General features: G+C 62.6%; 54 protein-coding genes. 22 read left to right on the top strand and 32 right to left on the bottom strand.

Features of this window, described 5'->3' with window-relative positions; genetic code table 11:
- Nucleotides 1-50: 50 nt before the first annotated feature.
- From lpxD to folK, 16 genes are all read right to left on the bottom strand, one after another.
- Nucleotides 51-1,193 carry a UDP-3-O-(3-hydroxymyristoyl)glucosamine N-acyltransferase gene (gene lpxD / locus MSKU9_RS14990; protein ID WP_141262173.1) on the bottom strand — a complete coding sequence of 381 codons (1,143 nt, stop codon included), beginning with the start codon at nt 1,191-1,193 and terminating at the stop codon, nt 51-53.
- The gene (locus tag MSKU9_RS14985; protein WP_141262172.1) at nt 1,147-1,995 is read right to left on the bottom strand and encodes an OmpH family outer membrane protein; all 849 of its coding nucleotides are present in this window, start codon (nt 1,993-1,995) and stop codon (nt 1,147-1,149) included. The genes lpxD and MSKU9_RS14985 overlap by 47 nt, the downstream gene beginning before the upstream one ends.
- Nucleotides 1,996-2,002: 7 nt before the next feature.
- On the bottom strand, nt 2,003-4,423 hold the full coding sequence (gene bamA / locus MSKU9_RS14980) for an outer membrane protein assembly factor BamA (RefSeq protein ID WP_141262226.1): 2,421 nt from the start codon (nt 4,421-4,423) through the stop codon (nt 2,003-2,005).
- 192 nt (nt 4,424-4,615) lie between these two features.
- Nucleotides 4,616-5,722 (bottom strand): RIP metalloprotease RseP, encoded by a 1,107-nt coding sequence (gene rseP / locus MSKU9_RS14975; RefSeq protein ID WP_141262171.1) that lies wholly within the window; start codon nt 5,720-5,722, stop codon nt 4,616-4,618.
- A gap of 48 nt (nt 5,723-5,770) precedes the next feature.
- Nucleotides 5,771-6,928, bottom strand: coding sequence for a 1-deoxy-D-xylulose-5-phosphate reductoisomerase (gene dxr / locus MSKU9_RS14970; RefSeq protein ID WP_141262170.1), 1,158 nt, complete (start codon nt 6,926-6,928; stop codon nt 5,771-5,773).
- A gap of 44 nt (nt 6,929-6,972) precedes the next feature.
- On the bottom strand, nt 6,973-7,806 hold the full coding sequence (locus tag MSKU9_RS14965) for a phosphatidate cytidylyltransferase (RefSeq protein WP_193557716.1): 834 nt from the start codon (nt 7,804-7,806) through the stop codon (nt 6,973-6,975).
- Between the two features lie 4 nt (nt 7,807-7,810).
- A complete protein-coding gene (gene uppS, locus MSKU9_RS14960) occupies nt 7,811-8,515 on the bottom strand; it encodes a polyprenyl diphosphate synthase (protein ID WP_193557715.1) in 705 nt (234 codons plus the stop codon).
- 98 nt (nt 8,516-8,613) lie between these two features.
- Nucleotides 8,614-9,180: a ribosome recycling factor gene (gene frr / locus MSKU9_RS14955; RefSeq protein WP_141262167.1), complete on the bottom strand. Its 567-nt coding sequence runs from the start codon at nt 9,178-9,180 to the stop codon at nt 8,614-8,616.
- Nucleotides 9,181-9,256: 76 nt separating this feature from the next.
- A complete protein-coding gene (gene pyrH / locus MSKU9_RS14950; protein WP_141262166.1) occupies nt 9,257-9,997 on the bottom strand; it encodes a UMP kinase in 741 nt (246 codons plus the stop codon).
- 116 nt (nt 9,998-10,113) lie between these two features.
- Nucleotides 10,114-11,028, bottom strand: a complete 915-nt coding sequence (era, locus tag MSKU9_RS14945; RefSeq protein ID WP_141262165.1) for a GTPase Era — start codon at nt 11,026-11,028, stop codon at nt 10,114-10,116.
- Nucleotides 11,025-11,801 carry a ribonuclease III gene (gene rnc, locus MSKU9_RS14940; RefSeq protein ID WP_141262164.1) on the bottom strand — a complete coding sequence of 259 codons (777 nt, stop codon included), beginning with the start codon at nt 11,799-11,801 and terminating at the stop codon, nt 11,025-11,027. The genes era and rnc overlap by 4 nt, the downstream gene beginning before the upstream one ends.
- A 2-nt stretch (nt 11,802-11,803) precedes the next feature.
- Entirely contained in the window at nt 11,804-12,610 is an 807-nt protein-coding gene (lepB, locus tag MSKU9_RS14935) for a signal peptidase I (protein WP_141262163.1), read from the bottom strand.
- A 126-nt stretch (nt 12,611-12,736) separates the two neighbouring features.
- A complete protein-coding gene (gene acpS / locus MSKU9_RS14930; RefSeq protein WP_141262162.1) occupies nt 12,737-13,150 on the bottom strand; it encodes a holo-ACP synthase in 414 nt (137 codons plus the stop codon).
- Nucleotides 13,151-13,153: 3 nt separating this feature from the next.
- Nucleotides 13,154-15,439 (bottom strand): RelA/SpoT family protein, encoded by a 2,286-nt coding sequence (locus MSKU9_RS14925; RefSeq protein WP_141262225.1) that lies wholly within the window; start codon nt 15,437-15,439, stop codon nt 13,154-13,156.
- Between the two features lie 60 nt (nt 15,440-15,499).
- Complete coding sequence (gene rpoZ, locus MSKU9_RS14920; RefSeq protein ID WP_141262161.1) at nt 15,500-15,895, bottom strand: DNA-directed RNA polymerase subunit omega; 396 nt, start codon at nt 15,893-15,895, stop codon at nt 15,500-15,502.
- A gap of 81 nt (nt 15,896-15,976) precedes the next feature.
- Nucleotides 15,977-16,513, bottom strand: a complete 537-nt coding sequence (gene folK / locus MSKU9_RS14915; RefSeq protein ID WP_193557711.1) for a 2-amino-4-hydroxy-6-hydroxymethyldihydropteridine diphosphokinase — start codon at nt 16,511-16,513, stop codon at nt 15,977-15,979.
- 194 nt (nt 16,514-16,707) lie between these two features.
- On the opposite strand from folK, the gene MSKU9_RS14910 reads away from it, so the two are divergent.
- A complete protein-coding gene (locus tag MSKU9_RS14910; RefSeq protein WP_141262160.1) occupies nt 16,708-17,316 on the top strand; it encodes a LabA-like NYN domain-containing protein in 609 nt (202 codons plus the stop codon).
- A 52-nt stretch (nt 17,317-17,368) separates the two neighbouring features.
- Here MSKU9_RS14910 and MSKU9_RS14905 read toward each other — a convergent pair whose 3' ends face one another.
- Together MSKU9_RS14905 and MSKU9_RS14895 are read right to left on the bottom strand one after the other, a co-directional pair.
- Nucleotides 17,369-18,865, bottom strand: coding sequence for a malate:quinone oxidoreductase (locus MSKU9_RS14905; RefSeq protein WP_141262159.1), 1,497 nt, complete (start codon nt 18,863-18,865; stop codon nt 17,369-17,371).
- Nucleotides 18,866-19,205: 340 nt separating this feature from the next.
- Nucleotides 19,206-20,159 carry a bifunctional enoyl-CoA hydratase/phosphate acetyltransferase gene (locus MSKU9_RS14895; RefSeq protein WP_141262223.1) on the bottom strand — a complete coding sequence of 318 codons (954 nt, stop codon included), beginning with the start codon at nt 20,157-20,159 and terminating at the stop codon, nt 19,206-19,208.
- A 182-nt stretch (nt 20,160-20,341) separates the two neighbouring features.
- Here MSKU9_RS14895 and MSKU9_RS14890 point away from each other — a divergent pair, with 182 nt between their 5' ends.
- On the top strand, nt 20,342-21,217 hold the full coding sequence (locus MSKU9_RS14890; protein ID WP_141262158.1) for an NAD(P)-dependent oxidoreductase: 876 nt from the start codon (nt 20,342-20,344) through the stop codon (nt 21,215-21,217).
- 121 nt (nt 21,218-21,338) lie between these two features.
- Here the strand turns inward: MSKU9_RS14890 and MSKU9_RS14885 are convergent, their stop codons facing one another.
- Nucleotides 21,339-22,193 (bottom strand): squalene/phytoene synthase family protein, encoded by an 855-nt coding sequence (locus tag MSKU9_RS14885; RefSeq protein ID WP_141262157.1) that lies wholly within the window; start codon nt 22,191-22,193, stop codon nt 21,339-21,341.
- A gap of 129 nt (nt 22,194-22,322) precedes the next feature.
- On the opposite strand from MSKU9_RS14885, the gene MSKU9_RS14880 reads away from it, so the two are divergent.
- Nucleotides 22,323-22,931 carry a superoxide dismutase gene (locus MSKU9_RS14880; protein ID WP_141262156.1) on the top strand — a complete coding sequence of 203 codons (609 nt, stop codon included), beginning with the start codon at nt 22,323-22,325 and terminating at the stop codon, nt 22,929-22,931.
- A gap of 77 nt (nt 22,932-23,008) precedes the next feature.
- On the opposite strand, the gene MSKU9_RS14875 is transcribed toward MSKU9_RS14880, so the two are convergent.
- Entirely contained in the window at nt 23,009-24,442 is a 1,434-nt protein-coding gene (locus MSKU9_RS14875; RefSeq protein ID WP_193557714.1) for a sugar porter family MFS transporter, read from the bottom strand.
- Between the two features lie 85 nt (nt 24,443-24,527).
- A complete protein-coding gene (gene yajC, locus MSKU9_RS14870) occupies nt 24,528-24,917 on the bottom strand; it encodes a preprotein translocase subunit YajC (RefSeq protein ID WP_141262154.1) in 390 nt (129 codons plus the stop codon).
- A 172-nt stretch (nt 24,918-25,089) separates the two neighbouring features.
- On the opposite strand from yajC, the gene MSKU9_RS14865 reads away from it, so the two are divergent.
- From MSKU9_RS14865 to mutT, 4 genes are all read left to right on the top strand, one after another.
- Entirely contained in the window at nt 25,090-25,962 is an 873-nt protein-coding gene (locus MSKU9_RS14865) for an ATP-binding protein (RefSeq protein WP_141262153.1), read from the top strand.
- Between the two features lie 87 nt (nt 25,963-26,049).
- Nucleotides 26,050-26,256, top strand: coding sequence for a hypothetical protein (locus tag MSKU9_RS18145; protein WP_162515748.1), 207 nt, complete (start codon nt 26,050-26,052; stop codon nt 26,254-26,256).
- Complete coding sequence (locus MSKU9_RS14860; RefSeq protein WP_162851967.1) at nt 26,234-27,355, top strand: aromatic ring-hydroxylating oxygenase subunit alpha; 1,122 nt, start codon at nt 26,234-26,236, stop codon at nt 27,353-27,355. The genes MSKU9_RS18145 and MSKU9_RS14860 overlap by 23 nt, the downstream gene beginning before the upstream one ends.
- Nucleotides 27,352-28,362: an 8-oxo-dGTP diphosphatase MutT gene (mutT, locus tag MSKU9_RS18840; protein WP_141262152.1), complete on the top strand. Its 1,011-nt coding sequence runs from the start codon at nt 27,352-27,354 to the stop codon at nt 28,360-28,362. Before MSKU9_RS14860 ends, mutT begins: the two co-directional genes overlap by 4 nt.
- 149 nt (nt 28,363-28,511) lie before the next feature.
- On the opposite strand, the gene MSKU9_RS14850 is transcribed toward mutT, so the two are convergent.
- Entirely contained in the window at nt 28,512-29,429 is a 918-nt protein-coding gene (locus MSKU9_RS14850) for an SMP-30/gluconolactonase/LRE family protein (protein WP_141262221.1), read from the bottom strand.
- Nucleotides 29,430-29,526: 97 nt separating this feature from the next.
- Here MSKU9_RS14850 and MSKU9_RS14845 point away from each other — a divergent pair, with 97 nt between their 5' ends.
- Entirely contained in the window at nt 29,527-30,285 is a 759-nt protein-coding gene (locus MSKU9_RS14845) for a competence/damage-inducible protein A (protein ID WP_162853828.1), read from the top strand.
- Nucleotides 30,286-30,395: 110 nt separating this feature from the next.
- Here MSKU9_RS14845 and MSKU9_RS14840 read toward each other — a convergent pair whose 3' ends face one another.
- The 3 genes from MSKU9_RS14840 to MSKU9_RS14830 form a co-directional block, all read right to left on the bottom strand.
- Nucleotides 30,396-31,352 carry an acetyl-CoA carboxylase carboxyltransferase subunit alpha gene (locus MSKU9_RS14840; protein ID WP_141262150.1) on the bottom strand — a complete coding sequence of 319 codons (957 nt, stop codon included), beginning with the start codon at nt 31,350-31,352 and terminating at the stop codon, nt 30,396-30,398.
- 75 nt (nt 31,353-31,427) lie between these two features.
- Complete coding sequence (locus MSKU9_RS14835; RefSeq protein ID WP_141262149.1) at nt 31,428-32,351, bottom strand: tyrosine recombinase; 924 nt, start codon at nt 32,349-32,351, stop codon at nt 31,428-31,430.
- Between the two features lie 12 nt (nt 32,352-32,363).
- Nucleotides 32,364-32,591, bottom strand: coding sequence for a hypothetical protein (locus MSKU9_RS14830; protein ID WP_227001104.1), 228 nt, complete (start codon nt 32,589-32,591; stop codon nt 32,364-32,366).
- 128 nt (nt 32,592-32,719) lie between these two features.
- Between MSKU9_RS14830 and aroB the strand changes: the two genes are divergently transcribed.
- The 5 genes from aroB (at nt 32,720) to MSKU9_RS14805 (ending at nt 39,556) form a co-directional block, all read left to right on the top strand.
- Entirely contained in the window at nt 32,720-34,453 is a 1,734-nt protein-coding gene (gene aroB / locus MSKU9_RS14825; RefSeq protein ID WP_141262147.1) for a 3-dehydroquinate synthase, read from the top strand.
- 281 nt (nt 34,454-34,734) lie between these two features.
- Nucleotides 34,735-35,925, top strand: a complete 1,191-nt coding sequence (locus tag MSKU9_RS14820; RefSeq protein WP_141262146.1) for an OmpA family protein — start codon at nt 34,735-34,737, stop codon at nt 35,923-35,925.
- Between the two features lie 406 nt (nt 35,926-36,331).
- Nucleotides 36,332-37,417 (top strand): OmpA family protein, encoded by a 1,086-nt coding sequence (locus tag MSKU9_RS14815; RefSeq protein ID WP_141262145.1) that lies wholly within the window; start codon nt 36,332-36,334, stop codon nt 37,415-37,417.
- Nucleotides 37,418-37,780: 363 nt separating this feature from the next.
- Nucleotides 37,781-38,875 (top strand): OmpA family protein, encoded by a 1,095-nt coding sequence (locus MSKU9_RS14810; RefSeq protein WP_141262144.1) that lies wholly within the window; start codon nt 37,781-37,783, stop codon nt 38,873-38,875.
- A gap of 156 nt (nt 38,876-39,031) precedes the next feature.
- The gene (locus MSKU9_RS14805; protein ID WP_141262143.1) at nt 39,032-39,556 is read left to right on the top strand and encodes a GtrA family protein; all 525 of its coding nucleotides are present in this window, start codon (nt 39,032-39,034) and stop codon (nt 39,554-39,556) included.
- On the opposite strand, the gene tenA is transcribed toward MSKU9_RS14805, so the two are convergent.
- A complete protein-coding gene (tenA, locus tag MSKU9_RS14800; RefSeq protein ID WP_141262220.1) occupies nt 39,478-40,182 on the bottom strand; it encodes a thiaminase II in 705 nt (234 codons plus the stop codon). The two genes, MSKU9_RS14805 and tenA, sit on opposite strands and share 79 nt — an antisense overlap.
- 168 nt (nt 40,183-40,350) lie before the next feature.
- Here tenA and alaS point away from each other — a divergent pair, with 168 nt between their 5' ends.
- The 3 genes from alaS to MSKU9_RS14785 all read left to right on the top strand — a co-directional run bounded on the left by alaS (nt 40,351) and on the right by MSKU9_RS14785 (nt 44,885).
- Nucleotides 40,351-42,999 carry an alanine--tRNA ligase gene (gene alaS, locus MSKU9_RS14795; protein ID WP_141262142.1) on the top strand — a complete coding sequence of 883 codons (2,649 nt, stop codon included), beginning with the start codon at nt 40,351-40,353 and terminating at the stop codon, nt 42,997-42,999.
- 295 nt (nt 43,000-43,294) lie between these two features.
- Entirely contained in the window at nt 43,295-43,987 is a 693-nt protein-coding gene (locus MSKU9_RS14790; protein ID WP_141262141.1) for a carbonic anhydrase, read from the top strand.
- Between the two features lie 52 nt (nt 43,988-44,039).
- Entirely contained in the window at nt 44,040-44,885 is an 846-nt protein-coding gene (locus MSKU9_RS14785) for an endonuclease/exonuclease/phosphatase family protein (protein ID WP_141262140.1), read from the top strand.
- Between the two features lie 27 nt (nt 44,886-44,912).
- Here MSKU9_RS14785 and MSKU9_RS14780 read toward each other — a convergent pair whose 3' ends face one another.
- Nucleotides 44,913-45,260: a hypothetical protein gene (locus MSKU9_RS14780; protein ID WP_141262139.1), complete on the bottom strand. Its 348-nt coding sequence runs from the start codon at nt 45,258-45,260 to the stop codon at nt 44,913-44,915.
- Between the two features lie 123 nt (nt 45,261-45,383).
- Here MSKU9_RS14780 and MSKU9_RS14775 point away from each other — a divergent pair, with 123 nt between their 5' ends.
- Nucleotides 45,384-46,157 carry an NADPH-dependent F420 reductase gene (locus MSKU9_RS14775; RefSeq protein ID WP_141262138.1) on the top strand — a complete coding sequence of 258 codons (774 nt, stop codon included), beginning with the start codon at nt 45,384-45,386 and terminating at the stop codon, nt 46,155-46,157.
- Here the strand turns inward: MSKU9_RS14775 and MSKU9_RS14770 are convergent.
- On the bottom strand, nt 46,136-46,684 hold the full coding sequence (locus MSKU9_RS14770) for an HdeD family acid-resistance protein (protein WP_141262137.1): 549 nt from the start codon (nt 46,682-46,684) through the stop codon (nt 46,136-46,138). The genes MSKU9_RS14775 and MSKU9_RS14770 overlap by 22 nt on opposite strands.
- A 316-nt stretch (nt 46,685-47,000) precedes the next feature.
- Between MSKU9_RS14770 and rpsD the strand changes: the two genes are divergently transcribed.
- From rpsD to MSKU9_RS14750, 4 genes are all read left to right on the top strand, one after another.
- Nucleotides 47,001-47,618: a 30S ribosomal protein S4 gene (gene rpsD / locus MSKU9_RS14765; protein ID WP_010506989.1), complete on the top strand. Its 618-nt coding sequence runs from the start codon at nt 47,001-47,003 to the stop codon at nt 47,616-47,618.
- A gap of 118 nt (nt 47,619-47,736) precedes the next feature.
- Nucleotides 47,737-49,299: a peptide chain release factor 3 gene (locus tag MSKU9_RS14760; protein WP_141262136.1), complete on the top strand. Its 1,563-nt coding sequence runs from the start codon at nt 47,737-47,739 to the stop codon at nt 49,297-49,299.
- Nucleotides 49,300-49,385: 86 nt separating this feature from the next.
- Nucleotides 49,386-50,750: a cysteine--tRNA ligase gene (gene cysS, locus MSKU9_RS14755; protein ID WP_141262135.1), complete on the top strand. Its 1,365-nt coding sequence runs from the start codon at nt 49,386-49,388 to the stop codon at nt 50,748-50,750.
- Nucleotides 50,747-51,538 carry an RNA methyltransferase gene (locus tag MSKU9_RS14750; RefSeq protein WP_193557710.1) on the top strand — a complete coding sequence of 264 codons (792 nt, stop codon included), beginning with the start codon at nt 50,747-50,749 and terminating at the stop codon, nt 51,536-51,538. The genes cysS and MSKU9_RS14750 overlap by 4 nt, the downstream gene beginning before the upstream one ends.
- Nucleotides 51,539-51,634: 96 nt before the next feature.
- On the opposite strand, the gene gltX is transcribed toward MSKU9_RS14750, so the two are convergent.
- The 4 genes from gltX to MSKU9_RS14730 all read right to left on the bottom strand — a co-directional run bounded on the left by gltX (nt 51,635) and on the right by MSKU9_RS14730 (nt 56,197).
- Nucleotides 51,635-52,972 carry a glutamate--tRNA ligase gene (gltX, locus tag MSKU9_RS14745; RefSeq protein WP_141262133.1) on the bottom strand — a complete coding sequence of 446 codons (1,338 nt, stop codon included), beginning with the start codon at nt 52,970-52,972 and terminating at the stop codon, nt 51,635-51,637.
- 212 nt (nt 52,973-53,184) lie between these two features.
- Nucleotides 53,185-53,553, bottom strand: a complete 369-nt coding sequence (locus MSKU9_RS14740; protein ID WP_141262132.1) for a hypothetical protein — start codon at nt 53,551-53,553, stop codon at nt 53,185-53,187.
- Between the two features lie 48 nt (nt 53,554-53,601).
- A complete protein-coding gene (locus tag MSKU9_RS14735; RefSeq protein ID WP_141262131.1) occupies nt 53,602-54,762 on the bottom strand; it encodes a beta/alpha barrel domain-containing protein in 1,161 nt (386 codons plus the stop codon).
- 31 nt (nt 54,763-54,793) lie between these two features.
- On the bottom strand, nt 54,794-56,197 hold the full coding sequence (locus MSKU9_RS14730) for a class II 3-deoxy-7-phosphoheptulonate synthase (protein WP_141262130.1): 1,404 nt from the start codon (nt 56,195-56,197) through the stop codon (nt 54,794-54,796).
- Nucleotides 56,198-56,504: 307 nt separating this feature from the next.
- On the opposite strand from MSKU9_RS14730, the gene MSKU9_RS14725 reads away from it, so the two are divergent.
- A complete protein-coding gene (locus tag MSKU9_RS14725) occupies nt 56,505-56,849 on the top strand; it encodes a hypothetical protein (RefSeq protein ID WP_141262129.1) in 345 nt (114 codons plus the stop codon).
- Nucleotides 56,850-56,995: the final 146 nt, after the last annotated feature.

Genomic DNA, 56,995 nt, shown 5'->3' with positions numbered 1-56,995 from the left:
AGACGGAACAGTGGCTTCGGGCCGGTTGAATATGCAATGATATCAGGCAATCAGGCATTGTCTGCCTTTTCACTGCCTCCATCCTGCGTCGTTTTCCTGGCCATCCGACGCAGAAAGGCGACATTCCGGAAAAATTCCCGAAAAGGCATAGCCGGACTGCCGATTACATCGGCTCCGGCTTCCACATCGGACATGACACCACACTGCGCGCCGATCCGGGCCTTGGTGCCGATCTTGATATGCCCGATCAGGCCGGCCTGCGCCGCAACCGTCACGAAATCACCAAGTTCGGTCGAACCGGAAATGCCAGCCTGGGAAACCACGATACAGCAGCGTCCCAGCCGCGCATTATGGCCAATCTGCACCAGATTGTCGAGGCGTGAGCCAGCCCCGATCACCGTATCACGGATGGACCCGCGATCCACGGTGGAATTGGCCCCGATCTCTACCCCGTCTTCCAGGATCACGCGGCCAAGCTGTGGCACGCTTTCAAAACCTTCGGACGTTACGGCAAAGCCAAATCCGTCCTGTCCGATACGCGCGCCCGGCAGCAGCGTGACACGTTCACCCAGCAGGGCATGGGAAATGGCGACATGCGCGCCAATGCGGCAGCGCGCCCCGATTTCCACCCCGCCCCCGATGCTGACATGGGTACCGATATCGGTACCCGCACCAATGCGCACCCCATCACCCACCACCGTAAACGCACCAATCGCGGCCGTGGGATCAATTTCACACCCTGTCCCGATCACGGCGGAAGGGTGAATGCCCGGCCGGACCGGCGGCGGCGGATAGAACAGGGACGCAATGCGTGCCCATGTCTGATACGGCGCCTTTGACACCAGAACCGCGGCATGGGGAGGCACTTTGTCCGCGAATGCCGGGGCCACGATCACTGCACCGGCTTCAGTTCCTTCCAGCAGCGGAAGGTAGCGCCGGTTGTCCAGAAAGCTGACCTGCCCCCGCGTTGCAGACTGCAGTGGCGCTATGCCGCTGAACTGGGTGCAGGCCTGCGCACTGTCAGCAGCCTTGCGCAGTTCAGCCCCGCTGCACTGCGCAAGCTGTTCCAGCCCGAACGGTCCCTGCGTTACGAAAAACCGTGGATCGCCCGGTACGTTATCCGGCGTCACTGTCATGCAACCGACCTTAATGCTTGGCCGGTGCGGCGGCAGGGGCGGCCTGACGGTCGGCATCCGCCGTGGTCGGCATGGTACCGGACTTGGCCAGAACCTCGGGGTCCACATCGGCTGCGGGGATGAATACGGTCGGCAGCACCCCGTTCAGCTGCGTCGCCACCTGCTGCGTGATATCCAGGCTTTCCTGGCTCAGGGCCACCTGCTCGCGATGCAGCACAAGGTTCATGCCACGGCTGGCGGCAACCTGCCGTATGATCTGGACCAGCTCACGTTCGATCTGCCCCAGCGCGACCTGCGCGGCTTCCTGGATCACGCGGTTGCGGTTGCGGAAGTTTTTCTGGGCCGCCAGCACGCGTTCCTGCAGCTTGCGCTCGCTGCCCTGGATCTGGTCGGATGACATCGTCTTGGCCTGACCCTGCAGCTTCTGCTGTTCGTCACGCCAGCCGGCCTGCTCCTTCTGGGCATCGCGGGCCAGGTCGTCACGGCGCGCACCCAGCACACGTTCGGCCTGCTGCGCGGCAGATGACATGCGCATGACATCAGGCACGCTGATGACACCGATGACAGGGGCCGGGGGCGGTGCGCTCTTGGGCACGTCCGGTGCCTTGGGCACGGGCGGCTGCGGCAGGATGGGCGGCGTCTGTGACTGTGCTTCCTCACTGTCCGACTGGGGGGCGGGCAGCTGGACGGGGGCAGGTGCCTCATGCTGGGCCGGATGGGCGGCGGGCTGCGCCGCCTTGGGCACGAACCAGCCGGAGTTCCCGCCGGAACCCTGCGCGTGCGCGCCTGATACGGCCTGATATCCCCACCCGAGCAGAGCGGTTGCGGCAAGCAGACGGATGCCGGATTTACGCAACATTATCACCTCAGAATTGTTGGCCGAAGCCGAAGCGGAGCAACTGGGTCCTGTCGTTCGTTCCCTTGTGCAGGGGAACGCCCAGATCGATATTCACAAGCCCGAACGGACTCTTCCACGCGATACCCACGCCGGTCGAGACCACAGGTGTCAGTGTATCATCATACACCGGGGTATATTTCGGCCAGTCCTTCATGGATGTATAGCGCCTGCGCACGCGCAACCCGTCCAGTCCACCCATATCCACAAAGTACCGTCCCTTGATCCCCATGGCGGATGCGAACGGAATGGGGAAGTCCACCTGCGCTGACGCCGTGTACATGAACCGGCCGCCCAGGAAGTCCTGCTGCGAATGCATCGGGTTACCGTCACGCGCGGGGATGGCGTAGCTTCGCGGCCCGACACCACCATCCATGAAGCCACGCAGCGAGTTACCACCAAGATAGAAGTTATCGATGATGTCGCTGCGACCACCACCCCAGTTCATGATGTCGCCCGCACCGGCACGGAAGCTGACCGTCCAGTCGTGGTTGCCCATGATGCTGTCAAGCGGGATGTAGTAGGCGGCATCCACCTTGCCACGCAGATAGCGTTCGTTACCGCCAATACCGGCGAAGTCACCACCCACACGTATGACGAAACCTTTATGCGGCTGCTGCCTGCGGTCACGTGTATCGTATGTCAGTGTGGTGCTGAGCTGTGACAGAAGCGACCAGCCATTCTGGTCCTGCACGTAATACGATGAATCAGACCACGTGTCCCCGATATCACGATCGGTCAGCGTATAGCTCCACGACTGCGACAGGTGGTTGTTATAGGAGTAACCCATACGCAGCGTCATGCCGATACGCGCTTCGGAATAGCTCTGGTACGTCATGTAGCGGTTCTGGATACCGAACAGGTCGATGCCCGCCACAAGGTTGCGGTTGAGAAAATACGGGTCCGTCAGCGAAATGTCTGCCTGGTCTTCATAATACGCGGCAGTACCCGTGAAGCCCGCGTCAATGCCGGTACCCAGCAGGTTATGCTGCTTCAGCCCGAGGTTGCCCAGCACGCCGGCATCGGTCGAGTAACCGCCACCCAACGAGAATTCACCCGTCGGCTTTTCCACCACGTCGGCCGAAATGTTGACCTTGTCCGGCGCTGAACCCGGCGTCTGGTCGATCGAGACGGTCTTGAAGAATCCCAGGTCTTCCAGGATCAGCTTGGAATACTTGCGGTCCAGCGGGGTGTACGGGTCGCCTTCGGCCATGGGCAGCTGCCGCCGGATGACCTTGTCCTCGGTAATGGTGTTGCCGTTGATGTCGATACGCTCGACATACATCCGCGGGCCTTCGCTTATGTCAAACAGAAGGTTGACGGTGCGCTTTTCCGGGTTGCGGGCAATTTCAGGATGGACCATGGCGAAGGGATAACCCTTGCCCTGCAGCATTTCCTGCATATCCGTCGCGTTATGCTGGATGGCGCTGCCATCATACCACTGCCCGTGGAACAGCGAGATGTACTTGCGCATGGACTCAGCACTGACATGGCGCAGGGAGGACCGCACATCCATTTTGTTCAGGCGATAACGCGGGCCTTCTTCCATCGTATAGGTGATGTAGAAGCTCTTGCGGTCAGCTGACAGTTCACCCGTGGCATTCTTGATCTGGAAATCAACAAAGCCATTTTTCAGGTAAAAACGATGCAGCAGTTCAGCATCGTATTTGATGCGCTCGGGATTATACTGGTCGCTGGATGCAAAGAAACGGTACCACGCCGTCTCCTTGGAGGATACGACACCCGCCAGGGCCGCGCTGCTGAACGCGTGGTTCCCCACGAAGGTCACCTTCTTGATAAGCGTTTTCTGCGCTTCGTTGATGTGGAAGATCACATCAACGCGGTTATGCGCAAGGCGGATGATCTGCGGCGTGACAGTAGCTGCGTAACGCGCCTTTTCTGCATACACCCCCAGAATTTTCGTGCGGTCGGCAGCAATCCCCTGCGGGGAATAGACCGCGCGCGGCCGCAGCGAGATGACCTTTGTCAGGTCCTCGTCCTTGGCGGAATGGTTGCCTTCAAACACGATACGGTTGACGATCGGGTTTTCGACCACATGCACTTCAAGCACGTTGCCCACGCGCTTGAGCGTTACATCATGGAACAGGCCGGTGGCGTACAGGGTCTTGAGCGAACGGTCGAGCAGATCCTGATTGAAGCGGTCGCCGGGCTGGACAACCATGTATGACAGGATGGTGCTGGTCTCGATGCGGCTGTTACCCTTGATATCCACCGCTTCGATCGGATCTTCAAGCGGAGGGGGCTTGATCGCCTCCACCTCGGGTGCCTGCTGCTGTTCCGCGCCATCCACTGGCGCCATATCCCCGCCGAATGGCGTGTTCTGTGCTGCTTCTTCCTGTGCATACGCACCGGCCGTCCAGAACAGCGGCATAACGCAGGCAGACGCAAGCAGCGCTGAACGTTTACTCGACAAAATCGCTATTCCTCACCACTCGGCATGCGGATCAGCCATGCATTAAGACCGGATGGAGGGCCGGCTCCCTTCCTGTCATGTATCAGTCTTCGTGGCGGACCTATCCGATATACGCCACACTGTGCAAGCACTTGTCTCACCTGCTGCACCTTAGCCCTGTCCCGCGCGCGACGCGAGCCATTGGAACAGGCCGAAATGTGACAGATCGTTAAAGGTTGAAAACAGAAATAATCCGGCGATCAGCGCAAAGCCGGCCTGAAAGCTGATCTCCTGCACCCGGCGGGACACCGGCCGCCCCAGAATAGCCTCAAATATATAAAATACCAGCCGCCCACCATCAAGAATCGGCACGGGGAACAGGTTGATCAGCCCGAGGTTGATCGACAGCAGCGCCATGAACGACACCAGGCTGGGCAGGCCATACTGCGCCACCTGTCCCGACATCTGGGCAATGCGCAGTGGACCGCCAAGATCTTTGGTGCTGTGCTGCCCCGTAATCATCTGCCACAGCCCATCCAGCGTCTGGACCGACACGTTCCATGTTTCCTTTATGGCGGAAACAAAGGCCCGCGGCAGGGATTGCGGCTTGCCGACCTCGGCTGCAAAAGACACGCCAATCTGGCCATGACGGCTGCCCCCGTCCCCCACGGTGCCGATATGGACCGGCAGCGTCTGTTCCGCATCATTTCGGCGGACCGTAAGCGTGGTCCGGGCATCCGCCTGCCCGCTGACAAAGGACTGCAGATCGGCCACGTCATGTACACTGTGGTCACCCACACGCACGATCACGTCGCCCTTTTCCACCCCGGCATCGGCGGCGGCACCGCCAGGCACGACCTGGGCCACCTGATTAAGGATATGCGGCTGTCCCGACATGGCGAACAGGCCGGTAAACAGCACGATGGCCAGCAGGAAATTGAATACCGGCCCGGCCATGATCACGATGGCCCGGGACAGGACCGGTTTGTCATGGAACGTCCGTCCGGGCTGCCACGCTGCTTTCTGCTCCTCGGTCGCGTCTTCCGGCCCTTCGAATCCATGCGGGCGGACATATCCACCCAGCGGCACGGGGCACAGACGCCATTCCGTGCCCACGCTGTCATGCCAGCGCAGGAGCGGACGGCCGAAACCGATCGAAAAAACCTCGACATGCACGCCACGCCAGCGCGCGGCAAGGTAGTGACCAAGTTCGTGAATGAAAACCAGCACCCCCAACACAAGGGAGAAAGCCAGAACGGTCCGGATCAGATCATGCATGAATGCTACGCTATCTCCCGATGGCCAGAAAGACCATCCAGAATCATGTCAGGCCGCGCGGGCAACCGTACGCTGGCGGGCAACACGGCGGGATTCGTTATCCCAGTGCAGCACTTCCTCCAGCGTATCCGCACGCTGTGGCCCGATGGATTGCATCACATCCTCGACGATCCGTGCAATATCAAGAAAGCCGATTTCGCGTTTCAGGAACGCTTCGACCGCAATTTCATTCGCCCCCGACAGGATGGCGGGCATCGCACCGCCCACCCGCAGGGATTCGCGCGCAAGCCGCAGCGCGGGGAAACGGACCTCATCCGGGGCCTCGAAATCAAGGCGCGCCAGCGTGGCCAGGTCCAGCCGCGGTGAATTGGTGGCCATGCGCGCAGGCCACGCCAGCGTATGGGCGATGGGAATGCGCATATCGGCAGAACCAAGCTGGGCCACGATGGAGCCATCGGTATACTGAACCATGCCATGCACCACGGATTGCGGATGCACGACAACACCCAGCTTGTCCTCGGTCACGTTGAACAGGCGCGCGGCCTCGATCAGTTCCAGCCCCTTGTTGAACATGGTGGCGGAATCGATGGTGATCTTCGCCCCCATGGTCCATGTGGGATGCTTCAGCGCGGCCTCCAGCGGGGCCTTTTCCATTTCCTCAAGGCTCGCCCTGCGGAACGGGCCACCCGAGGCGGTCAGGATGATCTGTTCAACCTCATCGGCCTGCTTGTCGGCCATGGACTGGAATACGGCGTTATGTTCGGAATCGACCGGCAGCAGGGTCGCCCCCGCATCCGCCACGGCCCGGAGCATGACATCACCGGCGCAGACCAGCGCTTCCTTGTTGGCGAGAGCTACGGACCCGCCGTTACGCACGGCGGCCAGCGTGGGTTCCAGGCCCGTGGCGCCGGTAATCGCCGCCATGGTCCAGTCCACCGGCAGGCCTGCGGCCTCGATCACGGCGGCACGGCCGCCCGCGGTCTCGACCCCGCTACCCGCCAGCAGGCGTTCCAGTTCCGGCAGCAGGCTTTCATCAGCGATCACCGCACGCTGCGCATTCAGTGCCCGGGCCTGTTCCGCCAGCTTCGTGACATTACGCCCGCCCACCAGGGCGCCGGTACGGAACTGGTCAGGTGCCTGCAGCAGCAGGTCCACCGTGGAACAGCCAATGCTGCCCGTGCTGCCCAGAACGGAAACTGTCTTCATTGTAACGTCATTCCCCAAAACTGTTCATGGCCGCAGCCATCGGCTCAGTGCAGACCCACATACCAGAAAGCAATGCCCCCCGCCGCACCCAGCGACAGCAGCGCTGCCATGGGGGCCGCAACCAGCAGGCCATCAAAACGGTCCAGCAGCCCCCCGTGCCCGGGCAGGATGGCGCCCGAATCCTTGACCCCACGCGCGCGCTTTAGCGCGCTTTCCGCGAGATCCCCGACCTGCGCCGCCATGGCCACAAGGGCGCCGAACACGGCCCCGCGCCACACAGCGCCCGGCAACGCCCCGGGCAGCAGACCTGCTATCAGCATACCCCCAAGCACGGCACACCCCAGACCACCGATGGAACCTGACCATGTCTTGGCCGGTGAAATACGCGGCGCAAGCTTCGGACCGCCAAGCAGCCGCCCGGTCATGTAGGCACCGGTGTCACTCAGCGCCACGCAGGCGACAAGGAACAGGACAACCCCCGCCCCCGGTTCACTCATGTAACGCAGCCACAGCAGTGACAGCCCGGCACAGCCAATGGCCACCTGCCCCGCCCACAGGGCCGACCCCAGCACGATCGCCGCCGCCATGACCAGCAGCGCCCCGCCCCAGTGCCCCGCCAGCGCCGCAATCCCCATACAGGCCGCCCACGCCATGCAAAGCTGCCCACGCCGTGTTTCCAGCCCGAAGCCGAACATGCGCGCCCATTCCATCGCCATGCCCGCCATGGCCAGCACGATCAGCGCGCCGTAAAGCAGGCCGCCATACCACACGCACAGCGCGACACACGGCACCAGCACGGCCGCCGACAGGACACGCGCGCGCAGATCCTTCCAGTTGCCTGATTTTCCTGCCGCGCCAGCAGGGGCCGTCCTGCCCATGATTTCAGGCTGGTCTTGCACCGAATCGCCTTTCACGCCGTGAATAGATATCCAGCACGGTATCGAAATGCGTCGCGTCAAAATCCGGCCAGGGAATATCAAGGAAAACCAGTTCGGCATAAGCCGACTGCCATAAAAGGAAATTGGACAGGCGGCATTCCCCGCTTGTCCGTACCACCAGGTCGGGATCCGGCATGCCCGCCGTCAGCAGGGCACTGGCGAAAACGGTCTCATCAATCTGGTCAGGGCGCAGTTCACCCCGCGCAACGGCCTGTACCATGCGCGTTGCCGCCTGCACGATATCCGCCCGCCCGCCATAGGACAGCGCCAGCACCAGCACCAGCCGGGTATTGCCACGCGTCACATCTTCGGCGCGACGGGCTTCTTCCTGAATATCGCGGGGGAAACGTGCAAGATCACCAATGATCCGCAGCCGCACCCCTTCGCGCGACAGTTCGGCCACCTTGTGCCGCAGATAGTAGCGCAGCAGGCTGGTCAGGTCCGCAACCTCCCCCGGTGCGCGCCGCCAGTTTTCAGATGAGAATGCATACAGCGTCAGCCATCGCACCCCCCGTGCCGTAGCGGCGCGAACGGTCCGCTGCACGGCTTCCGCCCCCGCGCGATGTCCCGCCAGCAGCGGAAGGCCACGCATACTGGCCCAGCGGCCATTGCCATCCATGATGATGGCAACATGTTCCGGCAGGCACATATGGGCTGTGGCTGGATGATCTGACCCGGACAAGACCTGATCGCCCTCCTCAGTCACGCACACTATGGAGCACAGGGGTTACGGCATTCACGGATTGATCAGACCTGCTTGATCTCGCGTTCTTTTTCAACCAGCAGGTCATCAATGCGCTTGACGTACTGGTCGGTCAGCTTCTGGATCGCGTCCGACCATGTCTTGACATCGTCTTCGCTGATCTCGCTGCTCTTTTCCAGCTTCTTGGTCTGGTCCATACCGTCACGGCGCACGCCACGTACGGCGATCTTGCCGTTTTCCGCATACTTGCCCGCAGCCCGGGCCAGTTCGTTACGGCGTTCTGCCGTCAGCTGGGGAATGGGCACGCGCACGGTCTGCCCATCGGCCGCCGGGTTCAGGCCAAGTCCCGCATCACGGATGCCGCGTTCAACAGCACCCACCAGGGTCCGGTCCCATACCTGCACCGTCAGCATGCGCGCTTCCGGCACGGCGATGGAGCCAACCTGCGTCAGCGGCACTTCGCCGCCATAGGCTTCCACGCGCACGGGTTCCAGCAGCGCCGGATTGGCACGGCCTGAACGCAGGCCCGCGAAATCACGACGCAGGCTTTCAATGGCGCCGTCCATACGGCGGGTCAGATCCGCCAGCAAGGTTTTCTGATCGACAGACACTGTGGCCCTCCTTTTTTGATTCTTGATCCACCAGGCATGGCTGCACCCGCGAACGGGCGACAGGGACAGCCCGGTTTCAGTCAGCCGCCACGATGGTGGTGAAACGCCCCTCGCCACGCATGACGCGGCTGAAGGGATCCTTCCCATGGATATTGAATACCACGATAGGCAGCCGGTTTTCACGCGCAAGGCTGATCGCCGCCGCATCCATGACGTTCAGGTCATTGGCCAGCACGTCACGGTATGTCAGCGTGTCATAACGCTTCGCATCGGGCACCTTGCGCGGATCGGCGGAATAGACGCCATCAACCTGCGTGCCCTTGAACAGGGCGTTGCATTCCATTTCCGCCGCACGCAGCGCAGCCCCCGTATCGGTGGTGAAGAACGGGTTGCCGGTGCCCGCCGCGAAGATCACGACGCGCCCCTTTTCCATATGCCGCACGGCGCGGCGTCGGATATAGGGTTCAGCGATGGAAGACATGTGGATGGCGGTCATGACCCGCGTCGGCACGCCATGGCGTTCAAGCGAATTCTGCATGAGCAGGGCATTGATGACGGTCGCCAGCATACCGGCGTAATCGCCCTGTGCGCGGTCCATGCCGCGGGCTGCCGCCGCCACGCCACGGAAAATGTTGCCGCCGCCAATGACCAGGCAGACTTCGACCCCCGTCCGGGCCACGGCTGCAACGTCCGCCGCGATGGCGTCAACGGTCGCGGGATCGACCCCGTATGATCCACTGCCCATCAGGGCTTCCCCTGATACCTTCAGCAGGACACGCTTGTAGGAGGGAACGGGGAGTGTGTCGGACTGGGTCATTGGTCCTCGGCGCAGGTCAGGCAGACAGGGCTAGGGACGGGCAGGCCGCCCGGCCATGCCCTGTCATATAGAGGGATGCCCCCCCCCACAAGCCGATGTACCCCTCTTTTGAGGATTCAGGACGCATCATCCAGGCCGATCGCACGCAGGCGGGCGCGCTCCTCATCCCATCCCGCGCGTTCCTTCACATTCAGGAAAAGATGGCATTTACGCCCCAGCAGCCGCGTCAGTTCATGGCGCGCCTTTTCGCCAATCGCGCGAATCCGGCTGCCGCGTTCGCCAATCAGGATGGCCTTGTGCGAAGCCCGCGCCACATAGATCGTGACATCAATGCGCACCGACCCGTCAGGCCGTTCGGCAAAGCCTTCGGTTTCGGCTGTGGCGGCATAGGGCACTTCCTCATGCGTCTGCAGGAAGATCTGTTCGCGCACCAGTTCGGCTGCAAGCAGGCGGTCCGGCAGGTCGGTCAGGTCATCTTCCGGATACAGGCACGGCCCCACCGGCAGGTCGGCGGCCAGACGGTCCAGCAGGTCATCCACCCCTTCGCCCGAACGCGCGCTGACCATGAACACGTGTTCGACCGGCAGGATGGCGGACAGTTCCGCCGTCAGCGGCAGCAGGGCATCACGCTTCACCAGGTCGGTCTTGTTCAGCACCAGCCACAGCCTGCGCTTCTGCTGTGCAAGCCTGGTCGCAATCGCCCGCAGCGCATCCGTCATGCCCGCGCGCGCATCCACGATCAGCAGCGTGATGTCGGCATCTTCCGATCCCGTCCACGCGGCAGCAACCATGGCGCGGTCCAGCTTGCGCCGCGGCTGGAAGATACCCGGCGTATCCACCAGCAGGATCTGGGCATGGTCACGCATGAGGATGCCCAGCACCCTGAACCGCGTCGTCTGCGCCTTGGGGCTGACGATGGAAAGCTTGGTGCCCGCCATGCGGTTGAGCAGCGTGGACTTGCCCGCGTTGGGCGCGCCCACAATGGCCACGAAGCCACAGCGTGTCGTGTTGTCCTGATCGTGCCCGGTCATTGTCCCTGCCCCTTGCGGTCGGTGGAAGAAGTGGCCTGTCCGCCCGCGCCAAGCTGGCGCAGCAGGTCCGATGCGGCATCGCTTTCGGCCGCGCGCTTGCTGCCCGCGATCCCCTGCCCGGTTTTTCCCTGCGCGTCCACCGCAATGACGAAACGCGGCGCATGCGATGGCCCGTCGGCGGACACCACGCGGTACTGCGGCAGCGGCAGCCCCCGCCCCAGCACCCATTCCTGCAATGCGGTCTTGGGGTCCTTGGGCGGACGTGCCTGGGCCACGATGGATTCATTCCACATCCGCCGCACGAAAGCGCGGGCAGGATCCAGCCCGCCATCCAGGTACATGGCCCCCAGTATGGCCTCGACCGCATCGGCCAGCACGTTGGCCATCTGGCGTACGCCCGCGCGAGCTTCGTGCTCGGCCACGTCCAGCGCCGACTGCAGGCCCATGACGTGGGCCACCTGCGCCAGCACGGTGCGGGAGACGAGATGCGCATGACGGGGACCAAGCGCACCCTCCTGCTCATCGGGGAAGCGTTCGAGCAGCCATTCGGCCATCAGCAGGCCAAGCACCCGGTCGCCTATGAACTCCAGCCGTTCATTGGACCCGGCCCCGCGCCTTGCCACGTTCTGGCGTGCGCGGCGGCCCCCATTGCGCTCATGCGCTGCGGAACGATGGGTCAGCGCGCGCAAAAGCAGGTCGCCCCGCGTGAAATGATACCCCAGACACGCCTCCAGCCGGGTAATTTCCGCCGCAGGCACGCGTTCGGCCGTCATGGTCAGTGGATCCCCATGAACAGGCGGTTCCAGCGGATCTCGACCGGCCAGTACCAGACCTGCCAGAACGGATGGGCGTTATCGACAGACATGAAGATCCATTTGGCCTGTCCCACCAGGTTTTCCATCGGAACGAAGCCAAGGTCCTGCGGTTCATCGCCCATGAAGCGACTGTCGGCACTGTCATCACGATTGTCGCCCATGGCGAAGAAATAGCCCGGCGGCACGACGTATTCCGGGGTATCGTTCTTCCCCCCTTCATCCGTCAGTTTCAGGATGTCGTGGGCAACCGGGCCATGGCCACCACTACCGGGCAGGATTTCACGGTAACGCTCGCCATCCATATGGGTACGGTGTTCGTCTATCGCGGTGTATTCGCCTTCCGGCTCACGCGGGACCTGCTGCCCGTTCAGGAACAGCTTCCCTTCGCGCATCTGCACCGTGTCACCTGGCAGGCCGACGATCCGCTTGATGTAATCGATGGACGTGTCCTTGGTAAAACGGAACACCGCCACATCGCCACGATGCGGGGCGCTGCTGAAGATCCGCCCCTCGAACAGGTTGGGGGAACCGGGCAGCGCATAGCGCGAATAGCCATAGCTGTATTTGGCCACCCACACGTAATCCCCCACCTGCAGTGTCGGGATCATGGAACCGGACGGGATGTTGAATGGTTCGAACAGTACCGTGCGCACGCTGATGGCCAGAATACCGGCAATCACGACGGTACGCACAAGGTCCAGCAGGCCACCGTCCCGACGCGCCGCGTCTGGTCCCGATGGGGAGGAAATCGTCTTGTTATCGTCCATTGGCATAATTATTCTTCAATCCGGATCTGGCATCGACCGGACAGGCAACGCCGGACGAATAACGTGCGGATCAAGCCCACGCACCCCTCCCCTGTCAAGCATTGCCCATACGGGCACGACAGGTGATCAGGGTCCGCTGGCCTTTTCCGCCATGATCATGACCTGTGCGAAGGCATAGGGATGTTCATCGGTCATGGTCAGGAAAACCCGCGCCACATACCCATCAGGCACCAGCACGTCCAGACGCGCCAGCGCCCCGCCCGTCAGCCGCATGACCGGCTGGCCGGTCGGCAGGTTTTCAACCCCCATGTCACGATGGAACACACCTTGTGCGAAACCGGTGCCCAGCGCCTTGGCGCAGGCTTCCTTCGCCGCCCACCGCTTGGCGTAGGTTCCCAGCCGCGCCGTTCCCTGCCTGCGACCGGCCGCGGCGCGTTCGGTTACGGTAAAGACCCGCTGCTCGAACCGCGCGCCATGCTGCGCAAGGACGGTTTCGATCCGCCTTGCGTCACACAGGTCCGACCCGATACCGATCAGCATGACCTACCCCCTGGCCCGTTCAACCTGCACCACACCACGCGCCGCGCGCAGCGCCACCATGATGGCGGTCAGGTGGCGGAGATCCCGGACCTCGATATCGGCAAGGATTTCCATGAATTCAAGCTGGCGGTTGACGATACGCAGGTTGACCAGCACGCCTTCATGCTTGGCGGCGATATTGGTCAGCGTCGCCAGCATGGCCGGTTCATTGGCCGTCACCACGCTCAGCCGCCCGGTGTAATGCCCGGTGGCGTTGCGCGCGATCAGGTCGTAATCCCAGTCAAGGTCCATGAACCGTTCAGGAGTCGCGGCAAAGGTTTCCAGCGTCTGGCATCCCAGCGTGTGGACCGTAATCCCCTTGCCGGTGGACACGATACCCACGATCCGGTCACCGGGCAGCGGATGGCAGCACCCGGCGAAATGCACCGCCATGCCAGCGCCCACCCCCGCCAGCGCCATGCCCGCCGCAGGCTTGCGCCGCCCCGCGGCCCCACCGGGCGCGCCCGTGGGCGCGCGCATGGACAGCCCCGGCACCATGCGCGGCGCACGCGGCGCACGCCGCAGTTCGGGATAGGCAAGCTGCACGACCTCACGCGCGGACTGGTTGCCATTGCCCACCGCCACATACAGGTCGGGCACCGATTGCAGGCGCAGGTCCCTGAGCAGGCTGTCCAGCACCTTTTCCGATCCATCCACGCCTTCCTGCCGGAAGGCCTTGGCCAGCGCCACACGGCCACTTTCCAGATGGGCCTCGCGCTGCTGCAGCGCCACATGGCGGCGAATACGCGCGCGTGCCTTGCCCGTGACGACAAAGCGTTCCCATGACGGCGAGGGCGTGCCCCCGCGCGCGGTCATGATCTCGACCTGATCCCCATTCTGCAATTCATGGCGCAACGGCATGAGACGGCCATTGATGCGCGCGCCAACGCAGCTGTCGCCCACCTGGCTGTGCACGGCATAGGCGAAATCGACCGGCGTCGCCCCACGTGGCAGCGAAATCAGCTGCCCCTTGGGCGTAAAGCAGAAAACCTGATCCTGATAGAGTTCAAGCTTGGTGTTCTCAAGAAACTCATCGGGAGCTGCCGAGTCCTCAAGGATATCGAGCAGGTCCTGCACCCAGCGCAGGCCGGAGACGACGCCCTTCGTCTCCTTGCCCGTCGCGGCATCGGGCAGTTGTTTGTACAGCCAGTGCGACGCAACACCGTTTTCGGCGACGTCGTGCATTTCCGGCGTGCGGATCTGGACCTCGATCTTCTGGTTGCGCGGATGGCGCAGGGTCACACCGGTATGCAGGCTCTGGTAACCGTTGGCCTTGGGGGTGGAGATATAGTCCTTGAACCGCCCGGCAATGACCGGATAGGCCGCATGCACCGCGCCAAGGGCCACGTAACAGGCTTCCCGCGTCGGCACCATGATACGGAATGCCATGATGTCGGACAGCTGTTCAAACGCGACATTGCGCCGCTGCATCTTTTCCCAGATGGAATAGGGCGTCTTTTCACGCCCCGTCACTTCCACGCCCTCAAGTCCGGCCTGCGCGCACAGGGCCTGAAGTTCGCGACGGATTTCCTCGATTACATCAGCACCCTGCCCGCGCAGGTAATTCAGGCGCGCGCGGATGGTCGCCATCGCCTCCGGCTCAAGCGCCGCGAACGACAGGTTCTGCAGTTCCACCTTCACCTTGTCCATGCCGATACGGCCGGCAAGGGGGGCGTAGATTTCCATGGTCTCGCGCGCGATGCGCTGGCGTCGGTCCAGACGCTGGACATAATGCAGCGTGCGCATGTTGTGCAGGCGATCGGCCAGCTTGACCAGCAGCACGCGGATGTCGCGCGACATGGCCAGCACCAGCTTGCGGAAGTTTTCCGCCTGCTTGGTACGGTCCGACTGCAGTTCCAGCCGTGTCAGCTTGGTGACGCCATCCACCAGTTCGGCAACGGTGTTGCCGAATTCGCTGCGCAACTGCTGCTGGGTGACACCCGTATCCTCGATCGTATCATGCAGCAGCGCCGTGATGATCGAGGCGGTATCAAGGTGAAAGCCCGCCAGTATGTTGGCGACAGCCAGCGGATGGGTAATGTAGGGATCACCGTTGTCGCGCGCCTGCCCTGCATGGGCGGCCAGCGCCACATCAAATGCGCGGCGGATCAGGTCCGTATCGGCGCCGGGATCATACGCCAGAACGCGACGGATCAGGCCGTCGCATGAAACCACGCGTTCCCCTTCCCCCCGCGTGGCGGGAAGGGCGGCAGCGCCTGCCGTCACTCCGCCCGTGACAGGCACGGGCATGGAGGAAGATGTCGTTTCCGATCTGACCGGGTCAGTCACCTTCCACCCCTTCGTCAGATGTTACCGACCCCGTCCACTCAGGGCCGCCTCGACCGAGGCCTCAAGTTCTTCAGCCGACATGCCGCTGCTGGAATTGCGTGCCTCTTCCTCGGCCGAGACATCCTGCAGGCCGAAGATGTTCTGCTCGGTCGGGATCAGGTCGACCACTTCCTCATCGGCAGGCTCGGGTTCCGGCGCGCGGGCCAGCGAGCGGATGAGGTCGCTGCGGATCTGGTCCAGACCCACGGTCTGGTCCGCGATCTCACGCAGGGCAACAACGGGGTTCTTGTCGTTGTCGCGGTCAATCGTCATTTCCTCGCCGCGCGACAGGGCGCGTGCACGCTGGGCCGCCAGCAGCACCAGTTCAAAACGATTGGGAACCCGCTCAACGCAGTCCTCGACAGTGACGCGTGCCATCAGGCCTGAACTCCGGTTATTAATTGGTTGTGTTGATCAGAATTTACCTTACTACCCCCAGCCCTGTCCTGATGCAAGCATTCACTCGGCGCGCACGGGCATGGCCGTGATCTCCTGCCCGGCGATACCGGGCAGGAAAGTATCGATCCCCCGCCCCGTCACCGGGTCGCGCCAGTCCGGCATGACATCACGCAGCGGCAGCAGCACGAAGGCTCGCCCGGTCGCGCGCGGGTGTGGCACGACGGGATCGGGGCTGGCGCGCACAAGGCCGCCCATGGTGATGATGTCAAGGTCAAGCGGGCGGGCGGCATTGGCCACCGTGCGCCTGCGTCCGGCCGCAGCCTCGATTTCATGCAGGCGCGCCAGCAGCCATGCCGGGCCCACCTGCCCCGACAGCCGCACGACTCCGTTTACATAAGGCGGCTGGCCCGAAGGGGGCACCGGCGCGCTTTCATACCAGCGCGAAACCGCCACCACCGACAGGCCGGGCAGGCATGCAAGCTGGCCCACCGCCCAGAGGCAGGTCTCAGCCGCAGTTTCACCACTTTCACGTGGCAGGTTGGCACCCACAGCAATTGTTATATCGCCAGAACTGGAGGCAGATTGCAGCATTGTCATGTGAAAACAGTGTCCCGGACGGTTGCTGTCGGTTAGTAATCCCCGCATAGGGAACTTCCGGAATGGATCCAGCTTCTATGTATGCAGGGTTCATTTCTGCCAGACAACTTTCACTGCGCGGCAGAATACATGCAACGCAAATTTTAACACGGCTGTGACGTATTCACTTTTTTTGTTTCAGGGACAGACCATAAATGTTTTTTCAATCTCAGGAGCGGCTTTGTCTTTTTATAGACGGCACCAGTCTGTACTCCGCATCCCGCAATCTTGGATTTGAGGTCGATTACCGCAAGCTGCTGCAGTTTTTCCGTTCCAAGTCGAATGTACTGCGTGCCTATTATTATTCCGCCGTCCTGGACACCGAGGAATATTCACCCCTCAAACCGCTGACCGACTGGCTTGTCTATAACGGCTACTCACTCGTCACAAAGAACGCGCGTGAGTTCATCGACCATAACGGCCGCCGCCGCGTGCGGGGCAACATGGATGTGGAACTGGCGGTGGACATGATGGAAATGGCCCCGCACATAGATCATGCCGTCCTGTTCAGCGGGGATTCGGATTTCCGCCGCCTGCTGGAATCCATGCAGCGTCAGGGCGTGCGCACCACCGTGGTCGGGTCGATCAAGACTTCGCCGCCACTGATTGGCGACGAACTGCGCCGTCAGGCGGACCAGTTCATTGAACTGGCGGATATCGCGACCCACTTCATGCGCCGCCATATCGAAAACCGCCCCCCCCGCAATGCCGTCCCACCGGTACGCCATCCCGCTGACCAGATGAGCGAACACGACGAGGACTGAGACAGACCGCACCCCGCCCGCCACAGACTGCCGGGCGGGGTTTTTCGTGGGATCAGCCGTCCAGTTGCAGTGCCGTGCGCGTACGTTCGCGCACCTGCGCGCACAGGGCCGCGTCCTGCCCCAGCTTGGTGCCATAGGACGGGATCATTTCACGCAGGCGGGATTCCCACTGCGGCAGGCGATCGCCAAAGCAGCGCTGCAGCACCGTCAGCATGATTGGCGCCGCCGTGGATGCGCCCGGTGATGCCCCCAGCAGGCCCGCGATCGACCCGCCAGCCCCGGTCACCACTTCGGTGCCGAACTGCAGCACGCCGCCACGCCTGGCATCCTTCTTGATCACCTGCACGCGCTGGCCTGCGGTAATCAGTTCCCAGTCCTCCTTGCGTGCGGTGGGGACGAAGTCACGCAGCGCCTTCAGGCGATCCTCGCTGGACTGCATGACCTGCTGGATCAGGTATTTTGTCAGCGGCATGTTGTCGCGCGCCACCGCCATCATCGCCCCGATATTGTCCATACGGATGGAGCGCGGCAGGTCCAGCCACGACCCCTGCTTGAGGAACTTGGTCGAAAACCCGGCATACGGACCGAACAGCAGGCCACGCTGCCCGTCAATCACGCGCGTATCCAGATGCGGCACCGACATGGGCGGCGCGCCGACCGATGCCTTGCCATATACCTTGGCATGATGCTGCTGGACCACATCGGGGTTGGTGCAGCGCAGGAACTGGCCGCTGACCGGGAAACCGCCAATGCCACGGGCTTCGGGTATGCCGCTTTTCTGCAACAGGTGCAGCGCGCCGCCGCCTGCGCCGATGAACACGAATTTCGCGCGCACCTTGCGCTCGCCCCCGCCATGCACGGCACGAACGGAAACATCCCACCCGTTGCTGCCTGCGGGCTTGAGGTCTTCCACTTCATGCGCGAGGTTGAGATCAAAGCCCGGCTTGCCCCGCAGCAGGTCGATCAGACGATGGGTCAGCGCGCCGAAATTCACGTCCGTGCCCGCCGGGTGCCAGGTGGCGGCCAGCGGCTGGCCGGACTTGCGGTCCTGCATGACCAGCGGCATCCACTGGCGCATCTGCCCTTCATCGGTTGACAGCGACATGCCGGCAAACAGCGGGTGTTCCTGCAGCGCCGCATGCCGCCTGCGCAGGAAATCCACGTTTTCAGGCCCCCAGACGAAGCTCATATGCGGGATGGGATTAAGGAAGTCGCGTGGTGAGGCGATCTGCCCCGATTCCACCAGATAGGACCAGAACTGGCGTGAAACCTGAAACGCCTCGTTAACGTTCACGGCCTTGGAAATATCCACCGTCCCGTCAGGGCGCAGCGGCGTGTAATTCAGTTCGCACAGGGCGGAATGGCCGGTGCCGGCATTGTTCCAGCCATTGGAACTTTCCAGCGCCACGTCATCCAGCCGCCCGAACAGGGCAATGGACAGGCCCGGCTCAAGCTGGCGCAGCAGCGCGCCCAGCGTTGCACTCATGATTCCGCCGCCAATCAGGACCACATCATAGGTGGAAGCGGCAGAGGAGGGATTCGAGGTCATGGCATTCTCCGGATCGGCATCGGAAACCCGCTGCGTGGCTGTTCATCGGCTGGACCGGGCAGCCACCCGGCGGCGCGGGGAACCCGGCCTGATTGCACGTTCATGTCAGTCACCGGCACACGGGGCATGACCCCACGCCGGGTAGTCGTCAGCCCTTTCCTTGCCACCATGTGCGCCATGGCGGGGCATCATCTCTGCGCGAGGACGGCAACCCGCGCCACCACGCCAGGGACCGGACGCCGCGGTTCACACCGTGCCTGCCGCCGGAAAACGCCACCCGCCAGCATGGACAACATCGCGCGAGCGGGCCGCCCCTCCTTACACGCATCATACGGGACCGTCATCCGCATTGATCCATGCTGGCCGTCGGATTCCCGCCATAACCCTGCTGGATCATGACCGCCGCCACCATGCATGACAGCACGCGCACCGGCACGGGATCGGCGCGACTGGTCAGGATGACGGGCACGCGCATGCCCATGACAATACCCGCCGCCCGCGCCTGACCGATAAAGGTCATCTGCTTGGCAAGGATATTTCCGGCCTCAAGGTCGGGCACCACCAGTATGTCTGCCTGTCCCGCCACGGGGGAGACCACGCCCTTGCAACGCGCGGCCTCCGGGCTGACAGCGTTGTCCAGCGCCAGCGGGCCATCCAGTACCGCGCCTGTAATCTGGCCGCGTTCGGCCATCTTGCACAATATGGCCGCATCCAGCGTGGAGGGCAGGTCGGGATTGACCATCTCCACCGCTGACAGGACCGCAACCTTCGGCCGGGCCATGCCCAGCATGTGGCCAAGGTCGATGCTGTTCTGGACGATATCGCGCCGGGCCTCGAGATCGGGGGCGATGTTCACCGCCCCGTCCGTCACCAGCAGCACGCGCGGGGCCTGTGGCGCATCAAGGACATAGACGTGGCTCATGCGCCGGGTCGTGCGCAGGCCACCTTCATGGTGGCCCAGTTCATGCAGGAAGATGCGCGAATGCAGCGATCCCTTCATCAGGGCCGCAACCGTCCCCTCACGCGCCATGCGCACGCCTTCGCGCGCGGCGTCACCATCGGTGGGCACGTCAACATTGCGGCAACCGGACAGCGTGACGCCTGCATCCTTCGCCATCTGGCCAATCCGGTCGGCAGGGCCGATCAGCACTGGCGTGGCCAGACCCGCATGCGCGACCTCTGATGCCGCCTGCAACGCGGGCACGCTGCAGGGATAAACCACGCCCAGCGCCATGGGCGGACGCCCGGCCAGGGTGCGTGCAAGATCGTCAAAAAAATGCAGGCTGCGCATCATGTCTCCTTCCCGTGGCGGACAGGCTATGCGCACCTGATGCCACAGGACCCTGCCCTCCCCCGCCATCATCTTTGTGCGAGGCATGGCCGCCGCGCGTCATCGGGGCGTGACGCCATGCATGCCATCGCCCACCTTATGCACCGGCCCACGGGCCATCACGAAACAAGCTAAGGAGAACCCGCATGTCCACCGCTCCGCTGATCGGTTTTGTCGGATTTGGGGCCATGGCGTCCCGCATGGGGGCCAATCTGGTCAAGGCTGGCTACCGGATCGTGGCTTACACCCCATCGGGCAAGGGGGGCGACGGCAGCACCCGGTTCCTGCCCACCCCACGCGCGCTGGCGCAGGAAGCCGATATCGTCATTGCCTGCGTGCCGGATGACGACGCACTGGACAAATCCATGAACGGTCCCAACGGCGTACTGGCGGGCATGAAGTCCGGCGGCCTGCTGCTCAACACCAGCACGGTTGCACCCGAAACATCCGTAGCCCTGGCGCAGGTGGGCCACGCGCGTGGCATTACCGTCATTGACGCCCCCGTGGCCGGCAGCACGCCAGAGGCGGAGTCGGGTAACCTTATCGTGCTGGCCGGTGGCACGGCCGCCGATATCAGCCGCGCGCAGGGTATTTTTGACGCCATTGGCCGCCTGACCATCCATGCCGGGCCTGCAGGCAGCGGGTCGAAGCTGAAACTGGTCATCAACGGCATCATGGGCGCGACCCTTGCGATCGTGGCGGAAGGCGTAACTTACGGGCTGGCATCCGGGCTGGACCGGGACATGCTGTTTGACGCGCTGGATGAGGTGCCGGTGATCTCACCCCACCACAAGCGCAAACTGAAGGCGGCGAAGGCTGGCGATTTCAGCCCCCAGTTCCCCGCCCGCCTGATGCAGAAGGACATGCGCCTGCTCATGACCGACGCGGCGCGCCAGACCGCGCCCCTGCCCGCCATGGCCGCTGCAACCCAGAGCCTGTCGCTGACCCGCCGCCGCCACCCGGACGAGGATTATTCCGCCCTGTTCGCCGTCATGGAAAGCATGGTGGCCAATACTCCATAATCCTTTGAAAATTAATAAAAATTTTTGGTAAAGCTTTTTTTCAGGAAGCTTCGAAGAACGCCGCCTTTCTGAAACAGGGCGGCACCCAAAAACTTCTGTTATTTTCGCCTGTGGATTGTCCCTAGACCCGCCCGCGCAGCAGCGCACCCATGACCGCCAGTCGGTCGCCCATGCCACGGGGGGATGCATCCGCATCGTTCCCCACATGCCCGCGCATGTCCCGCAAACCAAGGACAGCAGGCAGTCCCGTGGCAAGGGCCGCGCGTGGCAGGCGCGGTCCCTCACGCACCATGTCCAGCCATTCGCGTCCCTGCTGGCGCAACCCGTCGCGCAGGGTGGCGATCTGGGTGGGCGTGGCCTGCCCGGTGCGCAGGCCGTCGCGTGTCAGGCCAACCGCCGCCAGTGCATCCTCGGGTAACGGGCATCGCCCCGCGCGCAGCACGACAGGCAGGTAACGCACCAGTGCGCCCGCACCATAAATCCCGCCCATAAGGCGTATGCGCGCCAGCAGTGTGGGGTCGGTAAAGCCCGCCGCCTGCGCCATGGCGACCTGCACGCCACCCGCGCCATCCAGCATGGACGCCTGCCATGCCGCTCCGTCGGGCAGGCCATCGAGTTCACATTCGCGTGCCATGATGATGCCCTCCAGCGTCTCGCGCCGCACCATGCCGCGCCCCAGCAGCTCCAGCAGCGCCACCGCCGTATCGTGGCGCTGCGCATTGCCGCTTTCCAGCACGTCGCGCCACCACTGCAGCCGGATCAGCCCCGCCATCGGGCCTGCAACCGCCCATGACGCGGGTGTCGCCACCGCCCGCGTACATTCATGGTTGAAGGCGATCAGCACCATCGCCGCCATGCGCGCGGCGGGGGGGACGAACAGCGCACAGAAAAAGCGGTCAGGGTCGATACGACGCGCCTCATGCAGGAATGAGGCCCCTGTGCCCGCCGGCTGGCATGCATCCATCTGCCCCGTCATGGCGTTTGGTCCGGAAGGCGTGGCGCGGGGGTGTTCATGTGACCGTCACTTGACGCACCCGCTCCGCACCCATAGCAATCTTGGTATGGCGGCTTCATGCCGCTCCTTGCAATTCCCAGGAGAATGTTCATGGCTTTCGAATTGCCGTCCCTTCCCTTCGCCTACAATGCCCTTGCCAACCGTGGCATGTGCCAGGAAACGCTGGAACTGCATCATGACAAGCACCATCAGGCCTATGTGACGGCGCTGAACGGATTTGTCGAATCCAAGCCGGAACTGCAGGGCAAGTCGCTTGAGGAAATCATCCTCATGGTCAAGGGCAAGCCTGACCTGGCGCCCGTGTTCAACAATGCGGGACAGCATTGGAACCACATCCTGTTCTGGCAGAACCTTGCCCCCAAGGGCGGCGAGATCCCCTCATCCCTGTCCAAGAAGCTGGTCGAGGACTTCGGCACCATTGAAAAGTTCAAGGCCGATTTCAAGGCAGCCGCCGCATCGCAGTTCGGCTCGGGCTGGGCATGGCTGGTGCTGGCATCCGACGGCAAGCTGAAGGTGACCAAGACCGCCAACGGCTCCAACCCGCTGGCCGAAGGCCAGGGCAAGGTGCTGCTGGGTCTGGATGTATGGGAACACTCCTACTACCTCGACTTCCGCAACCGCCGTCCCGACTACATCACCAACTACCTGGACAAGCTGGCCAACTACGAGTTCGCCGAGGCGCAGCTTCAGTCCGCCTGATTGCCTGATTTCAGGTAACAGACCGAAAAACCCGGCCTTGCGCCGGGTTTTTTGCGTAACGGGTCACGATGCTTCCTTCACGCCCCCGAATGTGCCCGCCCGCCCAATGCCCGCAGCGGGGTGCCGCGCATCAGTTCCACCTCGATCTGTTCCAGCGTCATGCCACGCGTTTCGGGCACGCGCAGCGCCACCATGACCATGAACACCGCGTTCAGCCCGGCATACCCCCACAGCACCCCGTTCGCACCCACGATTTCCAGCCCGGTCAGGAACGTGGCGCTGACCAGCATGTTGGCGATCCAGTTGGCGCAGGTGGAACACGCCATGCCGAACTCACGCCCGCGCAGCGGCAGGATTTCGGCACAGAGCAGCCAGGTCAGCGGTCCCGCCGCGAATGCGAACGCTGCCACGAACACCAGCATGCACACCCCCATAAGCAGCCGCATACCCGGCATGGGGGGCATGCCATGCGCCACCATGGCCGCCTGCCCTGCCATGGCCAGTGCCATGACGGCAAAACCGCCGATCAGCATGGGCCTGCGTCCGATCCGGTCCACGCAGGTCGTGGCGATACAGGTGGACAGCAGGTTGATGAACCCGATCCCGACCGGTCCCCAGACCTGCACATAATGGCCATACCCCACCAGACCGATGATGTAGGGAGCGTAGTACAGCACTGCGTTGATGCCCGAAAACTGCTGCGCCACCTGCAGTCCCACCGCCAGCCACATGGCCCGGCGGCAGTTCGGGTCCTTCATGAAACTGCCGATCCCGTCACGGCGCGCGGCCAGCCGGGCCATGATGGCGTTGCGTTCGGCCATGACCAGCCGGGGCAGGCCACGCAGTTCGATCAGTACGCGGCGCGCGTCCCGCTCACGCCCCTGCGCCAGCAGCCAGCGCGGGCTGGGCGGCAGGAACAGCACCCCCATCATGAATACCAGCCCCGGAAAGCCCACGACGCCCAGCATCCACCGCCATCCACCGAAATAGGAAAACAGCCCGTCGGACACGAACGCCGCCAGCAACCCGCATGAGATCATGAGCTGATAGCCCAGTATCATCGCGCCCCGGCGCCCGGAATCGGCGATTTCAGCAATATAAAGCGGTGTGGTGAACGTGGTCGCCCCGGTCGCCAGCCCCAGCATCAGCCGGGCCAGCATGAGCGTGCGGTAGGATGTGGATTCGGCACATAACAGGGGACCGATCACGAACAGGCCCGCCGTCAGCACCAGCGTGCGCTTTCGTCCGCAGCGATGCGACAGCCATGCCGCCCCCAGCACGCCAATCGCGGCACCCAGCAGCATGATGCCCACCATGGATTCGCGCTGGAAATCCGACAGGATGAATTCCTGCGAGATCAGGTCCAGCGCACCGGACATGACACCCGTATCCAGCCCGAACAGGATGCCCGACAGCGCCGCAAGACCACCGATCAACCCCGCACGTCCCCGCAGGACCGGCCCATGCCGGATGGTGGGGCCAGTTTCTGCGTTGCCGGGCTGCCTGTGCATCATGCCTGCTCCTGATGTTACAGTAAGCAACGGCACAATGCGGGGGAAGTTCACCCCCGCCTGCAGTCAGGCGGGGAAAAGGGCGTCAGCCGTTCTTTGCGGGCTTGTCCGGGGTGGCATCATTCGCAGGAGTGCCCGCGCTGGTAATGACCGAACCGATGGTGTCACGCAGCACGTTCACGCGCACGCCGGGTGCGATCTCGACCTCGACCTCGTTCGATTCCGCCTGGACTTTCTGCACCACGCCGATGATGCCGCCCGCCGTCAGCACCCGGTCACCCCGACGCAGGCCCGCAAGCTGGTTGCGCAGCTGCTTCTGCTTGACCTGCTGTGGGCGAATCAGCAGGAAATAGAAAATGGCAAACATGGCCACGTACGGCAGCACGGCCATGATGCCGTCGCCACTCAGCAGGCCGCCGCCAGCCGACTGGGCATGGGCGGGAGTGGTCAGCAAATCATTGATAATGGAAGGCATTATGATCTTTCCGGCATAATGAAGGATTGAACGGGTTGCGACTTTGTCATGCGGACCATAGTTTTCGCCTGTTTCCCGTCAAGGCGTTCGCCTGTCCCGTTCGGCCAACGCGCTCCGGATCACCTGGTGGCATACGCTACCGCACACAGTCATGCTGGAATCAGGAACGACGATGGACAGCACTTCCCTCCCCCTTCTCGAACGTATCGCCGCCGCCCTTGAACGGCTGTCACCGCCCGCCCCCTCGCTTGCCGGACTGGATCAGGCGGATGCCTTCATCTGGCATCCCGGCCTTGGCCGCCTGACGGCCGTGCCCCATGTCGCCCATGTGGACATGGCCCTGCTGCAGGGCATCGACCGCCAGCGGCAGATGCTGCTGGACAACACGCTGCATTTTGCAAGCGGCCTGCCGGCCAACAACGCCATGCTGTGGGGCGCGCGCGGCATGGGCAAGTCATCGCTGGTCAAGGCGGCCCACGCGCAGGCAAATCTGGTTGATGGCAGGCCCGCGGCGCCGGGCAAGGGGCGACTGGTACTGGTTGAAATCCAGCGCGAGGACCTGTCCACCCTGCCTGACCTGCTGGCGCTGCTGCGTGAAAGCCCGCGCCGCTTCATCGTCTTCTGCGATGACCTGTCGTTCGAGCGTGAGGACGCGGATTACAAGGCCCTGAAATCGGTGCTGGATGGCGGGATCGCCGGGCGACCACAGAACGTGCTGTTCTACGCCACGTCCAACCGCCGCCACCTGATGCCGCGTGAAATGATCGAGAACGAAAGTTCAACGGCCATCAACACGGCCGAAGCAACGGAGGAAAAGGTCTCGCTGTCCGACCGTTTCGGCCTGTGGATCGGGTTTCACAACTGCGCGCAGGATACCTTCATGAACATGGTCCGCGCCTATGCCAGGGAACGCAGCCTGCCGATCACGGATGCGGACCTGACCCGGCGGGCCAATGCGTGGTCGCTATCGCGCGGTGGCCGGTCGGGACGTGTGGCGTTCCAGTTCATTGAAGACCTGAGCGCGGAACTTTCGGCCCGAGCATGATCCATAACATGGATTGATCCATATCCAGCCTGCCATGGTGGCGTTACCATCAACATCCATGGCAGCAGCGAGGGAAACCGTCGGGGCATGGCGCCACAATACATTACAAAACATTATGGCGCTGAACCATTTGCCCTGAGAGTAAAAAACATTCTTAATATCGCCATGGCGGCACGATACGGTCGAACATGCATCACCTTCCGGCATGTGACCGGCATCCTGTTCCATGGCACATCCGGCTGCCATGCCCTGTTAACAGTCAAGAGAGACAATGGATCAGTCGTTATCGCCTGACAGCATGCAGTCCTCCGCCCCGGTCACCGGGCGGGATCTGCGCCGAATTCGTGCCAACCCCGATTTCTGGTACCCCGTCGCCTGGTCGCGGGAGCTGAAGCCAGGCAAAACCATAGGCACCCGCTATGCCGGGCAGCCCATTGCCCTCGTCCGCCCCAGGGAAGGCGGAAGCGTATTCGCGCTGGAAGACCGCTGCGCCCACCGTCAGGTCCCGCTGAGCAAGGGCACGGTCAAGGGCGAATCGGTCCAGTGCTGCTATCACGGCTGGGCCTATGGCCGGTCGGGCCGCTGCATTGACGTGCCGTATCTGGGTAAGGGCAAGCTGCCCAATGGCGTGCGCACCTATCCCGTGCGCGAGGTCGATGGCCTGATCTTTGTCTTCCCCGGCGATCCTGCCAAGGCGGAGACAACACCTTTTCCCCGTCTGGCGGAAGTAGCCAATCCGGCCTACAAGACCCGCCGCTTTGGCCAGCTTGTGCATTGCCACTACAGCTTCATGCACGAGAACCTGATGGACATGAACCACCAGTTCATGCACATGAAGCAGATGGGCCAGATGAAGCCCCGCTTCCTGGGCCAGGAACGTGGCCCCGGACTGGTGGAAGCGCGCTACAGCTTCGCGCGAACCGGCGGCAAGCAGCCGATTGGCGAGGCGCTAATCTTTGGCCAGAAGCGCGACAACAGCGAAAAATTCGCCCATCGCGACGTCATGACCATCCGCACGACCTACCCCTACCAGACGCTTCATATCCAGACGGGTGACAACGCGCCGGTCATGGACCTGTGGATCGCGTACGTGCCACAGGACGAAGCGGAACTGACCAACCGGGTGTTCGGGCTGCTGTCGATCAAGCGGCCGGGCATTCCGGGCATACTGGACCTGGCATGGCCGTTCCTGACCGCGTTCACCGAACGGATTTTCCGTGAAGACCGCGAGATCGTGGAACTGGAACAGAATGCCTGGTACGAACAGGGCGGCGACCGTAACCAGGAAATCTTCCCGGTCATCTGCAACCTGCGCGAACTGCTGGTGGAATGTGGGCTACCGGCCGGGCAGGACGCCCCGGCACCGGTTGCCAGGGGCGCCTCGCCCGCATGAGCGTGCAGGGATTACATGGTTCAGGCACCCTACTGGATGCCGGGGAATACCGCCTGCGTGAAGTCCGCACGTCTGATGCAGCCACCATGCACAGGCTGATCAATGACTGGAGCGTGGTGCGGATGCTCAGCCGCGTTCCATTCCCCTACTCGCTGGCCCTGACTGAAGAGTGGATTGCCGCCACCATCGAACAGTCCCAGCGCGGGGAAGCCTATCATTTCGCCATTACATGCCCCGGGTCCGATCAGCCTGATTCGCTGATCGGATGCATCGGCCTGCGCATCAACAGTGCCGACCGGTCATGTTCGCTGGGGTACTGGGTGGGACGGGCGCACTGGAACCGCAAGGTCGCCAGCACCACGGCGGGCCGACTGGCGCGCTGGGCGCTGGCCAACCTGCCGGTAGACCGCCTGACGGCATCCGCGGCGCACGACAACCATGCCTCCGTTGCGGTGCTGAAGCGGATCGGCTTTCGGGAAAACGGGACGGGATCGCAGGAATTCGTCTCACGCGGGGGGGAATATCCCGTCCGTCTGTTCGAAGCACGCCATGCCGACCTGTCGGGAGAGGCAATGGCCGAGGAAATGGCGCAGGCTGCGGACACGACCCGCAAGGTCGTGCTGGTCGCGGCCGTGGCCCTGGTGGATTCGGACGCCCGCGTGCTGCTGGCCCGCAGGCCCGAAGGCAAGTCCATGGCGGGCCTGTGGGAATTTCCCGGCGGCAAGGTCGAAGCCGGGGAAACACCGGAAGAGGCCCTGATACGGGAACTGGATGAGGAACTGGGGCTGGACGTTGCACGCTCCTGCCTTGCGCCGTTTACCTTCGTTTCCCATGATTACGGGCATTTTCACCTGCTCATGCCCGTTTATGTCTGCCATCGGTGGAAAAACACTCCCACCGCGCGCGAAGGGCAGACCCTGAAATGGGTGGCAGCCCATGACCTGCGGGATTATCCCATGCCTGATGCCGACCGCCCCCTGATCCCGCTGCTGCAGGATCTGCTGTAAGGGACGGCTTGGAAAAGCCTGCAGATCATAAAAGAAGTTTCTGAAGAAGCTTTTTTCAGAAAGCTTCAAGGAATGCTGCCTTTTAAAAAAGGCAGCACCAATTTTTATTTATCAATAATCTGTTTTCAAGACTGTCCCTGACGGCGCGATCAGTCCGGCCCCAGCGTCATGCCCTGCAGAGCATCGAATTCGGTGGCCGGAAACGCAACAGGTTCCTGCCCCGGCACATCGACACGCAGGCTGAACAGGCTACCCGCCTGTGGCATCCGTGCCAGACATTCGGGCGGTGTGTTCCTGCGCGCCGTGGTGATATAGGCCGTGCGAAGGTCTGGACCACCAAAGGCAACCTTGGTCACGTTCAGCGCTCCCGGCACGGGAATGGATGGCAGGGCCGTGCCATCGGGCAGAAACCGTGCGATCCGCCCCCCATTCCACACACCGACCCACAACGTGCCCGCGCTATCGACAACCACGCCATCGGGATAGCCGTCACTGACGCGTGCAAATACACGCCGGTTCGACAGGCTGCCATCATCGGCCAGATCGAACACGTAGATGATCCCGGCGGGAGAATGGTTATGGTACAGCTGCCGCCCATCAGGCGAAATACCGGGGCCGTTGGTGACGACATATCCCTCATCATGGCGCCGGACATCCAGCCCACCCGCCCTGCGAATCAGGGAATACAGCGCGCCGCTGGGAGTGCTTTCGCCATCATCCATGGTGCCGAACCACAGACGCCCCTTCGAATCGACACAGCCATCATTGATCCGGTTACCCGGCAGGCCGGGTTCGACCGCGACTTCCCTGCGAAATTCCCCACTGGTCGGATTCAGGCTGTACAACCCGTCCTTCAGTCCGCACATCAGCGTGCCATCACTGACCGGGGTTACAAAACCGGGGCGCAACGGTGTAGGCCATGACGCGCGTGCACCACTGCCGGGGTGAAAGCGGTGAATGGCCTGACCGACAATATCGACAAAATAAAGCGCCTGTTCACGTACGGACCATACGGGGCCTTCACCCAGTTCCGCCCGGATGTCCCATACGCACTGCGGTTGTGGCATTACTGCCGTATTCATGGCTTCTCCTTCCGGTAAGGGAACTGTCGTTATAGGGTGGCGGCAAACGGCTTCCATCCGCAACCTGTTGGACACACGCATCATGAACCCCACCGCCTGCCTGCTGGTCATAGGCAACGAGATCCTGTCCGGTCGCACACAGGACGTGAACGTGCAGTATATTGCCCGCCGCCTGTCAGAAACCGGCATTACATTGAGCGAGGTCCGGATCATACCTGACATCCGCGCCGTCATCGTGCGCAACGTGACCCAAGCCCGCGCCGCCTATGACAATGTCTTTACCACCGGTGGCATCGGGCCGACGCATGACGATATCACCTCCGCCTGCGTCGCGGAATCGTTTGGCGTGCCCTGGGTCCACCATCCCGAGACGTTCCGACTGCTTGAAGCCCATTTCACACCCGCCGATTTCAACGCCGCCCGCCAACGCATGGCCACGATGCCGCAGGGGGCAGTGCCCATCCGCAATTCTGTTTCGGTGGCTCCCGGCTTCACCATGGGCAATGTCCATGTCATGGCGGGCGTGCCGCGCATCATGCGCGCGATGTTTGAGGAAGTGCTGCCCACCCTGCCCCATGGCACGCCGGTCACATCAGAAGCATGGCATGCCAACGGCCTGTATGAAGGCAGTCTGGCCGCGGGCCTGGAAACGATACAGCAACGTTATCCCGACATCGACATCGGGTCCTATCCCTACCGCCTTGATGAAAGCAGCCGGGGCGTGTGTCTGTTATGCAAGGGAACGGACGCAGACGGCGTAAAGGCTGCATCTAGCGCCGTGCGTGACCTGATCAAGCAACTGGGCTTTACCCCGCAGGCGGGTGAGCCGCCGAAAGCCTGAGGCCTGCCATGCCGCGTCCCGCACATCACAACAGGGACGCTTCTGGCAAAGCTTTAAAAAAGCTTCACCAAAAACTTTTATTGCTTTTACAGCCGCACGGTATCAGCAGGTCAGGCGACGGCTTCACGCCCCATGGCGAGGAATTTCTCACGCCGCTGCGCCTTGAGCAGCACAGGGTCCTTGGCCTGCAGTCCCGGCAGTTCGGCGGCAATCGCGTCGCCCACTGCGCGAATCGCAGCAGCCGGTTCACGCTGCGCGCCGCCCAGCGGTTCGGGAATGATCCGGTCGATCAGCCGCAGCTGCAGCAGATCCTGCGCCGTCAGCTTGAGCGCATCCGCAGCCGTGGATGCCTGCTTGGGATCACGCCACAGGATGGAGGCACATGCCTCGGGCGAGATCACGGAATAGATGGCGTGTTCCAGCATCATCACCCGGTCACCGGCACCCAGCGCCACGGCCCCGCCAGAACCGCCTTCGCCAATGACGGTGGCGATCACCGGCACCGGGACATTCAGGCAGGTTTCGATGGACCGTGCGATGGCTTCCGCCTGCCCGCGTGCTTCCGCATCAATGCCCGGCCATGCGCCAGAGGTATCGATAAAGGTCAGGACCGGCAGGCCGAATCGTCCGGCCAGCTTCATCAGCCGCTGCGCCTTGCGATAGCCTTCGGGCCGGGCCATGCCGAAATTGTGCTTGAGCCGCGTTTCGATCTCGGCCCCGCGTTCGGTCCCGATCACCACGACAGGCGTGCCCTTGAACCGGCCAACGCCGCCAATGATGGCCTTGTCATCGCCAAACAGGCGATCGCCGGCCAGCGGCGCGAATTCGGTAATCAGCGCATTGATGTAATCAAGCGTATGCGGGCGCTGGGCATGGCGGGCCACCTGAACCTTCTGCCATGGCGTGAGCTTGGCATAGGCCGTACGCAACTGCCGGTCGGCTTTCTCGCTCAACCGGGTGATCTCTTCGGCGATGTTGATCCCGTCCGGACCGGACATCTTGCGAAGCTCGTCGATCTTGTTCTCAAGTTCGGCGACCGACTTTTCGAAATCTAGAAACTGGCGCATGCGCTGCCGATAGCACAGCCTGCACGCCAGCCAAACATTTTCACGCAGGGAATTCGTCCTGCCATGCATTTTTGTCTATGTCGCCGCCGTGTCATGCATTGCCGACAGCGGATGATGCTGCGCCACCGCGTCACGCAGGCGGTCCAGCATCACGTGGGTATAGATCTGGGTCGTTGCGATATCGGCATGGCCCAGCAGAACCTGCAACGCCCGCAGGTCAGCCCCATGGGCCAGCAGGTGTGTTGCAAAGGAATGCCGCAGCACATGCGGTGACAGCCGTTGAGGGTCCAGCCCCGCCCGCAGCGCCACGTCATGGATGATCCGGTCAAACCCCTGCCGCGTCATGGGCCGCCCCGCCCCACGACCGGGAAACAGGTACGGGCTTTTCCGCCCCGCATCCAGGTCCATAAGCGCCCGGGCCGCGGCGCGGGCGCGGGCGGACATGGGCACCATGCGTTCCCGCCCGCCCTTGCCACGCACCAGCATCATGCCGGGCGCCGCATCCAGCGCGCGACGCGGCAGCGACAGCAGTTCGGATATGCGCAGGCCCGATGCATACAGCATTTCCAGCGCCGCCCGCGCCGCAAGCAGCCTGCGCCTGCGCGCGGGTGTCGCATCCGCCTCCGGCGCGCAGGCGGCCAGCAGCGCCGTGACCTCCGCCTCCGACAGGAAACGCGGCAGGGGCGTGTCCAGGCGCGGGGCCTCCAGCAGGGCGGCCGGGTTGTCCGGCCGCAGCCCTTCACGGGCCAGGAACAGGAAATACTGTTTCAGGCAGGACAGCCTGCGGGCCTGCGTGCGCGGGGCCAGCCCCTGACGCGCAAGGCCGGACAGGTAGTCGCGCAGGTCGCCCTCCCCTGCATCAAGGGGAGAGATGCCCCGTGCGTGCAGGGCCTGCATCATATCCCCAAGGTCACGGGCATAGGCACGGATGGTGTTCAGCGCCGCCCCACGCTCGGCCGCCTGCATTTCCAGAAAGGCGTCAACCCCGTCCGCGACCATGTGGTCCGCCGTTTACTGTGCGGGCGCAGACATGGGGGCCGCCGTCGGAGCCAGCGGCGCCACGGGCAGGGGGGCAGGCGTGCCCAGCGCCGCAGGCGCGGCCGCCACGGGGGCCGCAAACGCAATATCCCTGTGCACGTCCTGCTGCACCAGCGCAGGCGGAAAAGCACCGAGGGAAAAGAATCCCCCTACCGCGCACACAACCAGAACACCTATGACGGCAATAACAATACGGATCATCCAACCGCTTCCCATATCCAGCACACCCGGTGACACATGACCGGGCCGGTGACACACTTTCGCGCGCATGGCCGGACCCAGGCGCGGACTCTACCGGTTCCATCCTGCTGTATGTTAGGTTGTCCGGCATGTCACGCCAGATTCCCCCCGACCGGCACGCGCCGGCTGCCTCGTCGCTCGCCATACCGCTTGACCTCAATGCCGTTGGCCCCGCTACGCCACGGCAGCCGGGCAGTGGACGCACCATCGTGCTGGTCGGGCTTATGGGAGCGGGCAAGACGACGATCGGACGCATCCTCGCCGCGCGGCTGGGTGTGCCCTTTGTCGATTCGGATGAGGAAATCGAACGCGCCGCCGGCTACACCATCGCCGACCTGTTCCAGAAATACGGCGAACCCGAATTCCGCCGGGGCGAACGGCTGGTTATCCGCCGCCTGCTGTCCGGCCCACCCGTGGTGCTGGCGACAGGCGGCGGGGCCTTTATGGATTCCCGCACGCGTGCCAGCGTGCGCGAGCATGCGATCTCCATCTGGCTGCGCTGCCCGCTGCCGGTGCTGGTGCAGCGCGTGGCCGAACGCACGCACCGGCCCCTGCTGAATACGGCATCCCCCCATGCGGTGCTGGCGGACCTTATGCAGCTACGCCATCCGGTCTATGCCGAAGCCGATATCATCGTGGATTGTGGAGATGACAACGTGGAACACAGCGCCGACCATGTCATGCAGGCCCTGAAACATAACCGGCAGCCGCTGCGGGTGCCCGTACGGCTGGACCGCGCCAGCTATGACGTCGTGATCGGGCCCGACGTGATCCGGCGCGCGGGTGCGCTGCTCGCCCCCGTCCTGCCGCAGAAGCGCGTGATGATCCTGACGGATGAAACGGTTTCCCCCCTGCACCTGCCCCGCCTGCTGGAAGGGCTGGAGGAAACCGGGATCCGCGCCGAAGTCATCACCATCCCCCCTGGCGAGGGATCAAAGACCATTACCATGTACGAACGCGTGACCAACGCCCTGCTGGAGGCGCATGTCGAACGCGGCACCACGGTCGTGGCCCTGGGCGGTGGCGTGGTGGGGGACCTGGCCGGTTTCTGCGCCGCCACCACGCTGCGTGGCCTGCCCTTCGTGCAGATCCCCACCACGCTGCTGTCGCAGGTGGATTCGTCCGTGGGGGGCAAGACCGGCATCAATACCCCGTTTGGCAAGAACCTGCTGGGGGCGTTCCATCAGCCGATCGCGGTGCTGGCCGATACGTCCGCCCTTGCCACCCTGCCGGTGCGCGAACTGCGCGCGGGCTATGCCGAAATCGTCAAGTCGGGGCTGCTGGGGGATGCCGGCCTGTTCGACTGGTGCGAACGCCATGGGGCGGACGTGCTGGCAGGCGACCCGGCCATGCAGGCCGAAGCCATCCGCATGGCCTGCGCGTTCAAGGCGCGGGTGGTCATTGCTGATGAGCGCGAGGAACGCAAGGCCGATGGCCGCGCGCTGCTCAACCTCGGCCATACTTTCGGCCACGCGCTGGAAGCGGAAATGGGCTATGACGGCAGCCTGCTGCATGGGGAGGCCGTGTCCATCGGCCTGCGGCTGGCATTCATGCTGTCGGTCCGGCTGGGCTACTGCCCGGCGGAAGACCTGGAGCGGGTGACCCGTCACCTCGAACGCCTGTCCATGCCCGTGCGAATCAGCGATACGGGGCGGAATTTCTCCGCGGTCCAGCTGGTGCGCAACATGCAGCGCGACAAGAAGATGCGCGACGGCCGCCTGTCCTTCGTGCTGGTGCGCGGCATTGGCCAGGCCTTCACCTGCCGCGACGTGCCCGATGATGTCGTGCTGGATGTCCTGCGCGCGGATGGCTGCACGCCCTGACTCCCCTGCCCCGCGCATGTGGTATTTGTACAACGCCCCTTCCAGACCAACATGGTACGGAAAGGGGATTTAATATTATCTCAACCTTTGGTCCGCACAACGATCCAGCCATGGACAGGTGCGGACAGGTTTACCGGCATTCCCGTCTCAGCGCCTTCCCGCTGGCATTGCGATAATGGCCCCCGGGCCAATTGTATCAACATGCATCAGGCCAGTGTGGAACATGCCCCCATCTCCACAAAAAAGAAGGCGTCTGATCAAGTATCCTTAAGGACGGGAATATGCGTCTTCGCATGGTATTACTGGCGACTGCACTTGGTGCTGCGCCGTTCGCCACCGCCATGGCCACGACGATTACTGGGCCATATGTCGATATCGGCGGTGGCTATGACCTGACCCAGACCCAGCATGCGCATGGTTTTGACAGGAACCAGTACGAAAACAACATGAAAACCGACGGCTACCTTGACGCATCGGACAACGCACGACTGCTGAAGGAAGCCCATTCACGCGAACGCATGGAGCATGGCGATGGCTGGACCGGCTTCGCCACGTTTGGCTGGGGTTTCGGCAATGGCCTGCGCGCTGAAATCGAAGGGGATTACAACTGGTCCGCCCTGACGGGTTACCGAGACTCCACGGGCGACGGACGCCACCAGAGTGGCAGGACCAGCGGCAGCGACCGCTCCTATGGCGGATTCATCAACGTCCTGTATGACATCGACCTCAAGCGCCTGTTCAACATTGACGTGCCCGTGACACCGTTTGTCGGTGTCGGTGCCGGTTACCTGTGGCAGAACGTGGACGCCAGCACCCCTGTTACAGGCAACCTGAACGTGCGCCAGAACGGCACGAATGGCAGCTTCGCCTATCAGGGTATCGTGGGTGCGGCCTATGACATCCCCGGCGTGCCCGGCCTGCAGATGACCACTGAATACCGCATGATCGGACAGGTGGAATCCTTCGCCATGGGCAATATCAGCCAGACAGGCGGCGGCGACCGCACGCTGAGCTACGACCATCGCTTCAACCACCAGTTCATCGTGGGTGTCCGCTACGCCTTCAACCATGCACCCCCGCCACCGCCGCCGGCCCCCGCCGTGGCGCCACCCGCCCCGACTGCAGCGCGTACCTACCTGGTGTTCTTTGACTGGGATGGCGCGGCCCTGACCGGCCGCGCGCGCGGGATCGTGGCGGAAGCGGCCCAGGCATCGACCCATGTCCAGACGACCCGGATCGAAGTCAACGGCTACACCGACAACACATCGGCGCACCCCGGACCGCGTGGCCAGCAGTACAATCTTGGCCTGTCGCTGCGGCGTGCAGACAGCGTGAAGGCTGAACTGATCCGTGACGGTGTGCCCGCTGGCGGCATCGACATCCACGGCTATGGCGAAGCCCGTCCGCTGGTGCCCACCGGCCCCGACACGCGTGAACCGCAGAACCGTCGGGTCGAAATTATCCTGCACTGACGTCTCATGCTGCAATAAACTGATAAATATGTATATTTGCAGAGGGGAGCACTGGATGCTCCCCTTTCCATATCGAATCGTTCCGCCGCGTAACAGGCCGCGAAACAGCTCTTCGGTTTCCGGCACTGTCCTATGCAAAATCATGGGGTCTATTATCCGGGCTCAAAAAAAACCTTATAAAATCAGGACTTTTCATAAAATGCCTGCAAATGCCCTGAAAGATATGTGTGTTTTTGGTCACACCTCAGTGCCATGCGGCATTTTGCCCATTCTCAAGTCGGCCCAGACAGGCTAATCCCGCATCATAGCTTGCGGGTAATCTCAGGCTGCCCTGTCTCGGGGCAAATCCATTGCCCGACCACAAGATAGGGCTCTGCCCTGCAACAACAGAGTTAAGGACTGAAACATGCGTCTTCGCGCAGCGTTACTGGCTACCAGCCTGCTGGCAGCGGCTCCTTTCGCCGCCAAAGCAACCACCATCACCGGCCCCTATGTTGGCATCGGCGGCGGTTACGATCTGACTCAGACTCAGCATATGCGTGATGCTGAAGACAAGCCCGGCCCACAGGGTGACGGCGGCGCGCATGTCCGCCACGGCCACGGCTGGACCGGCTTCGCCAATGTCGGCTGGGGTTTCGGTAACGGTCTGCGTGCCGAAGTTGAAGGCGCCTATACCTGGTCCGCGATCAAAAGCGTTGATACCGTCAAGACCAAGGGCCACGACCGCTCCTACGGTGGCTTCGTCAACGTCCTGTATGACATTGACCTGAAGCGTCTGTTCAACATTGACGTGCCTGTTACCCCGTTTGTTGGTGTTGGTGCCGGTTACCTGTGGGAAAATGCCAGCATCAGTGGTGGTGGCGGCAAGATCGCAGGCACCAATGGCAGCTTCGCCTATCAGGGTATCGTCGGTGCAGCCTACGACATCCCGGGCGTGTCCGGCCTGCAGATGACCACCGAATACCGTATGGTTGGTCAGGTTGAAGACTTCGCGATGGGTAACATCCACGCTGTTGGTGGCGACGCTGCCCGCTTCGACCACCGCTTCAACCACCAGTTCATCGTCGGTGTCCGCTACGCGTTCAACAACGCGCCGCCGCCGCCGCCGCCGGCTCCTGCTGTCGTCCCGCCCGCGCCGACCGCAGCCCGCACCTACCTAGTGTTCTTCGACTGGGACGGCGCAGCCCTTACCGGCCGCTCGCGTGAGATCGTGGCAGAAGCTGCCCAGGCTTCCACCCACGTCCAGACGACCCGCATCGAAGTCAACGGCTACACCGACAACACCTCGGCCCACCCGGGTCCGCGCGGTGAAAAGTACAACCTTGGCCTGTCCATGCGTCGTGCGGACAGCGTGAAGGCTGAACTGATCCGTGACGGCGTGCCCGCCAACGCCATCGACATCCACGGTTACGGTGAAGCTCACCCGCTGGTTCCGACCGGCCCCGACACGCGTGAGCCCCAGAACCGTCGCGTCGAGATCATCCTGCACTGATCTTGACCAACCGGTCACAAAAGAAAGGGAGCACTTTGTGCTCCCTTTTTTTATGCCAAAGTTTCCATGTGCATGAAGATACAAACCCACTGTGTTGTTCACGCCACGAAATGTCCTAAATATTTTATTAAACTATTGTTCTGCGCGAACTATTTCCCACATATTTAATTGTAATCAGAGACAAAAAGCCTTCTGCCCGGCACATGTCTGCAACAATGCGACTTTTATGCTGCCTGTTAGCCTTAAAGGAACGCAACTACAGACGGCACACCGTGTTTAAGGGTGATGGACTGACTGGTTTGCGCAGCCTGCGCACGCTGCGTGACCTGTAAAGAAGCAATAATTGTAAGGAAGGACGAACATATGCGTCTCCGTTCTGCCCTGCTGGCAACAAGCCTGCTGGCCGCGACACCGCTGGCTGCCAAGGCCACGACCATTACCGGCCCGTATGTCGATATCGGCGGCGGCTATAACCTGACACAGACCCAGCATGGCCACTTCGCTGATACTGAAGATGGTCCAGGCCGTGAAAAACTGGGCCACCGGCATGGCTGGACCGGCTTTGGCGCCGTCGGCTGGGGCTTTGGCAATGGCCTGCGGGCAGAGGTTGAAGGCGACTACAACTGGTCCGAAATCTACAGCAGCTCCCGTGGCGACAGGGGTAGCGACCGTTCCTATGGCGGTTTCGTCAACGTGCTGTATGACATCGACATGAAGCGCCTGTTCAACATCGATATACCCGTGACGCCGTTTGTCGGCGTTGGTGCCGGTTATCTGTGGCAGAATGCACATGACGTAACGGTAGGCAATTCCCCCGGTCGCAGCATGAGCGGCACCAAAGGTGGCTTCGCCTATCAGGGCATTGTCGGCGCGGCCTACGACATTCCCGGCATTGCCGGCCTGCAGCTGACCGGCGAATACCGCATGATCGGCCAGCCGTCTTCCTTCACCATGGGCAATTACACCGCCAGCGGACCATATGATTCGGGTCACGCCAGCTTTGACCACCGCTTCAACCATCAGTTTATCGTTGGTCTCCGCTACGCGTTCAACAGCGCACCGCCGCCGCCGCCGCCAGCCCCTGCCGCCGTGCCGCCCGCACCGACCGCAGCCCGTACCTATCTGGTGTTCTTCGACTGGGATGGCGCATCCCTTACCGGTCGTGCACGTGAAATCGTGGCAGAAGCTGCCCAGGCATCCACCCATGTCCAGACAACCCGCATCGAGGTCAATGGCTATACTGACAATTCGGCCGCCCATCCCGGCCCGCGTGGTGAAAAGTACAACCTTGGCCTGTCCATGCGACGTGCGGACAGCGTGAAGGCTGAACTGATCCGTGACGGTGTGCCCGCCAACGCCATCGACATTCATGGCTATGGTGAAGCCCATCCGCTGGTGCCCACCGGACCCGATACACGGGAGCCCCAGAACCGTCGTGTCGAGATCATCCTGCACTAATGTAAAGAAAAGAAAGGAGGCTTTGATCTGCCTCTTTTCCCCTTCCATTCCGATAGTATTATACCGTATGACATATCCGCGCAGCGCGGAGCCTTGATGTCACATGCAGACCAGCCCCTGTGACCGTCGCCTGTCGTTCGGCATAAGGATGATGTCTTGCCAAAGCTCTCTTCCCAGAAAATTACACAGTTCCTGAAGTTTGGTGTTGTCGGGCTTCTGGGGCTGTGTTGGGATACGGGAACGGTCTACAGCCTTCGCCCCTTTGTGGGGCTGACGATTGCAACGATTGCCGCGTATTTCATCGCGGCATCGATCAACTGGTTGATCAACCGCCTGTGGACCTTCCGCAACGTTGGCAACCAGCACCATTTCGTCATCCAGTGGCTGCGTTTCCTTGCGGGCAATTCGCTGGGCTTTTTCCTGAACCGCGGTTGCGTGTTCACGCTGTTTCATCTTTCCCCCGTCTTCAAGGCCTATCCGGTGCTGGCGCTGGCGGCCGGGGCGGCTGCGGGGATGATGGCGAACTTCCATATCAGCCGGAAGCTTGTTTTCCATTCCGAATCCACCCAGACCAAACGCACGACGGCGGAAATCGTCCCGTTTCAGCCCGAACGCGCCGTGGTCCAGAACACGGTTTCCAGCCGCACGGCGGTTGTGAACTCCCGCAGCAAGGTCGGATAACGCGCCTGCGCGCCATAGGCCGCGCCAACTTCATTCAGGCGACAGACCCCGTCTTCCACCAGCGCGGTATATTCGTCCCCCCCATACAATGCGATCCATGACCAGTACGGATTGCCTTCACGCACCGTCCGCGGGCTGGCATGCAGTCGTGCGCCTACCTCGGCATACCCGATCAGGCATGGCGCCAGCGTTACCAGCAGGTCAAGCATGTCGCCCGTCTGTGCACGGTCAAGTATAAAGCGGCTATAGGCAAGTAATTCTATCGATTCCTCCGCCTGTTCCAGTGCCGGTTCCTCGATCCCCCACTGACGGCAGTAACCCACGTGCATGGACAGTTCGGTATCCAGTATGCCCGACAACAGTTGTGCCGCATGCCGCATGGCCGTGAGGGTATCCGATTTGTGAACCAGCAGGGCACACGCACGCGCATACTGGATCAGGTAGAGGTAATCCTGAATCAGGAAGTTGCGGAACGCTTCCACCTCCATCGTGCCACTGGCCACGCCCTCCACGAACGGATGCCCCACAAAATCCAGCCACTGCTTCATGCAATCCTGACGCAGGCGGCCAGCAAGCCCCTGTGTCAGCAGCGGCCAGTCACGTTCAGCCTGCCATTCCCCCGTCATGTTTCCTGTCTCCTGCTGGGCCTGTTCACCCTTGCGCCGCGCATCGCACGCAACAGCCATATGGGCACAACACGCATGTTCATGCTTCCGGTCTGGCGCTACGTGCGCTAGGTGAATGAAACCGGTTTTACATCTATACCTTCAATACAGGATCGTCTGTTTCCCGCCATGCCCACAACAAACGACATTCGTGCCACCTTCCTCGACTATTTTGCGGGGAACGGGCATCAGATCGTGCCGTCCTCGTCCCTGGTGCCGCACAACGATCCGACGCTGCTGTTTACCAATGCTGGTATGGTGCAGTTCAAGAACGTGTTCACCGGGCAGGAGACGCGCCCGTATTCCCGCGCCACCACGGCCCAGAAGGTCGTGCGCGCGGGCGGCAAGCACAACGACCTGGACAATGTGGGGTACACCGCCCGCCATCACACCTTTTTCGAGATGATGGGCAATTTCTCGTTCGGGGATTATTTCAAGGCGGAAGCCATCGAACTGGCATGGAAACTGGTTACCGGCACCTTTGGCCTGCCCCGCGAAAAGCTGCTGACCACCGTCTATGCCGATGACGAGGAAGCAGCCAGCCTGTGGCGCAAGATTGCCGGTCTGCCGGATGACCGGATCATCCGCATTCCCACCTCCGACAATTTCTGGCGCATGGGTGATACGGGTCCGTGCGGCCCATGTTCCGAAATCTTCTACGACCATGGCCCCGAGGTGGCGGGCGGCCCGCCCGGTTCCCCTGATGAGGACGGTGACCGGTTTACCGAAATCTGGAACCTCGTGTTCATGCAGTATTTCGAAAACCCGCCTGGCACGCGTTCACCGCTGCCGCGCCCGTCCATCGACACCGGGCTGGGACTGGAACGCTTTGCCGCGATCCTGCAGGGCAAGCGCGACAATTATGATACGGACACCTTCCGCGCGCTGATCCTCGCCTCCGCCGAAGTCACGGGCCAGGACCCGGATGGCCCGTTCAATGCCAGCCACCGCGTGGTGGCGGACCATCTGCGCTCCACCTCGTTCCTGATTGCCGATGGCGTGCTGCCGTCCAAGGACGGGCGTGGTTACGTGCTGCGCCGCATCATGCGCCGCGCCATGCGCCACCTGCACATGATGGGCACGACGGAGCCGACATTCTACAGGCTGGTTCCCGCGCTGATCCGTCAGATGGGCGAAGCCTATCCCGAACTGGTCCATGCCCGCGCTCTGATCGAGGGGACGATGAAGGGCGAGGAAGAACGCTTCAAGGCCATGCTGGACCGTGGACTGTCGCTGCTGGCGGACGAGACGGAACACCTTGGCAATGGCGCGCCGCTGCCGGGTGCCGTTGCGTTCAAGCTGTATGACACGTTCGGCTTCCCGCTTGACCTGACACAGGACGCCCTGCGCGGCACCAGCCATAGCGTGGACGTTGAAGGCTTCAACGAAGCCATGGACGTGCAGCGCAAGCGCGCCCGCGCGGCATGGAGCGGGTCCGGCGACAGTGCGACCGAAACCGTATGGTTCGAGGCGCGTGATACGTTCGGCGCCAGCGAATTCCTTGGCTATACCACCGAAACATCCGATGCCGAAGTCCAGACCGTGGTCGTGGACAATGCACAGGTGGACAGTGCCGGCCCCGGCACCAAGGTTGCCCTGCTGCTGAACCAGACCCCGTTCTATGGCGAAAGCGGTGGACAGGTGGGGGATACCGGCACCATCACCGCACCCGGCCTGCATATCGCCATTACCGATACGCAGAAAAAGCTGGGCGACCTGCTGGTGCATTACGGCACGGTCATCGAAGGCACGGTCAAGCCTGGCATGGCGGTAACGGCACAGGTCGATCATGACCGCCGCAGCGCCATCCGTGCGCACCATTCGGCAACCCATCTGCTGCATGAAGCCCTGCGCCGCCGGCTGGGGGACCATGTCACCCAGAAGGGCAGCCTGAACGCGCCCGACCGCCTGCGCTTTGACGTCAGCCAGCCGCGCCCGATCACGCCGGAGGAACTGGCCGATATCGAGGCCGAGGTGAATGCCCGCATCCGTGAAAACACGGATGTCACCACCCGCCACATGACGCCCGAAGAAGCCATTGAACAGGGTGCCATGGCCCTGTTTGGCGAAAAATATGGCGATGAGGTCCGCGTAGTGTCCATGGGTGGCCCCGAGGATGGACGTGCGGGCTGGTCGATCGAACTGTGTGGCGGCACCCATGTGCGCCGCACCGGCGATATCGGGCTGTTCCGCATCACATCTGAAAGTGGCGTGTCATCCGGCGTGCGGCGCATCGAGGCCGTGACCGGCCTTGCAGCGCAGAACGCCACCATCGCCACCGAAGACCGCCTGAATCAGATGGCCGCCATGCTGCGCGTACCCCCTGCGGAAGCCCCCGAGCGCCTTGCCGTGCTGCTGGAGGAACGCAAGGTGATGGAACGCCAGATTTCCGACCTGCAGCGCAAGCTTGCGTCGGGCAGCCAGTCAGCGGCATCCATCGTGGAGATCAGTGGCATCAAGCTCGATGCCCGCAACGTGGGTGAACTGCCGTCCAAGGAACTCAAGCCGCTGGCCGATTCCCTGCGCAAGGAAATCGGATCGGGCGTGATCGCCCTGATCTCCACCGCGGATGGCAAGGGCAGCATCGTGGTTGCCGCCACCCCTGACCTGGCGGAAAAGGTGGATGCCGTGGCGCTGGTCCGCGCAGCCAGCGCAGCCATGGGCGGCAAGGGCGGCGGTGGCCGTCGCGACATGGCGCAGGCCGGCGGCCCGGATACCGGCAAGGTGGAGGCGGCACTCGAGGCCGTGCGCACCACCATGGCAGGCGGGGCGGCCTGACCTCGGTCCCCGTTTACACGAAACGGACACACAACGGCGCACCATGTGCGCCGTTGTGCTGTACGCCCTTATCTGCCGCCGCATAAATACTGCAATACAGAAAGTGAATGTTTCTTAATTATATTGTGATTACATAGTATTTCCATTGCTGCACAGGAAGAAACAATTGTGCGCGACAGGTGTTCTCATGCTACAGATTGCATGGGATACCACCCCAACCGCCGGATTGTGCCGCGATGTCATTGCGGCGGGTGGATCTGTCTTTATCCGGACATTCAGGTGACAGGATTTTACAATGGCCGCTACCCATACCGCCCGCGATACCCTTATTGAACTGCTGCATGGCGTGGAGCGGTTCAATACCGAAGTCTTTCCGCAGAACCGCGAACTGTTCGCAAGCCTGGCGGAAAGCCAGTCCCCCGACACGCTTTTCATTGCCTGCGCCGACAGCCGGGTAAACCCCAGCATGATTACACAGACCCAGCCGGGCGATCTGTTCGTGCTGCGCAACATCGGCAATATCGTGCCCGCCTATGGGGAAATGCTGGGGGGCGTATCATCCGCCATTGAATATGCCGTAAGTGCACTGAAAGTTTCGCACATCATCGTATGCGGTCATTCCAACTGCGGCGCGATGAAGGCACTTCTGGACCCCGATCCCACAAAGCTTGCGAAAATGCCCACCGTCGCAAGCTGGCTGCGCAATGCCGAAGCCGCTCGCGCGGTGCTGGAAGCATCCGACGCCGGGCCCGCCAGCGTGCGCAGCCTGTCCGAACAGAACGTGCAGCTGCAGATCGCGCACCTGCGCACCCATCCCGCCGTCGCGGCAGGGCTTGCCCGCGGCACCCTGACGTTGCAGGGATGGTTCTATGACATTGCCAGCGGGGAAGTTGTCGTGCTGGATGAAACGTCACGCACGTTCATCCACGTGGACGAAGCCATCGCCAAGCTGCAGGCGCAGCAGGCGGCTGATACCACCACGCCATAATCCCGGCCCGGCACACGCGCGGGGACTGCGGCAGGCATGGCTGTGCCTGACCGTGGCCCTTGCGCAGGCGGCCCTGCCTGTCGGTGCGGGGGCCACCGGCAGCCTCAGGCTTTCCACCTGGAACCTTGAATGGCTGACCACGCGTCCACAGGGCGACCCGGCCCTGCCTCCTGATGTCACGCCGCGCACACCTGCGGAACTGGACCGGCTGGCGCACTACGCCAGCCGCCTTGCCCCCGATATCGCGGCGCTGGAGGAAATTGATACCCCGGATCTGGCAGCCCGGCTGTTTCCGACACCACGTTACCGCATCATCATGTCCAGTGACCATGTCGTGCAGAAGGTGGCGCTTGCAGTACGCGCGGACCTTGCGGTCGTACGGCATGCGGATGTCACGGCGCTGGATGTCTATCCCCCTTCTGCCCCCCATCACCTGCGCGCCGGACTGGACCTGACGATAGGACAGGGCACGGACAGCCTGCGCGTACTGGTCGTGCATCTGAAGGCGGGATGCCGCGATTCGCAGCCCATAGCCCGCAAACCGGCCTGCCAGACGCTGATGCGCCAGATCGCGATCGTTCAGGACTGGATCATGGAACGGCAGGACGAAGGGGAAGCCTTTGTCGTGATGGGGGATTTCAACCGCCTGCTGGCGCCCGACGATCCCGCCTGGCGGGCACTGTCTGGGAATGGCCCGCTGGCGCTGGCTACAGCCGGTCACGCCAGTCCCTGCGCACAGGGAAATTATTTTATCGACCATATCATCGCCGGTGGCCCTGCGCGTGAATGGCTGCAGCCGGACAGCCTGCGCGTCATGCTTTACCGCCAGAACGGACAGGACGACACCACGCGCCTGTCCGATCATTGTCCGGTATCGGTCAGGCTCTCACTTCCCTGACGCATACGGCATGAACGGATCAGGCAATCATTCCGGCCAGATGCCCGACGCATGCATGGCGTTCCACCCCACCGCCAGCACGATCAGCACGAACACGATCGCGCCCATAAGCTGGAACAGTTCCTTGTAAGGCATGAATTCAGGGGCCATGGCGGCCGTTGCAGCGGCCTGGCTTGTCGCCACGGCGTCACTGTCGGTGGGCACGACCTGTGTCTGGGCTTCGGGCACCGGGCCGGGATCGGGGACGGCGGTGGCTGCAAGTGCCGCCTCATCTTCCTGCACGGCTTCATGCAGGGCTTCCACCGGATGTTCCACGCCTGCGGGAACAGCGGACTGCGCGACGACGGTCCGGTCCTGATCGGGGGTATCGGTCATTGACGCTGTACTCCTGCTGCAGCCAAGTCTGTGCCATATATCCGACAGGTCGGCAAAGAACCAACCATTGGATTAAGCCATCCCGTGTCATACTACCACATGCCGCCAGAACAGGAGAGATGCATGCCAGCCCTGAAACTGACCCGCCGACACGGCCTGCTTGCCGCACTGGCGACCCTCCTGCCCGCCGGTATGCCAGGGGTGGCCCATGCGCGCCGCCCCCTGCGTATCGGCATGATCGGGTCGGGCCATGTCGGCAGCACGCTGGGGCATTTATGGACCCGGGCGGGGCACCAGGTCATGTTTTCCGACATTCATAAGGGTGCGGCCAAAAAACTGGCGTCAGAGCTCTACCCCCTCGCCCGTGAGGGCACTCCACAGGAAGCGGCAAAGTTTGGCGATGCGGTGGTGCTGGCGGTCCCCTATGGCGCGCTGCCCCAGTTGCGGCACACCATCGGATCGATCGTGGGGACAAAACCGCTTATCGATCCGACCAATCCCTATGGCTGGCGGGATGGAAAGATAGGACGGCTGGCGCTGCGCAAGGGGGCGGGTGTGACCACGCAGGCACTGTTCCCGCAGGCATCGGTGGTACGGGCCTTCAATTCCGAGGACATGACCACGCTGGAAGCCGAGACATTCCGCACGCCCCCTCGCCTGGCCCTGCCCATGGCGGGCGACGTGGTGCAGGCACTGTATGTGGCAGGGTGGCTGATCCATGATGCGGGGTTCGATCCCGTCATGGTCGGGCCGCTTTCGACAGCCATGCTGTTCCAGCCCGGCAATCCCGGTTTCGAGGCCCGGATGAACGCCACCGACCTGCGCAACCTGCTGGGGGTTTCGGCCAACAATCCCATCGACCGAAACCTTGCCACTCAGTTTGCGGGCGGGATGTAGGCGGCCTGCCGCAGGGCGAGGCCGAACTGGATCCAGCCAATGCCCGCGGCAATCAGTTCAACCGCGACAAAGGTGCCGATCAGCCACAGGCCCGACCATGGCAGCGTCACATACAGGCACACACCCACCAGCAGGCTGATCAGCCCACCCAGCCCGATCAGCCACCAGCCCTGCAGGCCGCGCTGCTGGAACGCCATGATGATGCGCCCTATGCCGGACACGACCAGACAGGCGGAAATGAAGATGGTGATGACCATGGAGCCGGTGGTCGGTTCCTCCATCATCATCGTGCCGGCAAGGATATACAGCGCGCCGCCCAGGATGGACATGAACCGCCCGCTCCAGTCGCGCACGACAAAGGCATGCACCAGCTGTATCGTGCCCGCGACGAACAGCAGCACCCCAAGCAGGATGGTACTGGCCAGCGACACCGCCAGCGCATCCACCCACGCCACGATGCCCAGGCCGAACGATATGACGCCAAGGCCGACAAACAGCCCCCAGCGCTGCGTAAATGGCGTTTCCATGCACAAAAACCCTTTATTCCTGTAATGTGGTCTTCCGGTTCCCGTTTAATAACAGGCCAGCACCGCCATGCGATACAGGCTTTTGGGGGCTGCGCCATGACGCACAATGATTGACAGGACGGGCACAGTACTTCTATACGCGCCCGACTGCCGGGAACGTGGACGATACGGCTGGTGCCCATGGGTGATTGCTCCCCGGTGCCGGTAATACGGATCGCGCCCGTCCTGTTCATGCGGAACAGGACCTACCGGTGCAACAACATGGCCATACGGTTCTGCCGCATGTCATGCAGATGAATGAAGAGAGAGCGCGCAGATGAGCAAGCGCCTTGAGAGCAAGTACAAAATCAACCGTCGCCTTGGCGTAAACCTGTGGGGCCGTGCAAAGTCCCCGGTCAACAAGCGCGAATATGGCCCCGGCCAGCATGGTCAGCGCCGCAAGCAGAAGCCGTCCGACTTCTCCGTGCAGCTGATGGCCAAGCAGAAGCTGAAGGGCTACTACGGCAACATCGGCGAAAAGCAGTTCCGCAAGTATTATGACGAGGCCGTCCGTCGCAAGGGCGATACCTCCGAAAACCTGATCGACCTGCTGGAACGCCGGCTGGACGCGGTCGTGTACCGCCTGAAGTTCGCGATCACCCCGTTCGCGGCGCGTCAGTTCATCAGCCACGGCCACATCACGGTCAACGGCCGCAAGGTCAATATCCCGTCATACCTGGTGCGTGATGGCGACGTGATCGAAGTCCGTGAAAAGTCCAAGCAGCTGGCCATCGTGCTGGATGCGGCACAGAGCGGCGAACGCGACGTGCCGGAATACATGGAAGTGGACCACCGCCAGATGAAGGGTTCGTTCCTGCGCAGCCCCAAGCTGTCGGACGTTCCGTATCCGGTCCAGATGGAACCGAACCTGGTCATCGAATTCTACTCTCGCTGATCAAGTCCCGGAACCGGGCAGGCGTGACGCCGGACGTGGGGTTTCATCCCCGCGTCCGGCGTCCGCGTTTCTGGCCCCTGCCCGGTTCCGCCTTCCGTCCGTCGGGCCAGCAGCAGGAATGGACAAGACCGTGACCGCCACCGCCGCCGATACCCCGCTTGCCGCCGAAATCACCCGGCGGCGCACCTTTGCCATCATCTCGCACCCTGATGCGGGCAAGACCACGCTGACCGAACGCATCCTGCGCGCCGGTGGCGCGATCCAGATGGCGGGCAACGTGCGGGCCAAGGGCGAACGGCGGCGCACGCGTTCGGACTGGATGGGGATCGAACGCGACCGTGGCATTTCCGTCGTGACATCGGTCATGACGTTTGAATATGGCGGCTGCATCTTCAACCTGCTTGACACGCCAGGCCATGAAGACTTCTCGGAAGATACCTACCGCACGCTGACGGCGGTGGACGCCGCCGTGATGGTGATTGATGCCGCCAAAGGGATCGAGGCCCGGACGCGCAAACTGTTCGAGATCTGCCGCCTGCGCGATATTCCCATCGTCACCTTCATCAACAAGATGGACCGCGAATCGCAGGACCCGTTTGCCCTGCTGGATGAAATCTCATCCTCGCTGGCACTTGATACCTCTCCTGCCACATGGCCGGTGGGGCGTGCCGCCAAATTCGTGGGCACCTATGATATCCGCCACCGGGAACTGCACGTTACCGAAGAACTGGACCAGACCGACCCGCGCATGGTGCAGCTGGGCGAGGAACTGGAACTGGTTGAGGCGGCGCTGCCGGAATTCGATCTTGAAAGCTTCAATGCGGGGCACCTGACACCGGTGTTCTTCGGTAGTGCCATGAAGGAAATTGGCGTCACCGACCTGCTGGATGCACTGGCGGCCTTCGGGCCACCGCCGCGCGACCAGGCGACGGAAACCCGCAACGTGCGCGCCGATGAGCCTGCGCTTACCGCGCTGGTGTTCAAGATCCAGGCCAACATGGACCCCAACCACCGCGACCGTATGGCGTTCGCCCGCATCTGTTCGGGCAAGCTGCAGCGCGGCATGCGCCTCAAGCACGTACGGATCGGCAAGCAGTTCGCGCTGCATACGCCGCAGTTCTTCTTCGCGCGTGACCGGCAACTGGCCGAGGAAGCATTTGCAGGCGACGTGGTGGGCATTCCCAACCATGGCACGCTGCGCATTGGTGATACGCTGACCGAAGGCGAGGACCTGCGCTTTACCGGCGTGCCCTACTTCGCGCCTGAAATCCTGCGCCGCGTGCGTCTGGATGACGCGATGAAGGCCAAGAAGCTGCGGCAGGCCCTGACCGAACTGGCGGAAGAAGGCGTGGTGCAGCTGTTCCGCCCGCAGGACGGTGCGCCGCCGATCGTGGGCGTGGTCGGCACGCTGCAGCTTGACGTGCTGCAGTCCCGGCTGAAGGGGGAATACGGGGTTGCGATCGGCTTCGAATCGACACCCTACAACCTTGCCCGCTGGGTCACCGGCCCGCGTGACAAGCTGGAAGCCTTCTGCATGGCCAACCGCACGGCCATGGCGGATGATATCGACGGGGATCCGGTCTTCCTCGCCTCATCGGCATTCATGATGAAGCGTACGGCGGAAGGCAATCCGGACCTGACATTCCATGACATCAAGCAGATCGGCCAGGAAATCGCCTGACCGGACGGGCCAGCGTGACTGGCCCGCACCGCAGGCACAGATGAGGTCTTGCCTAATCCCGCCCGTCTGTCGCATCTAGGCGCATCATGTCCGACACACAGCCCCGCCTGCACCTGCACGACAGCAGGACGCGCAGCACCGTTCCCTTCGTCCCGCTGGCACCCGACAACGTGCGGGTCTATTATTGCGGTCCCACGGTCTATGACCTGGCGCATATCGGCAACCTGCGCGCCATGCTGACGGCAGATGTGCTGGTGCGCCTGCTGCGCCACCTGTACCCGCGCGTGACCTATGTGCGCAACATCACGGACGTGGATGACAAGATCAATGCCCGCGCCCATGCCAATGGCGAATCCATTGCAGACCTGACCACGCGCACCATCCACGATTTTCACGAGGATCTGGCCGCCGTTTCCATCCTGCCACCGGATGTAGAGCCGCGCGCGACCCATCATATCGGTGAAATGCAGGACATGATCCGCAGCCTGATCGAAAGCGGCCATGCTTACGAAGCCGAAGGGCACGTCCTGTTCGCGGTAAACACCTATCCATCCTATGGTGCGCTATCGGGCCGCACGCCCGATGACCTGATCGCGGGCGCGCGGGTGGAAGTCGCCCCCTACAAACGTGATCCGGGTGATTTCGTGCTGTGGAAGCCGTCTGATGACCAGACGCCGGGATGGGACAGCCCGTGGGGTCGGGGCCGTCCGGGGTGGCATATCGAATGTTCGGCCATGTCGCAGCGTTACCTGGGCGAAAGCTTCGACATTCATGGCGGCGGGTCGGACCTTCTGTTCCCCCACCATGAAAACGAACGCGCGCAGAGCATGTGCTGTCACCCGCATGGCCGCTTCGCCAACCACTGGGTGCATAATGCCATGCTGCTGGTGAACGGGGAGAAGATGTCGAAGTCCCTCGGCAACTTCCTGACCGTGCGCGACGTGCTGCGTGACACCCCTGCCGAGGCGCTGCGCCTGCTGCTGCTGCGCGCGCAGTACCGTTCGGTGCTGAACTTCACCCGCGAAGGGCTGAATGAAGCCCGCCAGATGCTCGACCGGTTCTACCGCGCGCTGGAAAACCTTGATCCCATGCACGATGCCGTGCCCGCGCCGGACAGCGTGGTACAGGTGCTGTGCGACGACCTGAACACGCCGCGCGCCCTGGCGGAAATGCATGCACTGGCTGACGCCGCCATGGCGGGTGACAGCAAGGCTGCCGCGCAGCTGAAGACGGCAGGCAACCTGCTGGGCCTGCTGCAGAATACGCCGGAGGCATGGTTCCGCGGAGACGCGAAGGTTGACCCGGCCCGGATCGAACGCCTGATCGCAGAACGGCTGGCCGCCCGCAAGGCGCGCGATTTTGCCCGGGCGGATGAAATCCGCAACGATCTTGCGGCACAGGGCATCGTACTGGAAGACGGTCCACAGGGCACGACATGGAGGCAGGCATGACCGGCCGTGACGGCGGGGCGGATATCGGCCCCATCGGCAATAGCCCGGTCGTAATCCTTGTCCGGCCCCAGATGGCCGAAAACATTGGCACCACGGCGCGCGCCATGGCCAATGGGGGCCTGTTTCACATGCGGATTGTAGCCCCCCGCGACGGCTGGCCGCAGGAACGTGCGTGGCGCAGCGCCTCCGGTGCTGACCGTATCCTCGAATCCGCGCAGGTATTTGATACGGTGGATGATGCGGTGGCCGACCTGCATCATGTCTTCGCCACCTGCCCGCGTCCGCGCCATATCGTAAAGCCGGTGCTGACTGCACGCGGTGGCGCCGCCGAACTGCGTGAAATGACGGATCGCGGACTGAAGGTCGGCCTGATGTTCGGTCCCGAACGCGCGGGGCTGGATAACGAAGACATGGCCCGCGCCGATGCGCTGATCCGCTATCCGCTCAACCCCGCTTTCATGTCGCTCAACCTGGCGCAGGCAGTGATGATCATGGCGTATGAGTGGTGGATGGCGGTAGACGATACGCCGCCGCGCACGCTGATGACCAACGAGACGCATGTGGCAACCCGTGGCGAGCTGGACAATTTCATGCGCCACCTGATCGCTGATCTGGATGAATGCGGTTTCCTGCGCAATGAACAGAAGCGGCCAGGCATGGTGCGCAACCTGCGCCACTTCTTCCTGCGTGGTGAGGTAACGGAACAGGAACTGCGCACGCTGCATGGCGTGGTGACGGAACTGTCGCGTGGGCGTAAGGCCCGGCAGGGCAGCGGTAAACAAGAGTAAAAGCTTCAGGGAACGCCGCCTTTTTGAAAAAAGGCGGCACCCAAAAACTTCTTGCTGTTGAAAAAAGGCCCGGTATAAAACCGGGCCTTTTTTATATCAGCGTGCCGCGACCTGCAGCCGGTCGGCCACGCGCGCCCGGCCCATAAGCGGCAGCAGGTCACGCATTTCCGGCCCGCTCTCTTCCCCCGTCAATGCAAGGCGCAGCGGGTGAAACAGCGCACGCCCCGTGCGGCCCGTGGCATCCTTTACGGCCGTGGTCCATGCCTTCCATGTGGTTTCATCCCACGGTTCCGCAGGCAGCGTCTCCAGTGCCTGCAGCAGGAAGGGGCGATCTTCCTCCTCAATCACCGGAGGGATGATCTCACCCGCCACGACATCCCACCAGTGGCGCAGTTCACCCGCCATATCCACATTGCCCCGCACCGCCAGCCAGAAGGCTTCCGTCGCCCCTTCGGGCAGGCGGGCGCGGATTTCATCAAACGACATGGCGTGCATGATGCGGCGGTTCAGGCCCAGCAACTGCCGCATATCAAATCGCGCGGCCGAGCGCGAAACACGCCCGAGGTCATACGTCTTGGCCAGTTCATCAAACGACAGCGCCGCCGGGTCATCCGCACTGCCCAGCCGTGAGAGGTAGGATACGATGGCCGAAGGCTCGACCCCGTCCTGCCGCAATGCGCGAATCGACAGCCCGTCAAAACGCTTGGACAGCTTGCCGCCGCCTTCATCCAGCAAAAGCGGCAGGTGCGCGAAGGTGAACTGGTTGCGCTTTGCCCCCAGTGCCTCCGCAATGTCGATCTGCACGCCGGTATTGGTCACGTGGTCCTCGCCCCGGATGATATGGGTGATGCCCAGTTCCATATCATCCACGACGGATGCCAGCGTGTACAGCACCGTCCCGTCCGCGCGCACCAGAACAGGGTCGGAAATGGCAGGCAGCTTCACCCGGCACGCCCCCATGACCAGATCATTCCATTCCACCGTGCGGTGATCGGACAGCCGGAAGCGCCAGTACGGTACCTTGCCATTGGCTTCGGCCTGCGCGCGCTGCTGCGGGGTCATGCGCAGCATGGCGCGGTCATAGACCGGCGGCTTGCGCATGCGGATACGGGCCTCACGCTTGGAGGCCAGTTCCTGCTCACTTTCAAAACACGGATAAAGCCGCCCGGTGGCCTTCAGCTGTTCAATGGCCAGCGCATAGCGGTCCAGCCGGTCCGACTGACGCACGAATTCATCCCAGCCAATGCCAAGCCAGCGCAGGTCATCCTGCAGGGCCTGCACATATTCCTCTTTCGAGCGACCGCGATCGGTATCGTCAATACGCAGCAGGAAGCGTGCATCGTGGCGGCGGGCGAACAGGGCATTGGCAATGGCCTGACGCGCATTGCCGACATGGATCAGCCCGGTCGGGCTGGGCGCAAAACGGAGTTTCATGACCCCTATATGCGGCGATTACGCCCTAAATGCCAGAGAACACATGCGCAATCCGACGCGGAATACACCAGCCTTGCAGGCCCAGCCCGATGCACGCCGGTATGGGTGCCTGACCCGTATGGGGAAAGTGTTTTCAGGCGGGCCGCCGACGCCGCCTTTTTAAAAAGACGGCACCCAAAAACTTTTACACCTTTACGGATTTAGGGACGTTCTTACGCCCCTTCATCCTCATCATCGCCACGGCGGGGATCAAAGGCGCGCCAGTCACGTTCCATCGGACTTGCGGCGTGGGCCACGAAATCATCCAGTTCATTGGCCGAACGCCAGCCCTGATCGCCTGCTTCCAGCACTTCCGCATCCTCGCCAAAGGAAAACCATGCCTTGAGGATATCGGCGGCCGACAGGCCGGGCATGCGGCAGCGTTCAATGCTGTCACGTACATAGGCGCGCGCAAAGGCATTGGCCTGGATCAGGTCGGGAAAACCGCCGACTTCCTCGACAATATTGTCCTCGGCGCCGCCTGACAGGTCCAGAATCCGTACGCGCCATCCCCCTTCGGGGGCAAAAATGGTTTCTGACAAGATGAAGCCTTTCGTTATGCATCCCTGCGCGGGACGTGACCATGTGGCCTAGCGGTTGCGCATGTGGCGCAGCAGGAACTCACGCCCCGCCTTGACCCGCGGCACATCGTCATAGGCCACGATATCGGCTGTGGCATAGGTTTCCGACCAGTGGTCGGGAATGAAGGAGCCTGTACCGATCACATCGACCGGCGCATGGGCGTCGGCCATGCTGAGGCATTTTTCCACGCTGAAACCCGACGACGCGATGATGCGTACATGCGCGAATCCTGCATCATCCAGTGCTTCGCGCATGCGCCAGATTGCGGCGGCGGAAACCCCGGTACCCACAAGGTAACGCAGTTCCTTGTCCGACCGGTACCGCCGGATGCTGCCCGGCGTATGGCGTTCCAGCACGTCATAGGATGATTGCGGGTCCAACCCCTCCAGAAAACGGCCGCCATGCGTATCCAGACGCACGGCCAGCCGTCCGGTTGCGGCAAGGTCCGGGAAATGGCGGCAGACTTCCAGCGCGTCCGTCACCTCGCGCCCGAAATAGTCCACCAGCACCACAAGGTCCATTTCGGGATAGACCTCGTGAAACATCCCGGCGGCCCGCAGGGTGGACCCGGCGTAGCCCACCAGCGCGTGCGGCATGGTGCCCAGCCCCTTCGTGGTGCCGAAATAATGCGCCGTCGCGTCATTGGCGCTGCCGATAAAGCCCAGCGCGCCTTCCTTCTGCGCGGCATGACTGCCGACGGAGGCGGCATAGGCCATCTGTTCCTGCATGCCGAAGCCCGCGCAATGCCGCGCCTCCATCGCCATGAACCGCACATGCGGCAGCGCCATGGACATCTGGTAGGCATTGTGGGCGGCGACACAGGCCGGGCCAAGACGCTGGAGCACCAGCGTCTCCAGCACCGCAAGCTGCGCGAACGATCCGGTCACATAGGCCAGCGGTTCACCCGCGCCCACCCATGTTCCCTCGGGGAACATAAGGTCACATTCAATGTCGATCCCGCGTTCGGTGGCAACGGCGCGCAGCCAGTCCACCATAAGCCGGGGCGCGGACACGACGGGGCGGCGCAGGAAGACGGCATAGGTCACCTTCCTGTCCCCAAAGTGTTCGACAATGGCACGCGTGCGGTTGAAATACGCATCCGTGCGGGCGGCGATCACATCACGTTCCACCGCGCCCGCACCCCGGCCTGCCTTCTCACCATGGGTCATAGCCCCTCCAATCCCCCCGATACGGGCGGGACTAGCGTGCCCCGCCACTCATGCGATGCATCCGCGTCTTCAGTTCTTCAGACAGACGGAATGCCATTTCCAGCGACTGTTCCGCATTCAGGCGCGGGTCGCAGAAGGTCTCATAGCGTTCACCCAGATCGGCTTCCGTCAAGCGGTGGGCACCGCCGATGCACTCGGTCACGTTCTGGCCGGTCATCTCGAAATGCACGCCGCCGGGGTGGGCGCCGGCTGCCTCGAATACGTCAAAAAAGCCGTGAATCTCCGACAGGATGGCATCGAACGAACGCGTCTTGATACCTGTCGAAGTCGAGCTTGTGTTGCCATGCATGGGATCACACAACCATGTGACCGTCCGCCCCGTGGCCATCACTTTCTCAAGAAGTGGCGGCAGATGGTCGCGCACCTTGCCCGCCCCCATGCGGGAAATGAGCGAAATGCGCCCGGCTTCGTCGGTCGGGTTGAGAATGTCGAGCAACTGCTCAAGATCCTCGATGGTCGTGGTCGGGCCGACCTTGATCCCGATGGGGTTGCGCACCCCACGCAGGAATTCGACATGCGCGCCATCTGGCTGGCGGGTACGATCCCCGATCCACACGAAATGGGCCGAGCAGTCATACCATTCGTCCGATGTCGAATCGATGCGGGTCAGCGCCTGCTCGTACGGCAGCAGCAGGGCTTCGTGCGAGGTATAGAACTCGGTCTCGTCAATCTGGGGCGTGGTGGCCGCCGTCAGGCCGCACGCGGCCATGAAGTCCAGTGTTTCGCCAATACGTTCGGCCAGTTGCCCGTAACGCTGCGCCAGCGGCGAACGTTCGACAAAGCCAAGGTTCCAGCGGTGGACTTCATGCAGGTTGGCATAGCCCCCGCTGGCGAAGGCGCGCAGCAGGTTCATGGTGCCGACAGACTGGAAATAGCCGGTTTCCATGCGCTTCGGGTCGGGAATGCGCGCGGATTCCGTGAAGTCCGAACCATTGATGATGTCACCACGGTAGGACGGCAGCGTCACGCCATCCTTCGTCTCGGTATCGGAGGAGCGCGGCTTGGCGTACTGCCCGGCCATGCGCCCTATCTTGATGACGGGCACCTTGGCGCCAAAGGTCAGCACAACAGCCATCTGCAGCAGCACGCGGAAGGTGTCGCGCACGATATCGGCGGTGAATTCACTGAAGCTTTCAGCGCACGCGCCACCCTGCAGCACGAAGGCCTGCCCCGTGGCGGCCTTGGCCAGATGGGCGCGCAGGCGCCGGGCTTCCCCTGCGAAGACCAGCGGCGGGTAGCGGCGCAGGCGCGCCTCCACGCCCTCCAGGGCGGCTTCGTCAGGATATCGCGGCATCTGCCGCGCCGGAAACGACCGCCAGCTCTCCGGCGTCCAGGCCTGCCGGGAAGAACTGCTGTGGCTGTGCGTCGCACTCATGGGTCGGATCCTAATTCCTCTTGATACAAGACAGTCCCCGCCGCCAGCGGCGGAAGGGCAGTCTTTATGTCGAAAAAAGCCCGGCATGGCAAAGCCTGTTCTGGGCCGGTCCCCTCTGGCTGCACCGCCAGCGGGGAATCAATGTTGCATTGACGCCACAAACAGACCCGATCCATACAGTTGCAGGTCGCATTACAGTCATGCTTCCCCCATATGTAAAAGCAGCATGGTTGGACTGCCAGACCACGGCTTCCCCTGACGGGGCATGGTTGGCATGGTGTCCCCTCAGGTAAAAGGATTACGGATCATGGCCACCACACGTGGGAAATTCATAACCGCCCTGGCAGCCGGGCTGTGTCTGTTCAGCGTGACGGCCATGGCCGCGCCCGACAGCAGTGACGACAGCAGCAGCCAGAGCGAAGACAAGATGACCGTTCATGGTCAGCGCAACCATCTGCCGCCCGGCTATGAGGAAGCGCCGTCCATGGAACTGAACCACGGTCCCGACCCCGACCATCTGGAACATGTGCACCGTGATTCGGTTACCGGCACGGACCTGTCACGTTTCGGCAGCGCGTACCAGAGCAGCGGGATCAATGGCGATGGCCAGCTTGGCGATTCGACCGGCAATGGCTGGGTCGCGCCCCGCTAAAAAATCACTTCAGAAATAATAAAAGTTTTTGGCTACCGCCTTTTTAAAAAAAAGCCTTACCAGAAACTTCTGTGGTTCGCGGGTTTGCCCGCCTGTTACACAATAAAAAAACCGTTGCCGGTCAATGTGCCAGCAACGGTTTTTTA

Origin of the sequence: Komagataeibacter diospyri, assembly GCF_006538165.1 — a bacterium.
Taxonomy (GTDB): domain Bacteria; phylum Pseudomonadota; class Alphaproteobacteria; order Acetobacterales; family Acetobacteraceae; genus Komagataeibacter; species Komagataeibacter diospyri.
Note: the sequence above shows the minus strand (reverse complement) of the source record. Positions and strands in the feature narration are given on the sequence as shown.

What these genes read in the sequence shown, in the direction of transcription:
- MSKU9_RS14965 (WP_193557716.1), bottom strand. Translation starts at nt 7,806, where the DNA reads ATGGGCAGGACGGCCCCTGCTGGCGCGGCAGGAAAATCAGGCAACTGG.
- alaS (WP_141262142.1), top strand. Translation starts at nt 40,351, where the DNA reads ATGCCCACAACAAACGACATTCGTGCCACCTTCCTCGACTATTTTGCG.
- MSKU9_RS14985 (WP_141262172.1), bottom strand. Translation starts at nt 1,995, where the DNA reads ATGTTGCGTAAATCCGGCATCCGTCTGCTTGCCGCAACCGCTCTGCTC.
- MSKU9_RS14850 (WP_141262221.1), bottom strand. Translation starts at nt 29,429, where the DNA reads ATGCCACAACCGCAGTGCGTATGGGACATCCGGGCGGAACTGGGTGAA.
- bamA (WP_141262226.1), bottom strand. Translation starts at nt 4,423, where the DNA reads ATGCCGCTGTTCTGGACGGCCGGTGCGTATGCACAGGAAGAAGCAGCA.
- lepB (WP_141262163.1), bottom strand. Translation starts at nt 12,610, where the DNA reads ATGGACGATAACAAGACGATTTCCTCCCCATCGGGACCAGACGCGGCG.
- folK (WP_193557711.1), bottom strand. Translation starts at nt 16,513, where the DNA reads ATGACAATGCTGCAATCTGCCTCCAGTTCTGGCGATATAACAATTGCT.
- MSKU9_RS14860 (WP_162851967.1), top strand. Translation starts at nt 26,234, where the DNA reads ATGGATCAGTCGTTATCGCCTGACAGCATGCAGTCCTCCGCCCCGGTC.
- tenA (WP_141262220.1), bottom strand. Translation starts at nt 40,182, where the DNA reads ATGACGGGGGAATGGCAGGCTGAACGTGACTGGCCGCTGCTGACACAG.
- MSKU9_RS18145 (WP_162515748.1), top strand. Translation starts at nt 26,050, where the DNA reads ATGGCGCCACAATACATTACAAAACATTATGGCGCTGAACCATTTGCC.
- MSKU9_RS14895 (WP_141262223.1), bottom strand. Translation starts at nt 20,159, where the DNA reads ATGATGCGCAGCCTGCATTTTTTTGACGATCTTGCACGCACCCTGGCC.
- rpoZ (WP_141262161.1), bottom strand. Translation starts at nt 15,895, where the DNA reads ATGGCACGCGTCACTGTCGAGGACTGCGTTGAGCGGGTTCCCAATCGT.
- rpsD (WP_010506989.1), top strand. Translation starts at nt 47,001, where the DNA reads ATGAGCAAGCGCCTTGAGAGCAAGTACAAAATCAACCGTCGCCTTGGC.
- gltX (WP_141262133.1), bottom strand. Translation starts at nt 52,972, where the DNA reads ATGAAACTCCGTTTTGCGCCCAGCCCGACCGGGCTGATCCATGTCGGC.
- MSKU9_RS14830 (WP_227001104.1), bottom strand. Translation starts at nt 32,591, where the DNA reads ATGATCCGTATTGTTATTGCCGTCATAGGTGTTCTGGTTGTGTGCGCG.
- MSKU9_RS14845 (WP_162853828.1), top strand. Translation starts at nt 29,527, where the DNA reads ATGAACCCCACCGCCTGCCTGCTGGTCATAGGCAACGAGATCCTGTCC.
- pyrH (WP_141262166.1), bottom strand. Translation starts at nt 9,997, where the DNA reads ATGACCCAGTCCGACACACTCCCCGTTCCCTCCTACAAGCGTGTCCTG.
- MSKU9_RS14885 (WP_141262157.1), bottom strand. Translation starts at nt 22,193, where the DNA reads ATGACGGGGCAGATGGATGCATGCCAGCCGGCGGGCACAGGGGCCTCA.
- MSKU9_RS14760 (WP_141262136.1), top strand. Translation starts at nt 47,737, where the DNA reads ATGGACAAGACCGTGACCGCCACCGCCGCCGATACCCCGCTTGCCGCC.
- MSKU9_RS14770 (WP_141262137.1), bottom strand. Translation starts at nt 46,684, where the DNA reads ATGGAAACGCCATTTACGCAGCGCTGGGGGCTGTTTGTCGGCCTTGGC.
- MSKU9_RS14725 (WP_141262129.1), top strand. Translation starts at nt 56,505, where the DNA reads ATGGCCACCACACGTGGGAAATTCATAACCGCCCTGGCAGCCGGGCTG.
- MSKU9_RS14775 (WP_141262138.1), top strand. Translation starts at nt 45,384, where the DNA reads ATGCCAGCCCTGAAACTGACCCGCCGACACGGCCTGCTTGCCGCACTG.
- MSKU9_RS14910 (WP_141262160.1), top strand. Translation starts at nt 16,708, where the DNA reads ATGTTTTTTCAATCTCAGGAGCGGCTTTGTCTTTTTATAGACGGCACC.
- MSKU9_RS14735 (WP_141262131.1), bottom strand. Translation starts at nt 54,762, where the DNA reads ATGACCCATGGTGAGAAGGCAGGCCGGGGTGCGGGCGCGGTGGAACGT.
- dxr (WP_141262170.1), bottom strand. Translation starts at nt 6,928, where the DNA reads ATGAAGACAGTTTCCGTTCTGGGCAGCACGGGCAGCATTGGCTGTTCC.
- era (WP_141262165.1), bottom strand. Translation starts at nt 11,028, where the DNA reads ATGACCGGGCACGATCAGGACAACACGACACGCTGTGGCTTCGTGGCC.
- MSKU9_RS14890 (WP_141262158.1), top strand. Translation starts at nt 20,342, where the DNA reads ATGTCCACCGCTCCGCTGATCGGTTTTGTCGGATTTGGGGCCATGGCG.
- MSKU9_RS14880 (WP_141262156.1), top strand. Translation starts at nt 22,323, where the DNA reads ATGGCTTTCGAATTGCCGTCCCTTCCCTTCGCCTACAATGCCCTTGCC.
- MSKU9_RS14820 (WP_141262146.1), top strand. Translation starts at nt 34,735, where the DNA reads ATGCGTCTTCGCATGGTATTACTGGCGACTGCACTTGGTGCTGCGCCG.
- MSKU9_RS14905 (WP_141262159.1), bottom strand. Translation starts at nt 18,865, where the DNA reads ATGACCTCGAATCCCTCCTCTGCCGCTTCCACCTATGATGTGGTCCTG.
- MSKU9_RS14790 (WP_141262141.1), top strand. Translation starts at nt 43,295, where the DNA reads ATGGCCGCTACCCATACCGCCCGCGATACCCTTATTGAACTGCTGCAT.
- MSKU9_RS14815 (WP_141262145.1), top strand. Translation starts at nt 36,332, where the DNA reads ATGCGTCTTCGCGCAGCGTTACTGGCTACCAGCCTGCTGGCAGCGGCT.
- MSKU9_RS14730 (WP_141262130.1), bottom strand. Translation starts at nt 56,197, where the DNA reads ATGAGTGCGACGCACAGCCACAGCAGTTCTTCCCGGCAGGCCTGGACG.
- MSKU9_RS14780 (WP_141262139.1), bottom strand. Translation starts at nt 45,260, where the DNA reads ATGACCGATACCCCCGATCAGGACCGGACCGTCGTCGCGCAGTCCGCT.
- MSKU9_RS14750 (WP_193557710.1), top strand. Translation starts at nt 50,747, where the DNA reads ATGACCGGCCGTGACGGCGGGGCGGATATCGGCCCCATCGGCAATAGC.
- rnc (WP_141262164.1), bottom strand. Translation starts at nt 11,801, where the DNA reads ATGACGGCCGAACGCGTGCCTGCGGCGGAAATTACCCGGCTGGAGGCG.
- yajC (WP_141262154.1), bottom strand. Translation starts at nt 24,917, where the DNA reads ATGCCTTCCATTATCAATGATTTGCTGACCACTCCCGCCCATGCCCAG.
- cysS (WP_141262135.1), top strand. Translation starts at nt 49,386, where the DNA reads ATGTCCGACACACAGCCCCGCCTGCACCTGCACGACAGCAGGACGCGC.
- rseP (WP_141262171.1), bottom strand. Translation starts at nt 5,722, where the DNA reads ATGCATGATCTGATCCGGACCGTTCTGGCTTTCTCCCTTGTGTTGGGG.
- MSKU9_RS14875 (WP_193557714.1), bottom strand. Translation starts at nt 24,442, where the DNA reads ATGCACAGGCAGCCCGGCAACGCAGAAACTGGCCCCACCATCCGGCAT.
- acpS (WP_141262162.1), bottom strand. Translation starts at nt 13,150, where the DNA reads ATGCTGATCGGTATCGGGTCGGACCTGTGTGACGCAAGGCGGATCGAA.
- MSKU9_RS14925 (WP_141262225.1), bottom strand. Translation starts at nt 15,439, where the DNA reads ATGCCCGTGCCTGTCACGGGCGGAGTGACGGCAGGCGCTGCCGCCCTT.
- mutT (WP_141262152.1), top strand. Translation starts at nt 27,352, where the DNA reads ATGAGCGTGCAGGGATTACATGGTTCAGGCACCCTACTGGATGCCGGG.
- MSKU9_RS14840 (WP_141262150.1), bottom strand. Translation starts at nt 31,352, where the DNA reads ATGCGCCAGTTTCTAGATTTCGAAAAGTCGGTCGCCGAACTTGAGAAC.
- MSKU9_RS14810 (WP_141262144.1), top strand. Translation starts at nt 37,781, where the DNA reads ATGCGTCTCCGTTCTGCCCTGCTGGCAACAAGCCTGCTGGCCGCGACA.
- aroB (WP_141262147.1), top strand. Translation starts at nt 32,720, where the DNA reads ATGTCACGCCAGATTCCCCCCGACCGGCACGCGCCGGCTGCCTCGTCG.
- MSKU9_RS14835 (WP_141262149.1), bottom strand. Translation starts at nt 32,351, where the DNA reads ATGGTCGCGGACGGGGTTGACGCCTTTCTGGAAATGCAGGCGGCCGAG.
- uppS (WP_193557715.1), bottom strand. Translation starts at nt 8,515, where the DNA reads ATGTGCCTGCCGGAACATGTTGCCATCATCATGGATGGCAATGGCCGC.
- lpxD (WP_141262173.1), bottom strand. Translation starts at nt 1,193, where the DNA reads ATGCCGACCGTCAGGCCGCCCCTGCCGCCGCACCGGCCAAGCATTAAG.
- MSKU9_RS14865 (WP_141262153.1), top strand. Translation starts at nt 25,090, where the DNA reads ATGGACAGCACTTCCCTCCCCCTTCTCGAACGTATCGCCGCCGCCCTT.